This is a genomic window from Actinomadura sp. GC306, assembly GCF_004348665.1.
GTDB lineage: Bacteria > Actinomycetota > Actinomycetes > Streptosporangiales > Streptosporangiaceae > Spirillospora.
In genome coordinates, this window is sequence record NZ_SMKM01000002.1 from 1 (window position 1) to 57,671 (window position 57,671).

41 protein-coding genes (1 of these 41 running past the window's edge) are annotated in these 57,671 nt (G+C 74.4%); 16 read left to right on the forward strand and 25 right to left on the reverse strand.

Annotation, left to right across the window (positions count from 1 at the left end):
• The coding region (locus E1200_RS00550; protein WP_165950145.1) for a serine/threonine-protein kinase at nucleotides 1-1,008 on the reverse strand (1,008 nt) is incomplete at its 3' end.
• Between the two features lie 375 nt (nucleotides 1,009-1,383).
• On the opposite strand from E1200_RS00550, the gene E1200_RS00555 reads away from it, so the two are divergent.
• The 3 genes from E1200_RS00555 to E1200_RS00565 all read left to right on the forward strand — a co-directional run bounded on the left by E1200_RS00555 (nucleotide 1,384) and on the right by E1200_RS00565 (nucleotide 5,204).
• Nucleotides 1,384-2,880: a hypothetical protein gene (locus E1200_RS00555; RefSeq protein WP_131949748.1), complete on the forward strand. Its 1,497-nt coding sequence runs from the start codon at nucleotides 1,384-1,386 to the stop codon at nucleotides 2,878-2,880.
• 75 nt (nucleotides 2,881-2,955) lie between these two features.
• On the forward strand, nucleotides 2,956-4,101 hold the full coding sequence (locus E1200_RS00560) for a CaiB/BaiF CoA-transferase family protein (protein ID WP_131949749.1): 1,146 nt from the start codon (nucleotides 2,956-2,958) through the stop codon (nucleotides 4,099-4,101).
• A gap of 248 nt (nucleotides 4,102-4,349) precedes the next feature.
• Nucleotides 4,350-5,204: an alpha/beta fold hydrolase gene (locus E1200_RS00565; protein ID WP_131949750.1), complete on the forward strand. Its 855-nt coding sequence runs from the start codon at nucleotides 4,350-4,352 to the stop codon at nucleotides 5,202-5,204.
• Nucleotides 5,205-5,283: 79 nt separating this feature from the next.
• On the opposite strand, the gene E1200_RS00570 is transcribed toward E1200_RS00565, so the two are convergent.
• The 5 genes from E1200_RS00570 to E1200_RS00590 form a co-directional block, all read right to left on the reverse strand.
• Nucleotides 5,284-6,537, reverse strand: coding sequence for an aminotransferase class III-fold pyridoxal phosphate-dependent enzyme (locus E1200_RS00570; RefSeq protein WP_131949751.1), 1,254 nt, complete (start codon nucleotides 6,535-6,537; stop codon nucleotides 5,284-5,286).
• Nucleotides 6,538-6,652: 115 nt separating this feature from the next.
• Nucleotides 6,653-7,312 (reverse strand): GntR family transcriptional regulator, encoded by a 660-nt coding sequence (locus E1200_RS00575; RefSeq protein WP_131949752.1) that lies wholly within the window; start codon nucleotides 7,310-7,312, stop codon nucleotides 6,653-6,655.
• Nucleotides 7,313-7,330: 18 nt separating this feature from the next.
• Entirely contained in the window at nucleotides 7,331-8,101 is a 771-nt protein-coding gene (locus E1200_RS00580) for a maleate cis-trans isomerase (RefSeq protein ID WP_131949786.1), read from the reverse strand.
• 51 nt (nucleotides 8,102-8,152) lie between these two features.
• Complete coding sequence (locus E1200_RS00585) at nucleotides 8,153-8,914, reverse strand: Asp/Glu racemase (RefSeq protein ID WP_131949753.1); 762 nt, start codon at nucleotides 8,912-8,914, stop codon at nucleotides 8,153-8,155.
• 16 nt (nucleotides 8,915-8,930) lie between these two features.
• Nucleotides 8,931-9,413 carry a DUF3830 family protein gene (locus E1200_RS00590; RefSeq protein WP_207932993.1) on the reverse strand — a complete coding sequence of 161 codons (483 nt, stop codon included), beginning with the start codon at nucleotides 9,411-9,413 and terminating at the stop codon, nucleotides 8,931-8,933.
• A gap of 268 nt (nucleotides 9,414-9,681) precedes the next feature.
• Between E1200_RS00590 and E1200_RS34570 the strand changes: the two genes are divergently transcribed.
• Complete coding sequence (locus E1200_RS34570) at nucleotides 9,682-10,683, forward strand: D-2-hydroxyacid dehydrogenase (protein WP_243708265.1); 1,002 nt, start codon at nucleotides 9,682-9,684, stop codon at nucleotides 10,681-10,683.
• A 23-nt stretch (nucleotides 10,684-10,706) separates the two neighbouring features.
• Nucleotides 10,707-12,110: an amidase gene (locus E1200_RS34575; protein ID WP_243708266.1), complete on the forward strand. Its 1,404-nt coding sequence runs from the start codon at nucleotides 10,707-10,709 to the stop codon at nucleotides 12,108-12,110.
• 23 nt (nucleotides 12,111-12,133) lie between these two features.
• Here E1200_RS34575 and E1200_RS00600 read toward each other — a convergent pair whose 3' ends face one another.
• Nucleotides 12,134-13,147, reverse strand: coding sequence for an alcohol dehydrogenase catalytic domain-containing protein (locus E1200_RS00600; protein WP_165950146.1), 1,014 nt, complete (start codon nucleotides 13,145-13,147; stop codon nucleotides 12,134-12,136).
• A gap of 106 nt (nucleotides 13,148-13,253) precedes the next feature.
• On the opposite strand from E1200_RS00600, the gene E1200_RS00605 reads away from it, so the two are divergent.
• Nucleotides 13,254-13,952 carry a TetR/AcrR family transcriptional regulator gene (locus tag E1200_RS00605; protein WP_131949756.1) on the forward strand — a complete coding sequence of 233 codons (699 nt, stop codon included), beginning with the start codon at nucleotides 13,254-13,256 and terminating at the stop codon, nucleotides 13,950-13,952.
• On the opposite strand, the gene E1200_RS00610 is transcribed toward E1200_RS00605, so the two are convergent.
• The 4 genes from E1200_RS00610 to E1200_RS00625 all read right to left on the reverse strand — a co-directional run bounded on the left by E1200_RS00610 (nucleotide 13,949) and on the right by E1200_RS00625 (nucleotide 19,171).
• A complete protein-coding gene (locus E1200_RS00610) occupies nucleotides 13,949-14,608 on the reverse strand; it encodes a DUF1707 domain-containing protein (protein ID WP_131949757.1) in 660 nt (219 codons plus the stop codon). The genes E1200_RS00605 and E1200_RS00610 overlap by 4 nt on opposite strands.
• Nucleotides 14,609-14,617: 9 nt before the next feature.
• Complete coding sequence (locus tag E1200_RS00615; protein ID WP_131949758.1) at nucleotides 14,618-16,918, reverse strand: FdhF/YdeP family oxidoreductase; 2,301 nt, start codon at nucleotides 16,916-16,918, stop codon at nucleotides 14,618-14,620.
• Nucleotides 16,919-17,000: 82 nt separating this feature from the next.
• Nucleotides 17,001-18,086, reverse strand: coding sequence for a trypsin-like peptidase domain-containing protein (locus E1200_RS00620; RefSeq protein WP_243708267.1), 1,086 nt, complete (start codon nucleotides 18,084-18,086; stop codon nucleotides 17,001-17,003).
• A gap of 104 nt (nucleotides 18,087-18,190) precedes the next feature.
• Nucleotides 18,191-19,171 (reverse strand): phosphotriesterase, encoded by a 981-nt coding sequence (locus tag E1200_RS00625; RefSeq protein WP_131949760.1) that lies wholly within the window; start codon nucleotides 19,169-19,171, stop codon nucleotides 18,191-18,193.
• Nucleotides 19,172-19,279: 108 nt separating this feature from the next.
• Between E1200_RS00625 and E1200_RS00630 the strand changes: the two genes are divergently transcribed.
• Entirely contained in the window at nucleotides 19,280-19,918 is a 639-nt protein-coding gene (locus E1200_RS00630; protein ID WP_243708268.1) for a TetR/AcrR family transcriptional regulator, read from the forward strand.
• On the opposite strand, the gene E1200_RS00635 is transcribed toward E1200_RS00630, so the two are convergent.
• The 7 genes from E1200_RS00635 to grpE form a co-directional block, all read right to left on the reverse strand.
• Entirely contained in the window at nucleotides 19,907-21,205 is a 1,299-nt protein-coding gene (locus tag E1200_RS00635) for a multidrug effflux MFS transporter (protein WP_131949762.1), read from the reverse strand. The two genes, E1200_RS00630 and E1200_RS00635, sit on opposite strands and share 12 nt — an antisense overlap.
• A 144-nt stretch (nucleotides 21,206-21,349) precedes the next feature.
• A complete protein-coding gene (locus E1200_RS00640) occupies nucleotides 21,350-23,086 on the reverse strand; it encodes a hypothetical protein (RefSeq protein ID WP_131949763.1) in 1,737 nt (578 codons plus the stop codon).
• Between the two features lie 3 nt (nucleotides 23,087-23,089).
• Complete coding sequence (locus tag E1200_RS00645; RefSeq protein ID WP_131949764.1) at nucleotides 23,090-25,327, reverse strand: hypothetical protein; 2,238 nt, start codon at nucleotides 25,325-25,327, stop codon at nucleotides 23,090-23,092.
• Between the two features lie 2 nt (nucleotides 25,328-25,329).
• Nucleotides 25,330-26,598: a GTPase gene (locus tag E1200_RS00650; protein WP_243708269.1), complete on the reverse strand. Its 1,269-nt coding sequence runs from the start codon at nucleotides 26,596-26,598 to the stop codon at nucleotides 25,330-25,332.
• Nucleotides 26,595-29,237 (reverse strand): hypothetical protein, encoded by a 2,643-nt coding sequence (locus E1200_RS33475; protein ID WP_165950147.1) that lies wholly within the window; start codon nucleotides 29,235-29,237, stop codon nucleotides 26,595-26,597. Before E1200_RS33475 ends, E1200_RS00650 begins: the two co-directional genes overlap by 4 nt.
• A 25-nt stretch (nucleotides 29,238-29,262) precedes the next feature.
• Nucleotides 29,263-30,846 carry an Hsp70 family protein gene (locus tag E1200_RS00660; RefSeq protein WP_131949765.1) on the reverse strand — a complete coding sequence of 528 codons (1,584 nt, stop codon included), beginning with the start codon at nucleotides 30,844-30,846 and terminating at the stop codon, nucleotides 29,263-29,265.
• Between the two features lie 7 nt (nucleotides 30,847-30,853).
• On the reverse strand, nucleotides 30,854-31,600 hold the full coding sequence (gene grpE / locus E1200_RS00665) for a nucleotide exchange factor GrpE (protein WP_131949766.1): 747 nt from the start codon (nucleotides 31,598-31,600) through the stop codon (nucleotides 30,854-30,856).
• Between the two features lie 189 nt (nucleotides 31,601-31,789).
• Here grpE and E1200_RS00670 point away from each other — a divergent pair, with 189 nt between their 5' ends.
• Nucleotides 31,790-32,434 (forward strand): ACT domain-containing protein, encoded by a 645-nt coding sequence (locus tag E1200_RS00670; RefSeq protein ID WP_131949767.1) that lies wholly within the window; start codon nucleotides 31,790-31,792, stop codon nucleotides 32,432-32,434.
• A gap of 22 nt (nucleotides 32,435-32,456) precedes the next feature.
• Here E1200_RS00670 and E1200_RS00675 read toward each other — a convergent pair whose 3' ends face one another.
• Nucleotides 32,457-33,374, reverse strand: coding sequence for a carbohydrate kinase family protein (locus E1200_RS00675; protein WP_131949768.1), 918 nt, complete (start codon nucleotides 33,372-33,374; stop codon nucleotides 32,457-32,459).
• Nucleotides 33,375-33,445: 71 nt separating this feature from the next.
• Here E1200_RS00675 and E1200_RS00680 point away from each other — a divergent pair, with 71 nt between their 5' ends.
• Genes E1200_RS00680 through E1200_RS00690 form a run of 3 tightly spaced genes read left to right on the forward strand, consistent with a single transcriptional unit; the run spans nucleotide 33,446 to nucleotide 35,407 of the window.
• Nucleotides 33,446-34,090, forward strand: a complete 645-nt coding sequence (locus E1200_RS00680) for a class II aldolase/adducin family protein (protein ID WP_131949769.1) — start codon at nucleotides 33,446-33,448, stop codon at nucleotides 34,088-34,090.
• A gap of 35 nt (nucleotides 34,091-34,125) precedes the next feature.
• The gene (locus tag E1200_RS00685) at nucleotides 34,126-34,929 is read left to right on the forward strand and encodes an enoyl-CoA hydratase (protein ID WP_131949770.1); all 804 of its coding nucleotides are present in this window, start codon (nucleotides 34,126-34,128) and stop codon (nucleotides 34,927-34,929) included.
• 58 nt (nucleotides 34,930-34,987) lie between these two features.
• A complete protein-coding gene (locus E1200_RS00690; RefSeq protein WP_207932991.1) occupies nucleotides 34,988-35,407 on the forward strand; it encodes a TIGR03668 family PPOX class F420-dependent oxidoreductase in 420 nt (139 codons plus the stop codon).
• On the opposite strand, the gene E1200_RS00695 is transcribed toward E1200_RS00690, so the two are convergent.
• Both E1200_RS00695 and E1200_RS00700 read right to left on the reverse strand, forming a co-directional pair.
• Nucleotides 35,404-36,402, reverse strand: coding sequence for an ADP-ribosylglycohydrolase family protein (locus E1200_RS00695; protein WP_243708270.1), 999 nt, complete (start codon nucleotides 36,400-36,402; stop codon nucleotides 35,404-35,406). The two genes, E1200_RS00690 and E1200_RS00695, sit on opposite strands and share 4 nt — an antisense overlap.
• Before the next feature lie 15 nt (nucleotides 36,403-36,417).
• Nucleotides 36,418-37,218 (reverse strand): AraC family transcriptional regulator, encoded by an 801-nt coding sequence (locus E1200_RS00700; protein WP_243708271.1) that lies wholly within the window; start codon nucleotides 37,216-37,218, stop codon nucleotides 36,418-36,420.
• 62 nt (nucleotides 37,219-37,280) lie between these two features.
• On the opposite strand from E1200_RS00700, the gene E1200_RS00705 reads away from it, so the two are divergent.
• Nucleotides 37,281-37,691, forward strand: a complete 411-nt coding sequence (locus E1200_RS00705; protein WP_131949771.1) for a DUF2000 domain-containing protein — start codon at nucleotides 37,281-37,283, stop codon at nucleotides 37,689-37,691.
• On the opposite strand, the gene E1200_RS00710 is transcribed toward E1200_RS00705, so the two are convergent.
• Nucleotides 37,666-38,763 (reverse strand): acyl-CoA dehydrogenase family protein, encoded by a 1,098-nt coding sequence (locus tag E1200_RS00710; protein WP_131949772.1) that lies wholly within the window; start codon nucleotides 38,761-38,763, stop codon nucleotides 37,666-37,668. The genes E1200_RS00705 and E1200_RS00710 overlap by 26 nt on opposite strands.
• A 93-nt stretch (nucleotides 38,764-38,856) precedes the next feature.
• Nucleotides 38,857-39,099, reverse strand: coding sequence for a hypothetical protein (locus E1200_RS00715; RefSeq protein WP_131949773.1), 243 nt, complete (start codon nucleotides 39,097-39,099; stop codon nucleotides 38,857-38,859).
• Between the two features lie 205 nt (nucleotides 39,100-39,304).
• Between E1200_RS00715 and helR the strand changes: the two genes are divergently transcribed.
• Complete coding sequence (gene helR, locus E1200_RS00720; protein WP_131949792.1) at nucleotides 39,305-41,476, forward strand: RNA polymerase recycling motor ATPase HelR; 2,172 nt, start codon at nucleotides 39,305-39,307, stop codon at nucleotides 41,474-41,476.
• A gap of 81 nt (nucleotides 41,477-41,557) precedes the next feature.
• A complete protein-coding gene (locus E1200_RS00725; RefSeq protein ID WP_243708272.1) occupies nucleotides 41,558-42,196 on the forward strand; it encodes a Uma2 family endonuclease in 639 nt (212 codons plus the stop codon).
• 52 nt (nucleotides 42,197-42,248) lie between these two features.
• On the opposite strand, the gene sbnB is transcribed toward E1200_RS00725, so the two are convergent.
• Both sbnB and sbnA read right to left on the reverse strand, forming a co-directional pair.
• Nucleotides 42,249-43,274 (reverse strand): 2,3-diaminopropionate biosynthesis protein SbnB, encoded by a 1,026-nt coding sequence (gene sbnB / locus E1200_RS00730; protein WP_131949774.1) that lies wholly within the window; start codon nucleotides 43,272-43,274, stop codon nucleotides 42,249-42,251.
• 31 nt (nucleotides 43,275-43,305) lie between these two features.
• Nucleotides 43,306-44,274: a 2,3-diaminopropionate biosynthesis protein SbnA gene (sbnA, locus tag E1200_RS00735; protein ID WP_131949775.1), complete on the reverse strand. Its 969-nt coding sequence runs from the start codon at nucleotides 44,272-44,274 to the stop codon at nucleotides 43,306-43,308.
• Between the two features lie 234 nt (nucleotides 44,275-44,508).
• Between sbnA and E1200_RS00740 the strand changes: the two genes are divergently transcribed.
• Both E1200_RS00740 and E1200_RS00745 read left to right on the forward strand, forming a co-directional pair.
• A complete protein-coding gene (locus E1200_RS00740; protein ID WP_131949776.1) occupies nucleotides 44,509-46,014 on the forward strand; it encodes an amino acid adenylation domain-containing protein in 1,506 nt (501 codons plus the stop codon).
• Between the two features lie 450 nt (nucleotides 46,015-46,464).
• A protein-coding gene (locus E1200_RS00745; RefSeq protein WP_131949777.1) for a non-ribosomal peptide synthetase crosses the window boundary here: on the forward strand, nucleotides 46,465-57,671 show its 5' portion. The gene runs 1,561 nt beyond the window's last position; the window shows 11,207 of its 12,768 coding nt (coding positions 1-11,207); its start codon is at nucleotides 46,465-46,467; the stop codon falls past the right edge of the window.

Below are 57,671 nucleotides of genomic sequence, written 5' to 3' on the forward strand. Positions count from 1 at the left end.
GGTGTGCACGGGGCCCTGGGCGGTCGGCGCCCACTCCGGGACGCGCGGCGGCCCGGAGACGTCGGGGAACGGCGGCCGCGTCTCCGAAGGGAAGCCGGACGACGCGAAACCCGACGACGACCCGGTGCCGCCGTCCCGCCGCGGAACCGGCAGCACGGCGCCGCCGCTGTGCGCGACGTCCGTGACGGGAAGGCCCAGCTCGGCCTGCGCGCCTTGGAGCGCCTGCGCGAACTCCACGGCCGTCGTGTACCGCTGCTCGGGGGCCTTGGCCATCGCGCGGACGATGACCTCCTGCACGCGCGGCGGCACGTCCGCGCGGGGGATCGGCGGCGGCGGGTCGTGCAGGATCCGCAGCATGAGCTGCGCGATGCCCTCGCCCGCCGGCCCCTTGAACGCGGGCTGCCCAGCGAGGAGCTGGTACAGCGTCGAGCCGAGCGAGTAGATGTCGGAACCGACGCCGGGCTGCCGGCCCTCCAGGATCTCGGGCGCGGCGTGGTTGGGGGTGAACGCCTGCGTGTGGGTCGCGTCGAAGGAGTCCACGAGGCGGGCGATCCCGAAGTCGGCGAGCGCGGGCTCGCCGTACCGCGACAGCAGCACGTTCTGCGGCTTGACGTCGCGGTGCAGGACGTCGCTGTCGTGGGTGGCGGCGAGCGCGCCCGCCGTCTTCACCCCGATGCGCAGCACGTCCGCGACCGGCAGCGGCCCCTCCCGCGCGAGCCGGTCGGTGAGCGCGCCGTGCTCGAAGTACTCCATCGCGATGTAGGGGCGCCCGGACCGGGTGGTGCCGGTGTCCAGCACGGTCACGATGTTGGGGTGGCCGGACAGCCGGCCGGTGATCCTGCTCTCCCGCTGGAAGCGGCGCATCGCCGCGTCGCCGACCGAGCCGATCGACAGGACCTTCAGCGCGACCATCCGGTCCAGGTGCTCCTGGTGCGCGCGGTAGACGATGCTGAAGCCGCCCTCGCCGACCTGCTCCAGCACCCGGTATCCGGGGACGTCCTCGGTCATGGGAGGGGGGAGCCCTTCGTGTTCGCTCGTGGGGGTCGCGGCGGGGGCGCGGTCTTTCGGCGTCGTGCGGCCCGGGGCGGCTCCCCCGAGCGGCAACAGCGTAGTACGGGGACGAAACGGGTGCGTGCCGCTCGCGCCGAACGGTCCGGGCGCTGATCGTCCACCGCCTCGGGTGGGGAAATAGGCGGACATTTTCAACGCCCCGATTAATCGTTGTCCCAATTTCGCTCCTGGCCCGGCCGTGTGCCGCCTAACCTCAGGGTTCGCGACGACAGAACGGCCCAGAGGGAGTGGCCCGCCGTGACGGAAGATGTCCTGACGAGAACGCGGACGGAAGCGCCGCCGCCGAGAACGACATATGGCGACCTTGTGCGAATGGCGTATTTCGTTCTTCCCGGGACCGGGAAGCGCGTCTACCGGCTGGCGGTCGCGCGGCGGATCGTGGACGCCTCCGCCCGCGGCGCCCGGGACCGCTCGCCCGCCGGGCTGGCCCGCCGCCGCACCCGCGTGCTGCGCCGGGCGATGCGCCCGTCCCGCCGGCTGCACATCGGCCTCGGCCCCTGGCTGCGCGCCCTGCCCACCCGGCTGCCCGACCCGGCGCTCACCGCCGCGCTGGCGAGGCTCCACCCGCACGTCCGCGTCGCCTACGTGCTGCGCCACGTCGAGGGGCTGCCCCGGTACGCGGTCCACGACCAGCTGGTCGAGCTGCGCATCCGCGACCCCTGGCAGGCGATCCGGGCGGCCGACGCCGTCCGGCCGCCCGGCGCCCGGCACGCCGAGCGCTTCGAGCCCGCGCTGCTGCGCCCCGTCCGCAACCGCTCGGTGCTGCCGCTGGTCATGGCCGCCGTCCTCACCGCCGCCCTCGTCGCCGTGCTCGTGGTGACCGAGCGCGGCGCCCCGCCCGGACCGGCGCTGCGGCTCGCCTCGGCCGACCCGGGCGCCTGGACGGGCGGCGCCCGCACCCTCGACGCCTGGCTAGCCCGCGGCGACCTCGCCCGCGACCGGACGTTCACCCGGGCCGCCGCCGCGGCCTGGGCCGCCGCGCCGGCGGACCGCCGCGCGACCGGCACCGCGCAGCTCCTCTACGCGGGCAACGTCGGCGGCACGCCGCTCGCCGTCATGCGCCAGGGCGCCCGGGTCGCCCGCTACGCCGAGGGCGGCCTGGACGTCGTCACCGCCGGGCACGACACGTCCGCCCCGATCGCCCTCGGCGGCGGCCGCTACCTCCTGGCGCCCTGGGACCCGCGGCCCGAGACCCTCTCCGGGGACGCCCTCGCGGTGACCGACGGCGTGACCGAACCCGCCCGCGCCGGCTCCGACTGCGGCCGGGGCCCGGTCTTCCACGTCGGCTCCCGGACCGTCGGCGACCTGGGCGGCCCGCGCGCCACCGTCCTCGGCTACCAGTCGCCGGCCCACCGGCCCGGCGGCCGCGACGAGTCCGAACCCGAGCACGAGCGCCTCGGCCGCGGGGCCCGCGCGTTCTGGGACCGGCTGGCCTGCGCGCCGCACCCGGCGGACGGGGCCGACCGGCCGGTGACCGAGGCCGCGGCATGGAACTTCTGGTCCGGCAGGCTGCCGCGCGGCGGCGGCTCCGCCGACTGGGTCTGCACCCGCCTGACCTTCGGAGACGGCGCCACCGCGGCCGCCGCCACGCTGCTCGCGAAGAAGGACCTGGCCACCGGCCCCTGCGACGCCCGCCGCCCGGTCAGCGGAACCTGGTGGAAGGCCCCCACCGACCGCTGGTACTACCTGGCCGCCGCCGCGCGGGGCCTCGTGCCGCGCGCGGACGGCGTCCGCCGCTCCACCGTCCGCGCGCGGCTGCTGACGGCGACCGGGGACCGCGACGAGCCGGTGCAACTCACGGCCCGCTGACGGCGCCCCGGGTCAGCGTGCGCTTACATTGATCGGGCACACTGGGGGGACCGCACGAGAAGCAGGGAGATGCGCATGGGCAAGGGGCCGCTGTCCGGAGTACGGGTGATCGAGCTAGCCGGGATCGGGCCGGGGCCGTTCGCCGCGATGCTGCTGGCCGACCTCGGCGCCGACGTGATCCGCGTCGACCGCGCCTCCGCGGTCCGCGCCGGGGAGACCGCCGGCGGGACCGACTTCGCCAACCGCGGCAAGCGCTCCATCGCGATCGACCTGAAGAGCGAGCGGGGCAAGGAGGTCGTCCTCCGGCTGGTCGAGAAGTCCGACGTGCTCCTCGAAGGGTTCCGGCCCGGCGTGACCGAGCGCCTCGGCCTCGGCCCGGACGACTGCCTCGCCCGCAACCCGAAGCTCGTCTACGGGCGGATGACCGGCTGGGGCCAGGAGGGCCCCCTCGCGCACACCGCCGGGCACGACATCGGCTACATCGCCATCACCGGCGCGCTGCACGCCATCGGCCGGGCCGGCGGCCCGCCGCAGGTCCCGCTGAACCTGCTCGGCGACTTCGCCGGCGGCAGCATGTACCTCGTCGTCGGCATCCTGTCCGCCCTCCTGGAGACCAGGACGAGCGGGCGCGGCCAGGTCGTCGACACCGCCATCGTCGACGGCGCCGCGCACCTGTCCACCTTCATCCACGGCTTCCTGCGGGGCGGCCTGTGGGAGGACCGCCGCGGCGTCAACATGCTCGACACCGGCGCCCCCTGGTACGACGTCTACGAGACCTCCGACGGGGGCCACATGGCCGTCGGCGCGATCGAGCCCCAGTTCTACGCCGAGTTCCTCCGCCGCCTCGGCGTCGAGGGCGAGGACCTCCCCGCGCAGCACGACCGCTCCGGCTGGCCCGCGCTCCGCGAGCGCTTCGCCGCCGTGTTCCGCACGAAGACCCGCGACGAGTGGACGGAGGTCTTCGTCCCCAGCGACGCCTGCGTGGCCCCCGTCCTGTCCATGAACGAGGCGGCCGAGCACCCGTTCAACACGTCCCGCGGCGTGTTCCCCGAGATGGCGGGCCACCCGCAGCCCGCGCCGGCGCCGCGCTTCTCCCGCACCGCGCCGGAGACCGACGGCGTCCCCGCCCTGCCCGGCGGCCAGACCCGCGCGGTCCTGGAGGACCTCGGCTTCACCGACGCCGAGACCCTCCTGAAGGACGGCTCGGTCGCCCAGGCGTGACCGTCCCGGCGTGACGGTCCGGGGGATTGATTCCGCCCGCAGCGGCTGGTCGATAGCGGCCGGGCCCTCCCGATTGTGAATCGATTGACAATCGTCCCGGGGTAATCGGCGGCCATTCCACAAGACCGTGCCGGAATGCGGCCGTACGTTGTGTGCACTCCACCCCCACCGATGCGGCGATGAGGGGCCGGGGCCCGCGAGTCCGGGCCCCGGCCTCTTCCCGCCGTGTCCGCATAAGGGAGATGCACATGCGTTTCTTGCGGCTCCGCAGATGGGCGGTCATCGCGGCCGCGATGACCGCCGTGCTGGGCACGACCGGCGTCACCGCGCCCGCGCAGGCCGAGATCGTCCCGGAAGGGGCGAACGACTGGAATTGCAAACCGTCGTTCTGGCATCCGCGGCCGGTCGTGCTCGTGCACGGCACGTTCGAGAACATGGCGTTCAACTGGCAGAAACTCTCCCCGGCGCTCAAGAAGGCCGGATACTGCGTCTACGCCCTCAATTACGGCGGCCCGAAGGACGGCCCCATTCAGGGGATCTACGACATTCGCACGTCGGCCGGAGAGCTGTCGGCGTTCATCGACCGGGTGCTCCAATCGACCGGGTCCTCGAAGGTCGACATCGTCGGGCACTCGCAGGGCGGCATGATGCCGCGCTACTACATGAAGTTCCTCGGCGGGGCGGCGAAGGTGAACAAGCTCGTCGGGATCGTCCCCTCCAACCACGGGACCAACGCCTCCGGGCTGGTGGAGCTGGGCCGGCTGCTCGGCATCACCCAGGCGGTCGTGCGGGCCGCGCCGGCGGCCGGCCAGCAGATCGTCGGCTCGGAGTTCCTGGCGGAGCTCAACGCGGGCGGCGACACCGTCCCCGGACCGCAGTACATCGTGCTCGCCACCAAGTACGACGAGGTCGTCACGCCCTACACCTCGTCGTTCCTGAACGGCTCCAACGCGCACAACGTCCTGCTCCAGGACAAGTGCCCCGGCGACACCAACGCGCACCTCGGCATCAACTTCGACCCGGTGATGATCAAGTTCGTGCTGAACTCGCTCGACATCTGGGGCCCGTACTGGCCCATCGACTGCGCCGACCCGCTCGGCTGACCCGCGCACGGAACGGCGCCCGGTGGTCCCCTCTCCGCGACCACCGGGCGCCGGTGCCTGCCTGCGTGCTGCGCCCGGGTCAGCCGACCGCCTCCGCGACGGCGTCCGCCCAGAGGCCGAGGGCGTCGTCGATCTGCGCCTCGGTGACGATCAGCGGCGGGATCATCCGGACGACGTTGCCGTACGCGCCGCAGGTCAGCAGCAGCAGCCCGCGCTCGGTCGCGGCCCGGTGGGCGCGCGCCGCGGCGTCGGGGTCGGGCTCGCCGCCGGGCCCGGTGAACTCGGCGGCCTGCATCAGCCCGAGCCCGCGGACGTCGCCGATCGCCGGGTGGTCGGCGGCGACCTTCTGCAGCCCGTCGTTCAGCCGCGCGCCCTGCCGGGCCGCGTTGCCGACGAGGTCCTCGTCCTGGATGACCTGGAGCGTGGCGAGCGCCGCGGCGCAGGAGACCGCGTTGCCGCCGTAGGTGCCGCCCTGCGAGCCGGGCCGGGCCTTCTCCATCAGCGCGGTCGGCGCCGCGATCGCCGACAGCGGGAAGCCGCTGGCCAGGCCCTTGGCGGTGATGAGGACGTCGGGACGCGCGGCGGTGTGCTCGTGCCCCCAGAACCGGCCGGTCCGCCCGAACCCGGTCTGCACCTCGTCCATGATCAGCAGGATGCCGTGCCGGTCGGCGCGCTCGCGCAGCCCCTCCAGGAACCCGGGCGGGGCGGGGATGTAGCCGCCCTCGCCGAGCACCGGCTCGACGATGAACGCGGCGGTGTCGGACGCGGGGCTGGCGGTGACGAGCAGGTAGTCCAGCTCGCGCAGCGCGAACCGGGTGGCCTCCTCCTCGTCCCAGCCGTACCGGTACGCCTGCGGGAACGGCGCGATCGCGGCGCCCGGCATCAGCGGGCCGATGCCGGCGCGGAACTTCGTGCCCGCCGTGGTGAGCGCGGCGGCGCCCATGGTCCGGCCGTGGAAGGAGCCGTGGAAGACGACGATGTTCTGCCGGCCGGTGGCGTGCCGCGCCAGCCGGATGGACGCCTCGACGGCCTCGCTGCCGCTGTTGAGGAAGAACAGCGAGTCGAGCCCGGCGGGCAGCACGTCGCCGAGCGCCTCGGTCAGCCGCAGCAGCGGCTCGTGCATGACCGTCGTGTACTGGCCGTGGATCAGCGTCCCGACCTGCCGCTGCGCCGCCTCGACCACGCGCGGGTGGCAGTGCCCCGTGCCGGTGACGCCGATGCCCGCGGTGAAGTCGAGGTGCCGGCGGCCGTCGGTGTCGTACAGGTAGACGCCCTCGCCGCGCTCGGCAAGGACGGGGGTGGCCTGCTTGAGCAGGGGTGACAGCTTAGCCATGCGTCGTCCCTCCGATGCCCTTCGTAGATTGTCGACAATCTGCAATGTAGGTGCCCCCGGGACCCGTGTCCAGCGCCGCGGGGGCCTGACCGGTGCGGCGCCGCCGGAACGGCGGCTAGGGGACGCGGAGCCGCCGGATGGAGTCGGTCATGTGCTCCTCGATGAGGGTCAGCAGCCGCTCCTCCTCGCCGTCGCCGATCGCGTCGACGAGCCGGCGGTGCTCCTCGACCAGCTCGGACGGCTCCGGGTAGGTGTCCTGCAGCGCGTTGAGGCACATGCGGGTCTCCACCAGGAGCGTGTGGGCCATCCGCTCCAGCCGCGGGCTGCCGGACGAGCTGACCAGCACCTCGTGGAACGCCTGGTCGGCGTCGCTCATCGCGACCCGGTCGCGCTGGTCGGCGGCGTCGATCAGCGCGTCCAGGGCGTCGGTGAGCCGGGCGACGGCCTCGCCGCGGTTCCGCTCCATGATCAGCTGGCACGCCTCCCGCTCGATCGCCAGCCGGGCGAGGTAGACGTCCTCGACGTCGCCCTCGTCCAGCGTGATGACGAACAGCCCGCGGTGCGGCTCGCTGACCAGCAGCCCCTCCTGGACGAGCCGCTGCATCGCCTCCCGCAGCGGGCCGCGGCTGATGCCGAGCCGGCCCGCCAGCTCGGCCTCGCCGAGCTGGGCGCCCGGCTCCAGCGACCCGTACATGATCGCCGAGCGCAGCTCGTCCGAGACGATCTCGACGGTCGACTTGCGGGGGACAGGTTCCAGCTCACCCAATCGGCCCATTGCCGCGAGGCCCCTTTCTCATAGCTGCGAGGTATCTCGTCCCCGCTCGGCGACGCCGGCCGGGACGGCGGCGGGCACGGCGAACAGCCGGCCCAGCCCGGTGCGCGGGGGGAGCCCCCCGGGGCCGGACGCGAGCCGCAGCCCCTCCCACACGCTCACCTGGTTGGCGGTCAGGACCGGCTTGCCGACCCGTGCCTCCAGCTCGTCGAGCCAGGACACGGTGTGCAGCGCGGTGTCGGGCACCAGCACCGCCTCGGCCTCCGGATGGTCGTTGGCCGCGACGAAGGCGAGCACCTCGTCGCGCCCCAGCGTGCCGACCTCGGCGGCGGTGATGATGCCCCGGCAGGACAGCGCCACCACCTCGATGCCGGCCTCGCCGAGGAACGCGACGAACCGCTCGGCGACGTCGGCGGGGTAGGTCGCGGCGATCGCGACCCTGGTCACGCCGAGGGCGCGCGCGGCGTTGACGAACGCGAACGACGTGCTGGACGCGGGCACCCCCGCGGCCGCGGCGACGCCCTCGACCTGCCGCGCCGCGCCGTCCCAGCCGAACACGAAGCTCCCGCTGGTGCAGGCCCACACGGCCGACTGGACGCCCATGTCGCGCAGGACGCGGGCGCCCTCGGACAGCACGTCCGCGCCGCCGACGTCCAGCAGCGCGTCGACGCGGTGGGCGTCCTCGCGCATCAGCGTGTGGACGACCGGCAGGCGGACCCCGCCGAGCGCGAGCTCGATGGCGGGGTAGTCGTCCTCAGCGCTGTAGCCGGGGTAGAGGAACCCGGCGGTCAACCCGTTCTGTGGCATCGAATCGTCAATCCTACCCTCGGGTGTCGTCGGTGATCAGGCGGCGGTGGACGGGGCCAGCTCCACGAGCGACTGCCCGGGACCGGCCGCGGAGCGGCCCATCGAGCGCAGCGCCGTGCACATCGTGACCTGGTTGGCGGTGAGGACGGGCTTGCAGATCATCTGCTCCAGCGGGGCGATGATGTCGTAGGTCGGCACGTTCGTGCAGCTGATGAAGACGGCCTCGGCCTCGGGGCCGTCGACCGCCGACACCGCCGACACGATCTCGCCGTAGCCGACCTTCCAGATGTGGCTGAGCAGCCCCATCCCGACCGACGCCACCACCTCGATGCCGTACTCGCCGAGAAACGACACCAGCCGCTGCGTGACCGCGTCTATGTACGGGGTGACGACCGCGATCCGGCTGACGTCGAGCAGCCGCAGCGACTCCACCAGCGCGCCCGACGTGGTCGTGGTGACCGGCGCCCCGCCCAGCCGCATCGACTCGTGCAGCCGCAGCTCGCCCGCTTTGCCGCCGATGAAGCTCCCCGACGCGCAGGCGTAGGCGACGGCGAGCGGCTCGGGGGCCAGCACGTCCCGCGTGGCCTGCCGGACGATGGACTGGTCGGACAGCGCGGACGCCATCTCGACGGTGACCGGGACCGGGACGTACGGAAGCCGCGTCATGTACAGCGACACGTCGTCGGGCGTCCACCGCCACAGCTCGCGGTCCAGGGCGAAGTCGAAGGGCGCGACCACGCCGATGCCGTGCTGGGCGAGCAGCTCGGGGCCGACGACCAGCGTGGGGTCGAATGTCATTTGCGCGGCCACCGCTCTAAGACTCGGCACGGCTGTAGACGAGGCGTTCTCCGACTCCGCCGGAGCGCCAGACGTCGTTGCACGCCTCGGCCATGCGGTCGAGACCGTCGACGATCGTCGCGTACACGTTGCCCGGGACCCAGCCGACGTCCCCGTTGAGCAGCAGGTTGTTGCGGCCGTAGAAGATCGCGAGGTCGATCACGCCGGGCAGCGTGTGGATGTTCTTCTCCTCCTTGAAGCGGCGGTCGAGCATGCCGCCGGCGAAGGAGAAGTAGACGACGTCGCCCGGGATGGGGGTGACGGTGGGGTTCTCGAGGCCGACCTCCTCCTCGGTGAACCTCTCCACCATCGTGTAGACCTCGTTGCGCGCGTACTTGGCGTGGTAGGCGTCCCCGCCGAGCGGGAGCGAGTTCCACACCGCCTCGCAGGTGCGCGGCGCGTCCTTCTCCAGCAGTTCAGCGACGCACGAGACGCCGCGACGCTCCAGAGTGATGGTCATGAGCTTGGGCATGCCGGACCTCCCCGTGGACAGGGGTGGGCGAGAGCGTCGCCACCCGAAGGACTCTTCCGTTAGAGCGCTTTGGGATCCGTCCTGGCCTTGCGTGGGCAGGTTGCGACGGTCTTGCAGCACACGAGACTCAGTGCGGTGACGTGGGGCCGCAGTGCACCGCGCTGATTGTTGACAATCCTACGAACTGTTCCTAGCGTGTCAATGCCTCCCTGAGTTGCCTTCACGTAAACTCTGGTACTCGCTGAAAGTGGCGCCCATGGACCCTGTTCCGCCCGCATCCGGCGGGCCGCCCGGCGTGGTGGTCCTGACCGGGGACGACCGCCCGCGGGGCATGGCCGACGCCGAGCGTCTCGCCCGCGTCCGCTACGTGCGCGAGCCGGAGCTCGCCGATGCCCTGCCCGGCGCGGACGTCCTGTTCGTGTGGGACTTCCTCTCCGACGCGGTCGCCGGCGCATGGCCCCGGTCGGGCGGGCCCGACTGGGTCCACATCGCCAGCGCGGGGGTCGACCGGCTGCTCTTCCCCGGCCTGGTCGAGGCCGGCACGGTCGTCACCAACTCGCGCGGCGTCTTCGACGAGCCGATCGCGGAATATGTGCTCGGCCTCGTCCTCACCTTCGCCAAGGACCTGCACACGACCGTCCGGCTCCAGGGGGAGCGCCGCTGGCGGCACCGCGAGACCGAGCGGATCACCGGCGCCCGCGCCCTGGTCGTCGGCACCGGGCCGATCGGCCGCGCGATCGGCCGCCGCCTGTCGGCCGCGGGCCTGGCCGTGTCCGGCGCGGGCCGCACGCCGCGCGACGCCGACCCCGACCTCGGGGTCGTCCACCCGGTGGAGCGGCTGGACGAGGCGCTCGCCGAGGCCGACTACGTCGTGCTGGCGGCGCCGCTCACCCCGCAGACCCGCCACATGATCGACGCGGCGGCGCTGCGGCGGATGCGGCCGAACGCGCGGCTCGTCAACGTGGGCCGCGGCGCCCTCGTGCACGAGCCCGACCTGGTCGAGGCGCTGCGCGCCGGCCGGATCGCGGGCGCGGCGCTCGACGTCTTCGAGGACGAGCCGCTCCCCGAGTCGTCCCCCCTGTGGGACATGCCGAACGTGCTGGTCTCCCCGCACATGTCCGGCGACGTGGTCGGCTGGCGGGACGAGCTGGTCCGGCTGTTCGCCGCCAACCTCGACCGCTATGTCGCGGGGCGCCCGCTGCGCAACGTCGTGGACAAGCGGCTCGGCTACGTGGGTTCACCGCAGAAGGTCGGCTGACCTGTGCACCGGAGGGGGTTGCTGTGACCGTGACCAAGACCGACGCGGCCGATCTGACCGCGGCCGAGCTGCTGCGCGAGTACGCGGCCGGGACGCTCTCCCCGGTCGAGGCGGCGCAGGCCGTGCTCGACCGGATCGAGCGCGACGACCCCGCGCTCAACGCGTTCTGCCTGGTCGACGCCGAGACCACGCTCGACATGGCCCGCGCGGCGGCCGACCGGCGGGCGCGCGGCGCGACGCTCGGGCCGCTGGACGGCGTGCCCGTCTCCATCAAGGACGTCCTGCTCACCCGCGGGTGGCCGACGCTGCGCGGCTCCACGACGATCGACCCGGCCGGCCCGTGGGACGAGGACGCCCCGTCGGTCGCCCGGCTCCGCGAGCAGGGCGCGGTCTTCGTCGGCAAGACCACCACGCCCGAGTTCGCGTGGAAGGGCGTCACCGACAACCCGCTCACCGGCGTCACCCGCAACCCGTGGGACACGTCCCGCACCCCGGGCGGGTCGAGCGGCGGCGCGGCGGCGGCCGTCGCGGCGGGCATGGCACCGCTCGCCCTCGGCACCGACGGCGGCGGCTCGGTGCGCATCCCCGCCGCGTTCACCGGCACGTTCACCATCAAGCCGACCTACGGCCGCATCCCGCACTACCCGGCGAGCCCGTTCGGGACGCTCGCGCACGTCGGCCCGATGACGAACACCGTGGCGGACGCGGCGCTGCTGCTCGACGCGATCTGCGGGCCGGACGGCCGCGACTGGTCCGCGCTCGCGCCGCCGGACGTCCCGTTCGGCGAGGCCGGCCCGGACGACCTGACCGGCCTGCGCGTCGCGTTCAGCCCCGACCTCGGCTTCGCGGAGGTCGACCCGGAGGTCGCCGCGTCCGTCGCGGCCGCCGCCGAGGTGTTCGCCGAACTCGGCGCCAAGGTCGAGCTCGCCGACCCCGGGTTCGGCGACCCCGTCGCCGAGTTCGAGGTGCTGTGGTTCGCGGGCGCCGCGAAGGTCGTCGACCACCTGCCGCCCGAGGCCCGCGCCCGGCTCGACCCGGGCCTGCGGGAGATCTGCGACCAGGGCGCGGGCTACTCGGCCCTCGAATACCTGACCGCCACGGCCTGCCGCATGGAGCTGGGCCGCATCATGGGCCTGTTCCACGAGCGCTACGATCTGCTGCTCACCCCGACGATGCCGATCGCGGCGTTCGAGGCCGGCCTGGAGGTGCCGCCGGGTTCGCCGTCACCCCGCTGGACGGGCTGGACGCCGTTCACCTACCCGTTCAACATGACGCAGCAGCCCGCCGCGAGCCTGCCGTGCGGTTTCACGGCGGCCGGCCTGCCGATCGGCCTGCAGGTCGTCGGCGCCCGCCACGCCGACGCCCTGGTGATGGCCGCCTGCCACGCCTTCGAGCAGGCGCGCCCGTGGAAGAGGTGGCGGCCGTAGGGGAACCTCGGCGGTAGGCGGGGTCAGCCGAACGTGATCACCGTGCGGCCGCGGTGGGTGCCCGCGTCCATCTCGGCGAGGACGCGCGGTGCGTCGTCCAGCGGGACGGCCGTGACCTCCGGGACGATCCCGTGCGCCACCGCGAAGTCGAGGGTGTCGCGCAGGTCGTGCGGTGACCCGGACGGCATGCCCATCACCCGCAGCCGGTTCGTGACGAGGGCGGCCGGCGGCACGCTGACGTTCTCGGCGCCGAAGCCGAGGTAGAGCAGCGTCCCGTCCGGGCGCAGCCCGCCGAACGCGGCCAGCCCGGCGGCGGTGTCGGGCGCGGTGTTCATGACCACGTCCGCGCCGCCCCATGCCCGGAGGGCCTCGGCCGGGTCCTGCTCGGCGGTGGCGACGTACAGTTCGGCGCCGCCCCGCACGGCCTCCTCCTCGGCGCGGCGCGAGCGGGACACGACGGCGACCCGGGCGCCCATCGCGGCGGCGAACCGGGCGGCCATCGTCCCGACTCCGCCGGTGCCGAGAACGGCGACCCGGGATCCGGCGCCGGCGCCGGCCCGCCGCAGCCCGTTGAACGCGGTGATCCCGGCGCACATCAGCGGCGCGCCGGCGACGGGGTCGAGGCCGTCCGGGAGCGGGGTGACGAAGCCGGCGCGGCCGGTGAAGTACTCGGCGTAGCCGCCGTCGCGGTTGACGCCGGTGACGAGCCGGGGCGCCCCGGTGCACAGGATCTGGTCGCCGCGGACGCACCGGTCGCAGTGGCCGCACGACCCGTACGGCCACGCGGCGCCGACCGGCGTGCCGACGGCCGGCTGGTCGACGCCTTCGCCCAGCGCGGCGACGACGCCGCTGATCTCGTGCCCGGGGACGACGGGGAAGGTCCCGAACGGGTAGTGGCCCCGCAGGTGGTTGACCTCGGAGAAGCACATCCCGCACGCGGTGACCTCGACGAGGATCTCGCCGGGGCCCGGTTCGGGCACGTCCCGCTCGACGATCTCCAGCGGCTTGCCGGGTGCGGACAGAAGCGCGCCGCGCATGGCAGGTCCCCTCTCGGATGTTCGTATCGTTGATACATGAATTACCATAGCGGTGCTATAGCCACTTGCATAGCGGTGTTCGGGAAATTTCTGTAGCATTGATGTTGTGACTGCTCAGAAGGACCTCGACACCCGCGACCGGATCCTGCGGGCGGCCGCCCGGCTGCTGGCCGAGGGCGACGGCGAACCGGTCTCGACGCGCGCCGTCTGCACGGCCGCCGGGGTGGGGGCGCCGACGCTCTACCACCACTTCGGCGACAAGCGCGGCCTGTTCGACGCCGTCGCCGCCTACGGTTTCGGGCGGTACCTGGCGAGCAAGCGCGCCCAGGAGAGCACCGGCGACCCGGTCGAGGACCTGCGCCGCGGGTGGGACCTGCACATCGAGTACGGCCGCACCAACCCCGCGTTCTACACGCTGATGTACGGGACGTCCCGCACGCCGCCCATCGCCGGGGAGGCGCACCGCATCCTGCTCGGCCTCCTGGACGCCGTCGCCCGCGCCGGGCGCCTCCGCGTCCCCGTCGGCACGGCCGCCCGGATGATCCACGCCGCCGGTGTCGGCGTCACGCTTGCGCTCATCGCGGGCGAAGGCGACGGCGAGGCGGACGATGAGCTGTCCGAGCGGACGAGGGAGGCGATCCTCGCCGCGGTGACCGTCCCGGCCGACGGGCAGGACGGCGCGGGGAGCACGGCGGCGGGGGCGGGGGCGCTGCGGGCCGCCCTGGCCGCCGATCCTCCGGCGCGGCTGTCGGCGTCGGAGGCGGCCCTGCTCGGCGAATGGCTCGACCGGATCGCCGAGGGTTAGTCGTCCTCGGGGGCCTTGAGGTGCTTGTCGCGCTTCTTCTGGCGGCTCGACTTGCGGCGCTTCACCGCGACGCCGCCCCAGAAGGCCAGGCCCCTGATGACGACCGTGGGCGCGCCGGGAACCCCCGGCCCGCTCGCCCGCTGGTCGAACCCGCCCATGATGCCGAGGCCTTTGACGTGCACGGTGATGTCGTCCGGCACGACGATGTCGACGCCGCCCATGATGGCCAGCGCCCGGATCGTCGTCTCCGGCTCCTCGAACCGCGCCTCGCGCAGGTCGATCTTCCCGCCGCCCCAGAACGCGAACGCGCGGAAGACGCGGGGGACGTTCCACACGCCCGCCCGCTGGAACCCGCTCATGATCCCGATGCCGCCGTTCCAGGACGGCGCGTCCGGCAGCGGACGCCAGGCCGCCGCGCCGGACGGCGCCGGCGGCGGGGCCGCGCCGGGCGCGGGCAGGTCGCGGGTGAGGGGCTCCAGGTCCGCGTAGGTCTTGGCCGCGTACGCCGCGTCCAGGCGCTCGTCCAGCTCCTCCAGGGTCAGCCGCCCGTCGCCGGCGGCGTCCCGCAGCACCTGCGCGACCCGGTCGCGATCGGCGTCGCCGGCCCGCATCTCCGGCGACGCGGGGCGCCCGGCGCGGTCGGGGAGGTTCGTCATGCCCCGAGCCTAGACCAGGTCGCCCTTCCGGGCCGCTGACGGCTCAAGCCGGACGATCACGGACTTGGAGGTCGGGGTGTTGCTCACCTCGGCGGTGCTGTCGAGCGGGACGAGGACGTTGGTCTCCGGGAAGTACGCCGCCGCACAGCCCGCCGCGGTGGGGTAGGCGACGGTGCGGAAGGACGGGGCGCGGCGCTCCACCCCGTCCTCCCACTCGGAGACCAGGTCGACCGTCGCGCCGTCCGCCAGCCCGAGGGCGGCGAGGTCGGCCGGGTTGACGAACACGACGCGCCGCCCGGCCTTGATGCCGCGGTACCGGTCGTCCAGGCCGTAGACGGTGGTGTTGTACTGGTCGTGGCTCCGGACGGTCTGCAGCAGCAGCCGCCCCTCCGGGACCCGCAGGACCTCCAGCTCGTTCACCGTCAGGTTGGCCTTGCCGGTCGCGGTGGGGAACCTGCGCTCGTCGCGCGGCGCGTGCGGGAGCGTGAACCCGCCGGGCGCGCGGACGCGGTCGTTGAAGCCGGCGAACCCGGGCACGACGCGGGAGATGTGGTCGCGGATCACGTCGTAGTCGCGTTCCATCGCCGCCCAGCCGATGCCCGAGCCGGGCAGCGCCGCCCGCGCCAGCCGGCAGACGATCGACACCTCCGACAGCAGGTGCGGCGAGGCGGGGGCGAGCCGGCCCCGGGAGGCGTGCACCATGCCCATCGAGTCCTCGACGGTGACGAACTGCGGGCCGGACTCCTGCTCGTCCCGCTCGGTGCGGCCGAGCGCCGGCAGGATCAGCGCCAGCTCGCCGGTCTCGGCGTGCGAGCGGTTGAGCTTGGTGGACACCTGCGCGGTGAGCCGGCAGTTCCGCAGCGCCGCCTCGGTCACCGCGGAGTCGGGGGTGGCGCGGACGAAGTTGCCGCCCATGCCGAGGAACACCTTCGCGCGGCCGTCCCGCATGGCGCGGATCGCGTTCACGGTGTCCAGGCCGTGCTCGCGCGGCGGCTCGAACCCGAACTCGGCGGCGAGCGCGTCCAGGAACCCGGGCTTCGGCCGCTCCCAGATGCCCATCGTCCGGTCGCCCTGCACGTTGGAGTGGCCGCGCACCGGGCAGACGCCCGCGCCGGGACGGCCGATGTCGCCGCGCAGCAGCAGGAAGTTGACGATCTCGCGGATCGTGGGGACGGAGTTGCGGTGCTGGGTGAGGCCCATCGCCCAGCAGACGATGATCCGCTCGGCCCGCAGGACGTCGCCGAGCACGCCGCCGATCTCCGCGCGGGTCAGCCCGGTGGCCGCCAGGACGTCGGCCCAGTCCAGGCCGAGGACGTGCTTCTCGAACGCCTCGAACCCGTGCGTGTGCGCGTCGAGGAATCCGCGGTCGACGGCGTCCGGCGCGTCCGACTCCAACAGCATCCGGTTGAGGGCCTGGAACAGCGCGAGGTCGCCGTTCAGCCGGATCTGCAGGAACCGGTCGGCGAGCGCGGTGCCCCGGCCCGCGATCCCGGCCGGGCGCTGCGGGTTCTTGAACCGCATCAGCCCCGCCTCGGGCAGCGGGTTGACGGCGATGATCCGGGCGCCCGCCTTCTTCGCCCGCTCCAGCGCCGACAGCATCCGCGGGTGGTTGGTCCCCGGGTTCTGCCCCACGACGAAGATCAGGCCGGCCCGGTCGAGGTCCTCCAGCAGCACCGAGCCCTTGCCGACGCCGAGGGTCTCGGTCAGCGCCGACCCGGACGACTCGTGGCACATGTTGCTGCAGTCCGGGAGGTTGTTCGTCCCGAACGCGCGGACGAACAGCTGGTAGGCGAACGCGGCCTCGTTGCTCGTGCGGCCCGAGGTGTAGAAGACGGCCTCGTCCGGTGAGTCCAGCGCGTTCAGCTCCGCCGCGAGCAGGGCGAACGCCTCGTCCCACGACACCGGCTCGTAGTGCTCGGACCCGGCGCGCTTCAGCATCGGCTCGGTGAGGCGCCCCTGCTGCCCGAGCCAGTGGTCGGAACGTTGCGCCAGCTCGGCGACGGTGTGGCGGGCGAAGAACTCGCGGGTGACGCGCCGCGTCGTGGCCTCCTCGGCGACGGCCTTCGCGCCGTTCTCGCAGAACTCGGCGACGTGCCGGCGGTCGCCCTCAGGCCACGCGCACCCCGGGCAGTCGAAGCCGGTCTTCTGGTTGACGCGCGCCAGCGTCAGCGCGGTGCGCCGCACCCCCATCTGCTCGTAGGAGTGCCTGAGCGCGGCGGTGACCCCGGGCACGCCCGCGGACGACGTCTTCGGCTCAGAGACCTCCAGATCCGCGTCGTCGAAGTCACCGGAAGGCGCCTTGCGGCTCATCGCACCCACATCCTCGTAGTCGCCCGGGGTCCCCCTCACTTTCGCACGAGGACGCGGCCCGCACCCGCGAGCCGGAGACGTGTCACTGGGGAGGTCCCTCGGCGAGGCGGATCGTGGCGGACACGGCGGCGCCCTGGGCGGTCGTCCACTCCAGCTGGACGATGTCGCCCGGATGGTGGGCGAGCATCAGCGTCGTCAGGGTGGTGGGCGAGTCGACGCCCCGGCCGTCGAAGGTCACGATGGCGGCCCCGACGGGGATGCGCGCGGCCTCGGCGGGGGAGCCGGGGACGACCTCGGCGACGACGGCGCCCCGCGAGTTGCGGTTGGAGCGGACCTTGACGCCGAGCATGGCGGTCGGCCCGATGTGCACGGTGACGGACGCCTCGCCGCGCTGGATCTGCCGCGCGACGTCCAGGGCGCGGTCGGACGGGATCGCGTACCCGCGGTGGTTCTTGTTCTCGTCCGCGCCGCGCGAGGGCCCGGCGGAGGCGGCGGTGTTGATGCCGATCACCTTGCCGTCGGTGTTCAGCAGCGGCCCGCCCGAGTCGCCCGGCTTGATCGGCGCGTCGGTCTCGAGCAGGCCGCTGAGCTGCTCGGTGGTGCCGCTGCTGTCGTCGCGGGCGGTCACGGACTGCTCCAGGGCGGTGACCTCGCCGGTGACGACCCGGGGCTTGCCGCCCTCGCCGCCCGCGTTGCCGACGGCGGTGACCGGGTCGCCGACCCGCACGCCGGACGCGGACGCGAACGCGGCGGCCTTGAGCCGGGTCGCGCCCTCCAGCCGGATCACCGCGATGTCGCCCGCGCGGTCGTAGCCGACGACCTGCGCGGTGTAGGTGCGGCGGTTGTCGGTGTCGGTGCCCTTGATCTTGGTGGCGCCCCTGATCACGTGGTTGTTGGTGAGCACGAGCCCGGCGGCGGTGAGCACGACGCCCGTCCCGGCGGCGCGGGTGCCGCGCAGGTCCTGCTCGGTCTCGATGTTGACGACGCCGGGGCGCCGGCCGCTGGGCTTGGCGTTCTTCTTCTGGGGCGACGCGGTGACCGGCGGGGGGACGTCCTCGGCGGTCCCGCCGCCGGCGATCCGGCAGCCGGGGACGACCAGGGCCAGCAGAGTCACCAGGAACAGCACCGTCACGGCCCGGGGGCCGCGACGCCGCGTGTCTTCGCTCACCGGCGCCTCCCTCGCAGTCCTCCCCATGATTTCCCGAATTGCGATGATTAGTCGCTTATGTAGGTTGATCGTGACCGGGTGGTCGCCGGGGGCGGCCGGACCGGTCAGCGGGTGAAGTAGCGCCGCGGGTTGCCGGCGAGCATCTGCTCGATCCGGTCGTCCCCGACGCCGGCCGCGCGCAGTGCGGGCAGCACGTCGTCGGTGACGTGCCCGTAGTGCCAGTTCGGCTGCATCGCGGGGACCGTCGCCGGGTCGGGGCCGAACCAGTCGATGAAGCAGCTCGCGTCGTGGCTGAGCACCATCCGGTCGGCGTAGCCGCGCTCGCACAGGGCCGCGATCGTGGCCACCCGGTTCTCGGTCGGGTTGATGATGTCGAGGCCGAAGCGGTCCATGCCGAGGATCGCGCCGGAGTCGGCGAGCTCCATCAGGTAGTCGAGGTCGTTGCTGTCGCCCGCGTGCCCGATCACGACCTTGGTGAGGTCCACGCCCTCCTTGCCGAGCAGGTCGACGACCGGCCGGCCGGCGTGCCGGGAGCTCTCGGTGTGCACGGTGACCGGCGCGCCCGTCTCGCGGTGGGCCCCGGCGACGGCCCGCAGCACCCGCTCGACCCCGGGGGTGAGGCCGGGGGCGTCCACGGCGCACTTGAGGAACGCCGCCTTGACGCCGGTGCCGCCGATGCCCTCGGTCAGGTCGCGGACGAAGTCGGCGATCATCGGGTCGGGGCCCACGTCCAGCATCGTGCCGGGGCCGCGGTGGTGGAACTGGAACGGCACGTCGTTGTAGGTGTAGATCCCCGTCGCCACGATGATGTTGAGCTCCGGCACCTGCTCGTTGATCCGCCGGATCCGCGGGATGTAGCGGCCGAGGCCCCACACGGTCGGGTCCGCGATCGTGGTGATGCCGCGGCCCGGCAGCTCGCGCAGCTTCGCCACCGCGTCGGCGACCTTCTCCTCCTCGTCCCACCAGTCGCCCGCGCCGTAGTTCTGCACGTTCTCGGCGCCGAGGACGAAGACGTGCTCGTGCATGAGCGTGCGTCCCAGGTCGCCGGTGTCGACGGGGCCGCGGACGGTCTCCACTGCGGGCATGGGCTCTCCTCTGTACGGGCGCGCGGCGCATACCGACCGGTCGGTTTTCTGGCAAGCTATGGCGTGGGACACATCGGAGTCAATGCCCCGCTGATGGGAGGTGCCCAGGTGAGGGACACCGCAGGGCCCGGGTCGGCGGACCCCCGGTCGGCGGCGCCCGTCCGGTCGAGCGCGGTCGAGCGGCGGATCCTGGCCGCCGCGCTCCGGCTGTTCGCCGAGCGCGGGTTCGACGGGACGTCGGTGCAGAACATCGTGGCGGCCGCCGAGGTCACCAAGGGCGCCCTCTACCACTACTTCGACTCCAAGGACGATCTCCTCTACGAGATCTACCACTCGCTGATCGCCCGGCAGCTCGCCGACCTCGGCGGCGTCCTGGCGCGCGGGCTGCCGCCCCGCGAGGCCGTCCGCGCCGTGCTGGCCGGGCTGATCCGCAGCACGGCGGAGCACATCGACGAGGCGAAGGTGTTCTCCCGCGAGATGCACCGGCTGGACGGCGTCCGGATGCGCTCGGTCCGCGCCGACCGCCGCCGCTACCACGTGACGTTCCGCGGCCTCGTCGAGAAGGGGCAGCGGGAGGGGGTGTTCAGCTCCGCCACGCCCGCCGAGACCGTCACGATCGTCGCGCTCGGCATGGTGAACCAGATGCCGTCCTGGTACCGGGCGGACGGCCCGAAACCGGCCGCGCGGCTCGCCGACGAGGTCGCGGAGTTCATCCTGGCCGCCCTCGACGGCGGCTCAGCCCGCTGACGGCGGCGCCGCCCCGCTGCCGGGCCCTGCGCCGGGCCCTGTGCCGGGCGCGGCCTTCGTCTCGCGGTCGCGGGTGGTCGTCGCGGTGACGACGCACGCCAGCACCGCCAGCGCGGCGATCGACACGGCCATCGGGACGGCGGTGTCCGGCCCGGCGATCCCGGCGAGCGGCGCGGCGGCCCCGCCGAGCGTGAACTGGGTGACGCCGAGCAGCGCCGATGCGCTCCCGGCGACCCGGGACGCGCGGCCCGACGACAGCGCCAGCGCCGTCGCGTTCGGCAGGATGAGGCCCTGCCCGGAGGTGACGAGGAACAGCGCGGGGAGCACCCCGTACAGCCCGGCGCCGGTGAGGACGGCGAGGACCAGCCCCGCGCCGCCCGCCGTCAGCAGGCCGAGCCCGGTGGCCAGCAGCCGCCGCAGCCGCACCCGCCCGGCGAGCCGGCCGCCGATCTGCGAGGCGCCCACGATGCCGAGGGCGTTGACGCCGAAGGCGATGCCGTAGGTCTGCGGCGACATCCCGTAGATGTCCTGGAGGACGAACGGGGACCCCGAGATGTAGGTGAACATCGCACCGAACGCGAGGCCGATCGTCAGCGCGTAGCCGGCGAACATCCGGTCGGTCGCCAGCTCCCGGAACGTGGCGGCGGTCGCGCGCAGCCCGCCGGTCGCGCGGCGCTCCGGCGGCAGCGTCTCCCTCAGCCCGAGCAGCGCGGCGAGGAACAGTGCCACCCCCGTCCCGGACAGGACGGCGAACAGGCCCGGCCACGGCAGGACGCGCAGCAGCTGCCCGCCGACCACGGGCGCGAGGATCGGGGCGAGCCCGGTGACCAGCATCAGCATCGAGAAGAACCGGGCGACGGCGACGCCCTGGTAGAGGTCCCGGACGATCGCCCGCGCGATCACGATCCCGGCGGCCCCGGCGGCGCCCTGCACCATCCGCATCGCGATCAGCGTCTCCACGGTGGGGGAGGCCGCGCACAGCAGCGAGGCGACGGCGTAGGCCGCCAGCCCGACCAGCAGCGGGCGGCGCCGCCCCAGCGAGTCGCTGAGCGGCCCCGCCACCGCCTGCCCCAGGGCGAGCCCGGCGACGCACGCGGTGAGCGTGAGCTGCGTCTGCATCGCGCCCGTCGACAGGTCGTCGGCGAGCGCGGGCAGCGCGGGCAGGTACAGGTCGATCGACAGCGGCCCGATGGCCGTCAGCGACCCGAGGACGATGATCAGCCAGAGCCGCCGGTCGGCCGCACCGCCGCGCGCCTCGCCGGTGGACGGGTCGGCCGTCTGCGTCATGGTGGCCTTTCGGTCGGAAGGGAACCGCGGGGTCAACGGCTCCGAAACCCTTCAACACCGGATCATGGCCCTTAACCTTCCTCCTCATAAGAGTGCGTTCGGTCACATGGCAGGCGTCGCGGGACGCCGATGGCCGCCGGAGAGTCAGTAGGGGAAGCGTTCCGCGGCGGCGACGACCGCGCCGGTGACGGTCGCCACCGTGACGGCCGACACCCCCGCGAGGACGGCCCACCGCCCCGCCTGGTACCCGATCGGGACGCGGCTCGGGCCGCGGCCCCGCACCGGCCACGGGGCGCGCAGCGGGGCCGTCCCGGGAAGCTCCTGGGCGGCGTCGTCGGGCGGCCGGACGCCGTTCGCCGCGCCCGCGGGCGCCAGGCCGGTCACCCAGCCGAGCAGGTCGGCGACGTCCGCGGGCTCCGTCGCCAGGCCGGACGCGAAGTAGCGCACCTGCCCCGCGAGCTGGTCGAGGGTCCGGACGGTGTTGCCGAGCCCGATGTCGCCGAGCCACTCGCGCAGCCCGGCCTCGTCGTGCGGCCCGGCGTCGCCGAGGCCCCGGCCGATCTCGGTCCGGGCGAGGAGGTCGGTCTTGGTGACGACGACCGCGACCCGCTTCTGGTGCCCCTGGTCGGGACGGGACCGCAGCTCGTTCAGCACCCGCTGCAGCGTGTCGGCCGGGTCCTCCTCCGACGACGCGGCGGCCCGGTCGACGAACTCCCGCTCGTCCCCGGTCAGCGAGCCGCGCAGCTGGGGGAGGGCGAACGGGTCCACGACGAACAGCAGCGCCTCGCTGTGCTCCAGGTAGCGCAGCGACTCGACCTCCGTGGCGCCCGTGTAGTGCTCGCCGGCCGGGTCGAACAGGTAGAGGATCCGCCGCGCCCGGCCCGGGAGCTCCACGTCCACCATGGTCGCGAGCGGCAGTTCCGGCCCGGTCTTGGCGAGCCGCCCGCCGCGGCTGAACTCGCGGATCGCGCCCGCGTACGCCTGCGCGTGCCGCTGCTCCACGAACGCGAGCCGCCCGTGGACGGCGCGTGCCCGCGCGTGCAGGGCGCGGATCCCGAGGACCATGAACGTGGTCTTCCCGGCGGCCGGGCCGCCGACGAACGGCAGCGGCTCCACCCGCACCCGCCCGATCCGCTCGGGCAGCCGCCCGCCGCAGTGCGGGCAGTACGCGGCGAGCCGGAAGCGCCCGAGCGGGACGGTCGTGGGCAGCCGCGCCCCGCACCGGCACACGTGCCGGAACGCCCCGCCCGACCCCGGGGTGAGGCGGGGGTGGCGCGCCCCGCACCCGGGGCACTCGTACTCGGGCAGGCCGATGCGCTCGTAGCAGAAGGGGTGCGGGCAGGTCTGCAGGATCCTGCCGTACATCATGAAGAGCCGCTCCAGCGCGGCCAGGGCGAGCGCGCACACGAGCCACACCGCGAGCCCCGCCGCGGCCACCAGCCCGTACAGGACGGTCAGCGCGAGCACGAACACGGCGGCGGGGACGGCGGCGGCCACGATGCCCGCGCACAGCGCCAGCCACACGGGGAAGACGAAGAACCCCCAGAACCCGCCGAGCAGCAGCCGGGTCAGGCGGACCAGGACCGACCGGGCGGTCCGGTACACCTGCGGCACGACCGTGCGGCTGATCGTCCACCAGTCGCGCCACACCTGGCCGAGCAGGTAGTGCCGGTAGGCGATCTTCGGCTCGGGGACCGGCGACGGCCCCTCCAGGGAGGACGGCGCGAGCGTCCGGCAGGCGTGCAGGTAGTACAGGCCCAGCGCGGCGGCCCCGGCGACGACGAGCGTCGCGGCGAACAGCACCGGGAACACGTACATGAACCCCAGCCACATCGCCGCGCCCCACACGGCGATCAGCAGCAGCACGAGAACGGGATGCACGGCTCACCTCCCCCCGCGCGGGGAGTCGCCGCCGGCGAGGAGGTCGCGCAGCGCGGCCCGCAGCCGGGGGCTGCGCTCCAGCCGCACGTCGAGCTGCCGGCCCGCCAGCCACCGGCCCGCCGCCGCCCGCGCCCACGCCTCCAGCGCCGGGTCGGCGGCGCCGCGGGTCCGCATCCGCAGCACGACCTCGACCAGGTCGTTGCGCTGCTCGGCCTCGCCGCCGCGCAGCGGGGCGCGGCCCGAGCGGGCGCGGCCGGGCAGCTCCGCGGTCCACCGCTCGCCGAGCCGGGCGCGGACCGGCGCGGGCAGCGCGGCCAGCAGCTCCGCCCGGAACGCCGGCGGGCGGCGGGCCAGCCGCCGCGCCGCCCCGACGAACGCCTCGCCCGCGAGCTGCGGCGTCGTGCCGCCGGAACCGGCGATCTCCGCCAGCGCCCGCGCCGCCCGCGCCGCGCCGGCGGTGATCGCGGTTCCGTACGCCTGGACGAGGGCGGCGTCGCGGCCCGCGCGCCCGCCGGGCAGGACCTCCCGGACCCGCTCGGCCAGTCGCAGCACGGCCGGCTCCGCGAGCCCGTCGCCGCCGGGGAACGCCAGGCGGGTGAACGCGCGGGACGGCAGCCCGGCCAGCGGGGCGCGGGCGGCCATCGCGTCCCCGTGGGCGTCCAGCAGGGCGGCGCACTCACCGGCGGACGGCGGCACCCGCCAGACCTCCTCCAGCGCCGCGTCCACGTCGCCGGCCAGCCGGAGCAGCTCCCCGGTGACCTGGATCCGGCGCTCCGGATGCCGCCGCCCGACCGACGCCAGCACCGCGCCCGCGACGGCGGGCACGGCGCGGAGCCGCTCGGGATGCTCCTGCAGCAGGTCGCAGTTGGCGGGCGTGAGCGCCGCCGCGCGCTCCCGCTCGCCGGCGTCGGCGAGCCCGGTGAGCACGCCGTCGAGGAGGGCGTCGCGCAGCCCGGCGGGGCAGCCGGCGAGCGCCGCGCCGAGACCGGCGTCGCCGAGCCGGGCGCACCGTGCCGCCGCCGCCGCGACCGCCGCCGGATCGAGTCGCACCCCTGCCCGCTCCGCCACGCCCGCTGCCGCCGCGACCTCGGGCAGGCCGGACGCCGCGGCCAGTGCCTCCGCCACCCGTTCGCCGACGCGGAGCGAGCACTGCCGGGCGACGTCGGCCGCGCCCGCCGCCAGCGCCCGCTCGTGCAGGGCGAGCGCGAGGTCCAGCCCCATCGACGGGACACCGGGGACGAGGTCGCGCCACACCCGTTCGGGGATCGCGGACCCCCGCCGCGACAGCAGCTCCGCCGCCGCGCCCTCCTCGGCGGCGGTGACGGTCGTGTCGCCCCGGCAGAGCGCCAGCAGCGCCGCGGCCCCCTCCTGCGCGGGGTCGTTCAGCGGCGCCAGCTCGCCGAGGGCGTCGAGGCCGGCGAAGTCGGGGCCGCGCCAGCAGCCGGCGACGGTCCGCGCGAAGCGGCTCGTCCCGCCGGCCGGGGCGCCCTCGCGCAGGTCGAAGACGTGGGCGTGCGAGGCGCGGTGCCGGGCGGCGGCCCACACCGCGGGCGTGGTGCCGACGAGGCGCTGCGCGGCGCCGTCCGGGTCGGCTGTGTAGGTGACGAACGACAGCCGCGCCGCCGCCGCGACCGGCAGCGAGTACGACACGACCGCGATCCAGCGGGCGATCAGCTCGACGTCGTCGGCGACGAGGACGACCCGCCCGTGGCCCTGCCCGAGGACGCCCGCGACGGCGTCCACCAGGTGCGCGAGCAGCGCGTAGGGGTCGCCCTTCGCGGCCCCGGGGAGCCACCCGGCGAGCGACTCCGGGTCGAGCGCCGCGCCCGGGGCCAGCTCGTCCAGGGGCTCCAGGGCCGCCGTCCCCGGGTCCGGGACGTGCGCCCAGTGCGGTGCGGACCACAGCTCGGCGGGGCGCAGGCCCTCCAGCTCGTCCGGTTCGGCGACGACCGCGTGCGCGAAGAAGTTGCCGTAGCGGCCCGAGTAGTCGCGGCCGAGGTAGCGGCACCGCAGCAGCAGCGGGCGCCCGTCCACCCGGTCGTACAGCAGCGAGACGGGGAACAGCGCGAGCTCCGCGTCGCCGGGCGACGGCGGCGCGTCGGGCGGCGGCCGGTACGACAGGTACGGGGTCACGCCCGCCCGGACCCCGTCGGGCAGGCCCGGCGTCTCGGCGACGAACTGGAACCCGGCCCGGCCGGTCGGCCCGCTCCGGGCGGAGGTGTAGTGCAGCTGCCACGCCACGGCTACGCCCCTCCGGGACGGACGCCGTCGAGCATCCCGAACCGGTGCAGCAGCCAGAGCAGCGGGTCCTCGGCCCGGTACGGCCGGACGCCGCCCGCGCCGACCCGCCCGCCCTCCGGCGCCGCGCCGAGCGCCGACAGGCCGAACAGCGCGTGGTCGGCGAACTGCTGCCCGAGGTAGGTGTCGAGCTGGCCCGCCCGCCACTCGTGCAGCAGCGCCCGGACCTGCTCGTCCACCGCGTCCCGGTCGTCGAGGTCCAGCACGCCCTGGCCGGACCGGGACCGGTGCAGCGCCGACTGCTCCAGCAGCCCCGGCCGCAGCACGTCGATCTTGGTGAGGGCGACCGCGACCGGCACGGGCAGCGGCCGGCCGGGGCGGGTGCCGTGCCGCTGCCGGAGCGTCTCGGTGACGCGGGCGATGACGTTCAGCGGCTCGCCGTCCGGGTCGGCCGCGGGCGGCCCGGCGGGCGTCCCGGGGACGCCGTCGCGCACCCCGGAGCGGGCGCCGGGCAGCTCCAGCGGGTCGACGAGGAAGATGATCGCGTCGGCCGCCTCCAGGTACCGCAGGTGCAGGTCGGTGGCCTCGCGGCTGCGCAGGTCCTCGCCGGCGGTGTCGAACAGCACGAGCGCGAGCGAGTCGTTGCGCGGGCGGGACAGGCGCCCCTTCCGCGTCCGGGTGAGCAGGTACACCAGCGGCTCGCGGGGGCCGGTCGCGGCGCTCGCCGTCGTCGGCAGCAGCCGCCGCTCCTCCAGCAGCGGGCGGGCGAAGTCGCGCTTGTACCGCTCGATCGTCCGGTCGTCGCACGCCACCAGCGACGCGTCCAGCTCCGTCCCGACCCGGTTCATCAGCTCGTGCAGCAGCACGGCGATGTAGGTGCTCTTGCCGGCGTTCTTCGCCCCGACGAGCGCGACGATCCGGCCGGGGGAGTCGCAGTACGCGGACGGGAGCGGGTTGTGGCACTCGGGGCAGGCGCGGTTGCCGGTCGGGAGCCCGCAGTCCGGGCAGTCCGCGCGGCCCGCCCGTCCCGGCGCGGCGAACACCGGCGGCAGCGACGCGCCCGCCGTCGACCCGGTGTAGGCGGCGAGCTCCTCGTCCAGGACGGGCGCGCAGCCCCGCCGCCGCCCCGACTGCCCTCGGCAGCGGAACAGGATCCGCTGCGGCGCGACCGACGCGAAGCAGTACGGGCACGTGACGCCCTTGCGGGACGCGCGCGGCCGGGCCGGGCGCTGCAGCGCCCCCGCGCCGGCGATGCGGGCGAGCGGCCCGGTCACCGCTGCACCCGGAGCCGGCGGACGGGGGGATCGCTCAGCGCGACGGCCGCGTCGTCGGCGAAGCAGCGCAGCCAGTACGGCGCGGCGGCGGCCGGCGCGTCCAGCGACAGCTCGCCCGGCACGGGCACCTGCTCCCACCGGCCGAGCGTCTCCCCGTCGGCGGCCCGGTGCGGCATGACCCGCCCGGTGCGCAGCACCAGCGCGAGCCGTGCCAGCCGCAGCGGGCGCGGCGAGGTGAGCCGGACGGTCAGCGTCCGCCGCCACGGCGGCCCGGACCGCAGCACGTCGTAGCGGACGATCGTGCGGGCCGCGACCTCGGCGGTCACCGGCGGCCCGGTCACCCGGGAGCCGCCCACCGTCCCGGCCGCCGCGACCGACAGCTCGACGGGCTCGTCCGCGGGGACGGGCAGCCTGATCCCGCCCTGGGCGTCGTACGCGGCGCGGGTGACGACCGCCCCGGACGCGGCGGCGGGCCGCGGCGCCTCGGCGCCGATCCGGTACGCGAGCTCGACCTCGGTGACGTCCGGCGGCCAGTCGAACCCGACGTGCACATGGTCGCCGCGCCGCTCGGCGACGAGCCGGCGCGGCGGCGGCAGGTTCACGTGCCGGTGGTAGGCGCCGATCGCGGCGGTGCCCTCGGCGACGGTCACCGCGAGCAGCCACCCGCTGGAGCCGGGCCGCACCGCGAGCCCGCCGGGGACGGGGGCGCACGCCAGCCGCCGCGTCTCGCGCCGCACCTCCTCCAGCGGGACGAGCGCGCTGCGCGGCCACGGCGGCGGCCCCTCGGCCAGCACCAGCTCGGCCGTCCCGCTGCCGGGCGGGCCGAACGCGACCCGGACCAGGCCCGGGTCGGCCGGGTCGGTCTCGGCGGACAGCTCGTACACCGGCTCGGGCGGCGCGCTCGGCGTGGCCGACGCGCGCACCCCGTCCGTCACGACCTCCCGGCCGGCGGAGTCGAGGTACACCGCGCAGATCCGGTAGTGGTGCGTCCGGCCGTTGGGGACGCGCTCGCGGAACCCGTCGCGGCCCGCCGGGACGGCCCGCCCGTCGCGGACGACGACGACCCGCGCCGCCTCCGCCGGGCACCGCCACCGCCCCGTGACCTGGCCGTCCCCGGCCAGCAGCTCGACCTCGGCCGGGTCGGGCCGCACCAGCAGCGGCCCCGCCACGGCCGGCGCGGCGGCGGCGTCGCCGCGCACCGCGACGACGCCGTAGTACAGCGGCACGTTGACGGGCGGCCGCTCGTCCAGCGGGCCGGTCAGGGCCTCGCCGTCCCGGGCGTCGCGCGGCGCCCGGCCGGTCCGCCGCACGACCTGGTGCAGGATTTCGCCCGCCGTGGAGGGCGACGCCTCCCACGACAGGCGGACGGCGGCGCCGTCCACGTCGGCGCGCACCGCCGGGACGGGGCGCGGCGGCAGCCGGCGCTGGTGGGCGGCGGCGCCGGGCAGGTCGCGGACGAGGCGGAGCGCGTCGGCCAGCAGCCGGTGGGCGCGGTCCGGGTCGCGCTCGGCCGCCGCGGTCTCGCGCAGGCGCAGCGCGGTGTCGAGGCGGTGCCGGGCCTCCGCGGCGAGGACCGCCTCCTCCGGCGCCCCGGCGTCGCCGGGGGCGCGGGGGAGGCCCGCCGCGTCGGCCAGCTCGGCCGCCGCGAACACCTCGCCCGCGTCCAGCAGCGCGCGCAGCCGCCCGGCGAGCCCGCCGCCCGGCGCGGTCTCGCGGACGACGGCGAACACCATGCGGCGCGCGTCGCCCTGGTCGATGCCGAGGTCCTCGGCCGCGTACCGCAGCAGCGCCCGCTCCGACGCCCGCTGCCGCAGCCGCTCGCGCAGCCGGTCGGCCACGTCGTAGCGGAGCAGCTCGGGCAGGTCGGCGCCCGACCGCAGCGCCGCGAGGACCGTGTCGGCGTGGGTGGTGCTCGTGTCGCGGCCGCGGCGCGCCCACCGCGCGCCGGCCGCGGCGACGGCGTCCGCGTCGAGCCGCAGGTCGCCGCCGGGCACGGCGAACCCGTCCAGCACGCGGACCGGTCCGGTCAGCCGGGACCCGAACAGGAAGTCGGCCAAATGGCGCATGCCGAGGATGTCCAGCGACTCCTGGACCTTCCGGAACGCCGGGTAGGGCGCGGCGGTCGGCAGCGGGTCGGGCTCGCGGACCTCGATCCGGTCGTCGGCGGCGAGCCGCTCCAGCTCGGCGCGGGCCACCCCGCCGGTCCGCGCGATGCCCTCGATCTCGGCGGGCGCCACCATCTTCAGCACCCCCGCCGCGTCGGTGAGCCGCGCGCGGGCCCGGCTCCGGCGCCGCTCGCCGCGCTCGTGCCCGCTGCGCAGCCGCGCGGCAAGCGGGCGCAGGTCGCCGCGCTCGGCGGCGGTGAACAGCGGGGCCAGCTCGCGGTGCTCGGCCTCCAGCCGGTCGATCAGCTTGCGGTACTTCAGCTGCCCGCGGGCCCGCCGCCAGCACTGCCGCACCTCTTTCACGCGCGCCGTGACGTCCGGGCCGGTGAGTCCGTCGAGAGGATCTCGTCCCTTGGGGCCGGAGGACGGTGGTACGGGGAGCGCGTACCTGGCGCGCAGATCCTCGGGAGGCTGGTCGCCCGCCGCCCGCGCGGGCTCCAGTACCTCCCGCCGGTAGTCGTCGTCGAACGTCACGGGCGCCTCCAGGGGCCGGGGGCGATCAGCTGACCTGGACCTTCGACAGGGCCTTGCGGGAGCGTTCGACCTCCTCCTCGGACATGCCGCCGACGTCGACCTTCAGCTCCAGCCGCTCGCCGGTCTCCTTCTCCACGGCGGTGACGTTCAGCAGCCCGGACGAGTCGAGCGCGAACGTGACGCCGATCGGCCAGCCCGCCTTCTTGCCCGGCGGGACGCGGATCTCCCCGGTCGCGATCTCGGTGTTGTCGATCAGGTCGGCCGACTCCACGGCCCCGGCCTGCTCCATCACCCGGATGTCGGCGGACCGCTGGTCGTCGTAGACGGTGAAGAAGTCCTCGGTCTTCGCCGCGGGCAGGTCGTCGTTGGCGTGCACGAGGTGCGCGACGTTCTCGGCGCCGGTCTCCCGGTCGACGACCACGATCCCGAACGCGTGCGACGCGACGGTCTTGATCAGCCGCCCGGCGATCTGCTTCTGCTGCTCGGCCGACAGGCCCGCCCGGCTCGCCATCTCCTCGGCGCGCTCGGCGGCGCCCTCGCGGACGAGCCGCCGGTAGGTCTCCTCGAACGCGTACAGGGCCGCGCCCTTGGCGACCGCGAGGTCGGGGTCCTGCAGCCGGGGGGTGAGGCCCAGCTCGGTCTCCAGCCGCGCCGCGACGACCGGCATCTTCGTGGACCCGCCGACCAGGACGAGGTCGTCGTAGTCCTCGACGTTCTTGTCGGCGGCGGTCGACAGGGTCCGGCCGGTGATCTCGATGGTGCGGTCCAGGAGGTCCTTGGTGAGCTCCTCCAGCTTCTCCCGCGTCACCTCGACCGCCGCGACCCGCCCGCCGTGCATGACCCGCACGGTGTGCGCGGTGCGGGTGGTGAGGGCCTTCTTGGCGTCCTCGGCGTCGCGGCGGAGCTGCTGCTCGGTCTGCTTGTCGTCGAGGGGGTCGCCGGCGTCGGGGTGCTCGGCGCGGAACCGCTCGGCGAGGTGCTCCACCAGCCGCGCGTCCCAGTCGGCGCCGCCGAGCTCGTGGTCGCCGTCGGTGCAGACGACCTCGATGTGCCCGCCGCGCAGCGTGATGACGGTGGTGTCGAAGGTCCCGCCGCCGAGGTCGTACACCAGGATCGTGCGGTCCTGGTCGGGGTTCAGCACGCCGTAGGTGATCGCGGCGGCGATCGGCTCGGACACGATGTCGATGACGTTCAGCCCCGCGATCCGGCCCGCCTTGCGGGTCGCGTCGCGCTCGGCCGCGCCGAAGTAGGCGGGGACGGTGACGACCACGTCGCGGGCCTCCTCGCCCGTGGTGGTGCGCGCGTCCGTCGCGAGCTTCAGCAGGATGAACGCCGACAGCTCCTCGGGGGTGAAGTCGATCCCGTGGATGGGGCGGGTGACGTCCCGGCCCATGTCGCGTTTGATCAGGCTGACGACGTTGTCGGGCTCCAGGACCGCGGTGTCCTTCGCGGTGGCGCCGACGATGACGTTCTCGCCGCTCTCGAAGTAGACGACGGACGGGGTGGTGTCGGTGCCCTCCAGGTTGCGCAGCACCGCCGGCCGCCCGACGTCGTCGATGGAGGCAATGCAGGAGTACGTGGTTCCGAGGTCGATCCCGTAGACAGCCATGTCCCTCTCACCTGTCGGTACCGAGTGCGCCGTTCGTCGTCCGGCCGCTGGTCATCGTCTCGCCGCGCCCGGTGCCGCGCGGGCGGTGCGAGCCGCCCGCGGCCGGGTCGCCGGCCCCGTTCGGGCCGGTCGCGGGGTCGTCGTCCGCCTCGTCCGCGGCGCCGGTGAGCCTGCCGACGCCGACCGCCGCCTTGCGCAGCACCTTGCCGCCCTGCGCGAACCCGTCGGACTGGACGGTCGTGACGGTGCCGTCCCGCATCGGGTCGTCGACCGGCGTCACCGCGACCGGCCGGTGCCGGGACGCGTCGTAGGGGGCGCCCGGCTCGACGGTGAACCGCTCCACGCCGAGCCGCGCCAGCGCGTCGGCGACGTCGTCGGCCACCGCCGCCAGCAGCAGGGCGGTCTGCTTCGGGTCGGGCGGGTCGGGCAGGTCCGGGCCGGCGAGCCGGTCCGACTCGCGGCGCGCCTGGTCGTGCAGCCGGTACAGCGCCGCGCGGACCGGCTCCAGCATCGACTGGAGCTCGCCGCGGCGCAGCCGCTGGTTCTCCTCGTGCAGCCGGTCGATCACGGCCTCCCGGTGCGCGGCGCGCTCGTGCTCGCGGTCGAGCCGCGCGGCCAGCCCCGCCAGCGCGTCCCTGACCTCGGCGTGGAGCGCGGCCTCCGGGGGCTCGGCGGCGCCGGGCGATGCGGCGGCGCCGGGTTCCGGTTCGGCACCGGACTCGGTCTTGACTGGGGGATCCCCGTCCCTCGACACGTAGCGTCACCTTAATGCTGGGCGGCGTGAGGCGATAGGCCGACTGATGACCTCCACCGGACTCTAGTTTGACCGGTACCCGCCATTCCAGCACCGGCAACACGACCGTTTTCGCGTGGCGACACCTTTGGGTAACACCAGGGAAACGGGGTTCGGCGAAGGTGGTGGCCGGAAAGAGGGGAGGTGGCCATGTTGCTGCGGATACGTGTCCGGCTGCCGGACCGTCCGGGGTCGCTGGGGCGGGTCGCCCGGACGCTGGGGGCCGCGGGGGCCGATGTCGTCCAGATGGCGGTCCTGGAGCGCGGCAACGGCCGCGCGATGGACGACTTCACGGTCGCCTGGCCCGCCGGGGCGGGCACCGAGCGGCTGGCGGCGGGGATCGGCTCGGTGCCGGGCGTGGAGGTCGCCGGGATCTGGCCGACCGCGGAGCCGCAGGGCGGCTGCCCGGACGCCGCAGTGATCGGGCAGGTCGCGGCCGTCCCCGAGCGCGGCCCGGAGATCGTCGCGGACGCCGTCCCCGCCATCCTGAGCGCCGACTGGGCGTGCCTGGCCGAGGTCGGGGCCGGCGGCCGGGCGGTGCCGGTGCACGCGAGCGTGGGCGGCGCGTCCGGCGCGGAGCTGCCGGACCTCCTGCCGCTGCGCCCGCGGGCCTTCACCGCGGCGGACGGCACCCAGTACGCGGTCTGCCCGCTGGCCAGGGGCGCCCTCGCGCTGGTCGTGGCCCGGACGGGCGCGCCGCCGTTCCACCGGACGGAGGTGGCCCGCCTGGAGCAGCTCGCCGCCGCCGCGGACGCCGTCCTGGCCGTCGAGCGCGCCGGGCGGTCGGCCGTCTGACCCGGGGCGGCGCTCGCCCGGCTCAGTCCAGCAGGGCGAGCGCCGTCTCCAGGTCGGTGAGGCAGGCGTCGGACCCGAGGCCCTGCGCGACGGTCGCGGCCGTCGCGGTGCCCCAGCGCGCCGCCTCGAACACGTCCAGGCCCCGCGCGAGCCCGGTGATGAACCCGGCGCAGTAGGCGTCGCCGCACCCGGTGGTGTCGACGACCTCGACCGGGAGGGCGGGCAGCCGCCGCACGCCCTCGGCGGTCGCGACGAGGCTGCCGGCGCCGCCGAGCGTGACGACCACCGTCCGCGGCCCCCTGGCGAGCAGCGCGCGGGCGGCCTTCTCCGGGTCGTCGTGCCCGGTGATCTCGGCGGCCTGCTCCTCGTTGGGCAGGAAGTGGTCGATGTGCGGCAGGAACGACGCCGCGCCGGTGAGCAGGTCGGGCATGGCGGACAGCAGGTCCATCGTCACGACGGTGCCGGTCGCGCGGGCGTGGGCGAGCATGTCGAAGAACGCGGGGTCGTTGAGGCCGAACGTGACGTCCGGGCCGCCGAGGTGGACGAAGTCCGCCGCGGCGAGCAGGCCGGGCCCGACCGCGCCGGCGGTGAGGGTCAGATTGGCGCCGGGCACGTGGAAGCTGGGCCGCCCGCCGTCCGGCCGGATCGGCAGGATCGACGCGCTGGTCTGGTCGGCGGTCCGCCGGACGAGCCCGCGCACGTCCACGCCGTTGCGCTCCATGATCTTCACCAGCAGGTCGCCGAGGTCGTCGTCGCCGATCGCGCCGACCGATATGACGTCGTTGCCGAGCCGGGCGAGGGCGACCGCGGTGCCCGCGGCGGCGCCCGCGGCGGTGACCCTGATCTCGTCCACGACGACGGTGCCCTGCCCCTCCGGGATGCCCTCGACGGGCCGCGCGAGCACGTCGAGGATGTGCGCGCCCAGTGTTACAACCGTCATGACCAGACCCCTTAAAGATCGTCAGGGCCGTAGCGTACGCGGTGCAGACCCGGGACGTGAGAGGTGTTCGCATGTTGCTGAGGGACGAGCGGGACGAGTTGTGCGCGGTCGGCCGGCGCCTCGCCGCGACCGGCCTGGTCACCGGGGCGGCGGGGAACGTGAGCGTCCGGTCGGGCGATCTGGTCGCGGTCACGCCCGGCGGGGTGATGCTCGACCGGATGGAGCCCGCCGACTGCCCGGTCGTGGACCTGGCGGCGCGGCTGGTCGAGGGGGAGCGGGCGCCGTCGTCGGAGACCCCGATGCACCTCGCGCTGTACGAGGCGACCCCGGCGGCGGCGATCGTGCACACCCACTCGACGTACGGCGCCGTCGTGGCGACGACCATGGCCGAGCTGCCGCCGATCCACTACAACACCCTCCTGCTGGGCGGCGTGGTCAAGGTCGCCGAGTACGCCACGTACGGAACGCCCGAGCTGGCGGACAACGTCCGGGAGGCGATGGCCGGGGGCAAGCGCGCCGCGCTGATGGCCAACCACGGCGGTGTCGCCATCGGCCGCGATCTGGACGAGGCGTTCGAGAACGCCCGCCTCCTGGAGTGGCTCTGCGGCGTGTACGTGCGGGCCAAGATGATCGGCGAGCCCCGGATTCTTACGGAGGACGAGCTGGCGATGGTGGTGGAGCGCGGCCTGGCGCCCCCGGAGTTCCCGCGCGTGTAACCTAACGCTTGCTAGGTAGCCGTGGGAGGTCCGCTTTGCCCTTCGTCCTGATCGACCGGCCGCGCCCGCACGTCGCCCTCATCACCCTCAACCGCCCCGAGCGGATGAACGCGATGGCGTTCGACGTGATGATCCCGTTCCGCGAGGCGCTGGAGGAGGTGAGCCGCGACAACGGGACCCGCGTCGTCGTCATCACCGGGGCGGGCCGCGGCTTCTGCTCCGGGGCCGACCTGGAGAACCCGGGCGACATCCCCGGCATCGACGGGCTCACCCTGCCCACCATCGCGCTGCGGTCGATGGAGCTGCTGGACGACGTGGTCCGCGCGCTGCGCCGCGTCCACCAGCCGGTCATCGCGGCCGTCAACGGCCCCGCGATCGGCGGCGGGCTCTGCCTGGCGCTGGCGGCCGACATCAGGCTCGGCGCCGACACCGCCCTGTTCCGCGCGGCCGGGATCAACAACGGCCTCACGGCGAGCGAGCTCGGCCTCAGCTACCTGCTGCCGCGCGCCATCGGCTCCTCCCGCGCCTTCGAGCTGATGCTGTCGGGCCGGGACGTGGACGCCGCCGAGGCCGAGCGCATCGGCCTGGTGTCGCGCGTCGTCCCCGGCGACAAGCTCCTGGACGCCTGCTACGAGCTCGCCGAGCGGATCGCCGGGTTCAGCCGTCCCGGGACCGAGCTGACGAAGCGGATGCTGTGGTCCAGCCTGGACGCGGCCAGCCTGGACGCCCACATGGGCCAGGAGGGCCTCGCGCAGCTCTACGTCCGGCTCACCACCCACAACTTCGAAGAGGCGATCAAGGCCCGCCGGGAGAACCGCCCGCCCGACTTCCAGGACTGACGGGCGGCACTGACGGGCGGGTCTGACGGGCGGGGCGGCGGCGTGGCACGCTGAAGGGGTGCCCAGGCTGTCCCCGGACGAGGCGCGCCGCCGGCTGGCGGCGGTCCCCGTCGTGCGCCTGGCGACGGTCGGGGAGGACGCGCGGCCGCACCTCGTCCCGGTGACGTTCGCCGTCCACCGGGGGAGCGTCTACACGGCCGTCGACCACAAGCCGAAGAGCACGCGGGAGCTGCGCCGGCTGGCCGACATCCGCGCCAACCCGCGCGTGGCGCTGCTGGCCGACCACTACGAGGACGACTGGGACCGGCTCTGGTGGGTCCGCGTGGACGGCCACGCGAAGATCGTGACCGATCCCGCGCGGATGGCCGAGCCCGTGCGCCTCCTCGCCGGCCGCTACGCGCAGTACCGCGACCGCCCGCCGGAGGGGCCGGTCATCGACATCACGATCGAGGGCTGGACGGGCTGGGCCGCGTCCTAGTCCCAGGCTTCGCCGATGCGCGCGAGGTCGGCCGCGTACTCGATGCGGGCCGCCCACGCGTCCGGCCAGGCGCCCATGCCGAGATGCGCGCCCGCGAACGCCCCGGCCAGGCAGGCGATCGAGTCGGAGTCGCCGGAGCTGGCGGCGCCGCGGCGGATCGCCTCGACCGGCTCGTCCGGGTAGAGCAGGAAGCACAGCAGCCCGGTGGCGAGGGCCTCCTCCGCGACCCAGCCCGCGCCCGTGGTCGCGCACGGGTCGGACTCCCGGTCACCGGCGGCAACGGCCTCGTCCAGCCGGTCGAGGATGGCGAGGCACTCGTCCCAGCCGCGGGCGATGAACGTCTCGGGCGCGTCCATGCCGGGCCGCTGCCACAGCTCGCCGAGCCAGTCGCCGTGGTAGACGGTGTGCTGGTCGTGGCAGCGGGCGCGGAGCGCGCCCGGCAGGTCGGCGGGGTCCGTCCCGTCCGCGAGCCAGCGGACGGCGAACGCCGTGAGCTCGCTGGCAGCCAGACCGGTCGGGTGGCCGTGCGTGAGCGCCGCCTGGAGCTGGGACGCGCCCGCCCTCGTTTCGTCCGGCAGGCCGGGGGCGAGCCCGACCGGCGCGACGCGCATGTTCGCGCCGCACCCCTTGGAGCCCGCCACGGTCGCCTCCACCCAGGGCTTGCCGGCGGCGAGACCGCGGCACGCCTCCAGGCAGGTGTTGCCGGGAGCTCTGTCGTTGTCGGGGCTGTCGAGCCAGTCGACGAACCGCCGCCGCCACATCGGCGTGATCAGGCCGGGGGTGAGGGGAGGGTTCTCCAGGGCGTCCAGGAGCGCCAGCCCGACCGCGATGACCATCTGCGTGTCGTCGGTGACCAGCGCCGGGTCGCCGGCGAGGTCCGCCGGGCCGCGCGCACCGAACCGCCGCCCGATCTGCTCCATGGTGAGGAACTCGGTCGGCGCGCCGAGGGCGTCCCCGTATGCCAGCCCGAACATCGTCCCGCTCGCCCGTCTCATGGCGGGCATTCTTCCCTAACCGGCGTTCTGGTAGCGGCCCGGCGTCATGCCGTAGCAGCGGACGAACCAGCGCGTCAGGTGGCTCTGGTCGGCGAACCCCGTCGCCGCCGCCACCTCGCCGATCGCGTCGCCGCGCGCCAGCCGCCGCCGGGCCGCGCGCAGCCGGAGCTGGCGCTGGTAGTCGCTCGGCGCCATCCCGTACGCGCGCCGGAACCCCCGGTACAGCGCGAACCGGCTGCATCCGGCGGCCGCGGCCAGCTCGTCCGCGCCCACGTCGTCCAGGAACGCCTCCTCGATCAGCCGCCGGGCCCGCTCGGCGGGGCCCGCGGCGGACGCCGCGTCGGCGCGCCGCGTCGCGGCCCGGTTCACCATCGCCCCGACCGCCGCGGTCAGCAGCTCGTCCCGCCGCAGCGCCGTCGCCCCGTCCAGCAGCGCCGCGTGGAGGCCGCGCAGGCTCCGCGCCAGGACGGGATCGGGCACCACCGGAGACGCGAACAGCGGCAGCCCGGCCGGGCGGCCGGTGATGTCGGCCAGCACGTCCGCCACCAGCGCGGGGCCGATGTGGACCATGCGGTACGTGAAGCCCAGCTCGTCGGCCGCGTGCCCGTCGTGCGGGTCGTCCGGGTTGAACGCGATGACCATCCCGGCCGCGCTCGTGTGGGCGCCGCCCCGGCACCGGAACGCCTGGTGGCCGTCCTCGGTGACGCCGAACGAGTACGTCTCGTGGCTGTGCCGGTGGTAGACGTGCCGCTCGAAGTGCGCGTGCATCGCCTCAAGGGGGCGGTCGGGGGACCGCCAGTACCGGCTCCACTCCACCCCTCCAGTGTGGCGCACCAGCGTTCAAGACGGCCCGGCTCCGCGGCGGCATCCTGGCCGGCATGCGTTTCGACACCAAGATCGGCATCGTGGTCCGCGACGACCTGGCGGCCTGGCAGCGGCTCAACGTCACCGCGTTCCTCGCCAGCGCCGTCGCGGCCCGCTTCCCGGACGTCATCGGCGAGCCGTACGAGGACGCGTCCGGCAATACCTACATGGCGATGTTCCGGCAGCCCGTCCTCGTCTACGAGGGGGACGCCGAGGCGATCGGCAGGGCGCACGCGCGGGCCGCCGGCCGCGCCATGGACACCGCCGTCTACATCGAGGACATGTTCAAGACCGGCCACGACGAGGCCAACCGCGCGACGGTCCGCGCGGTCACCGCCGAGGAGATGCCGCTCGTGGGGTTCGCCATCCACGGCCCGAAGAACGGCGTGGACAAGGTCCTCAAGGGGCTGCGGCTGCACCCGTGAGCCCGGCGGCCTCGGCCAGCCGCCCGCGGTGGTGGTCGGGCGTCCCGAACAGCTGCCGGGACGCCTGCGCACGCTTGAAGTACAGGTGCGCGTCGTGCTCCCAGGTGAACCCGATGCCGCCGTGCAGCTGGATCGCCTCGCCCGCCGTGTGCAGGTAGGCGTCCGAGCAGTACGCCTTAGCGAGCGCCGCCGCCGCGGGCAGCTCCCGCGGGTTCTCGTCCGCGGTGGCCGCCGCGTTCAGCACCGCCGACCGCGCCGACTCCACCAGGACGAACATGTCCGCGCACCGGTGCTTGATCGCCTGGAACGAGCCGATCGGGCGCCCGAACTGGTGCCGGACCTTCGCGTACTCCACCGTCATGTCGAGGGTCCGCTGCGCGCCGCCGAGCGCCTCGGCCGCCAGCGCCACGGCCGCGACGTCGAGGGCCCGCCGCAGCGCGTCCGCGCCGCCCACCTTGCGCGCCGGGACGCCGTCGAGCGCGATCCGCGCCAGCTTCCGCGTCTGGTCGAGGGTGGTCAGGGCCGTCCGGACGAGGGCGGCCCCGTCCTGCACGGCGTAGACCCCGACGCCGTCCGCGTCTCGCGCCGCCACGAGCACGAGGTCGGCGATATGCCCGTCAAGGACGAACTCCTTGGTACCTCGCAGCACCCCGTCTCCGAACGTCGCCGAGACCGAGGCGGGGTCCCAGCTCCCGCCCTCCTCGGCGACCGCGAGCGTGGCGACGGTGGTGCCGTCCGCGATACCCGGCAGCAGGTCATGACCGCCTTCACCGGCCTCCAGCGCGGCCGCGGCGGTGATCGTGGCGAGGAACGGCGCGCACAGCACGGCCCGGCCCATCTCCTCGAACACGACGGCCAGCTCGCGCATCCCGTACCCGGCGCCGCCGTGCTCCTCGCCGATCGCGAGGCCCTGCAGCCCGAGCTGCTCGGCCATCAGCGTCCACGTCCCGGGGGCGTAACCCTCGGCGGTCTCCATCAGCCGCCGCACCTCGGCGGAGGGGGAGCGGTCGGCGAAGAAGCGCCGCAGCGCGTCCCTCAGCTCCCGCTGTTCCTCGGTGACGACGAGCTGCATCCGGCCGGCCTCCCACGCGTGGACTGCAGTGCCCGGCCATCATGGCGCAGCCCCGCGCACCCCGCCGGGGTCCGCTCCCGCCCAGCGGGACGGTCAGGGCGCCCAGTCGTGCGGGCCGAGCTGGTAGCCCTTGCTCGTCGAATGCAGGTGGTTGATCGACACCAGGTGCCCGAGGGCGGCCCAGAGGTCCTCCTCGGGGGCGCCGATGAGCCGCTCGATCGTGTCGAAGTCGGCCGCGCCGCCGTCCTTGTCGATCGTCGCGACGGTCTCGTACACGGTCAGCTCGAAGTCCGTCAGCTCCTGGACGTCTCCGCGTCTGAACTCTCGCTCGTCCATGGCGAGAGCGTGCCCAGTACCGGCGGGTTCTATCTGTCCGGGCGACACGGACTCGCAGACCGGTGCGCGCGGGGGAGGAACGAACACTCCCCTCCACTCTCAACCTATAGCGCACCGGGGGGCTTGCGGCAAGACCCGGGTCGTGCCGCACAATCGTGCAGCCAACGGCCGCAACCTGCGGAAACGCCAGATCGGAGTTGATCATTTGGAGCCGCTGACCACCGGCGCCTTCGACCTTCCCCGCACGCTCGCCCACAAGGCCGACCCGGCGCTGATCGCCGGCGACGAGCGGCACTTCGCGGCCGTCGCGGCGAGCCTGGAGCACTCGATCGCCGACCTGTCCGAGCGCCTGGACGCCGCGCGGACGGCCCCCGGCGGCATCGGCCGGCAGGCGCTGGACCGGGACATGGAGATCCACCGGCTGAGCGGGCGGCTGCGGCTGCTGCGCCGCTTCGGGCTGGACCTGTGCCTGGGGCACTTCGTCCGGGCGGACGACCCGGAGCCCGTGTACGTCGGGCGGCTCGGCCTCAAGGACGCCTCCGGCCGCCGCCTCCTGGTCGACTGGCGCTCCCCGGCGGCGGAGCCGTTCTTCGGGGCGACCCACGCCGACCCGATGGGGCTGGTGAGCCGCCGCCGGTACCGCTGGACCCGGGGCCGGATCAGCGACTACTGGGACGAGGTGTTCACCCCCGACGGCTTCGAGGGGCACGCCGCGCTGGACGACCAGTCCGCGTTCATCGCCAGCCTGGGCGGGCACCGGTCGGCACGGATGCGGGACGTGCTCGCCACCATCCAGGCCGACCAGGACGCGATCATCCGCGCGGGCTCACAGGGCGCCCTCGTCGTGGACGGCGGCCCAGGAACCGGCAAGACCGTCGTGGCCCTGCACCGCTCCGCCTACCTCCTCTACTCCGACCCCCGCCTCGGCCAGAACCGGGGCGGAGTCCTCTTCGTCGGCCCGCACCAGCCCTATCTCGCCTACGTCGCCGACGTCCTGCCCAGCCTCGGAGAAGAAGGCGTCCAGACCTGCACGCTGCGGGACCTCCTTCCAGAGGGAGCGGACGCGGGGCCCGAGGCCGATCCGGAGGTCGCGCGGCTGAAGTCGTCTGCGGACATGGTGAAGGCGATCGAGCCGGCCGTCCGGTTCTACGAGAACCCGCCCGCCGAGGGGATGACGGTCACCACCCACTGGTCGGACGTGTGGCTGGGCCCACACGATTGGGCCGAGGCGTTCGCGGCCACCGAGCCCGGTACCCCGCACAACGAGGCGCGCGACCAGATCTGGGCGGAACTCGTCGCGATCATTCTGGACAAGCTGGGCGAGGAGGACGTCTCGCCGGGCCTTCTCCGCAGGTCGCTGCGCCAGGACGGGGAACTGCTCACGGCCTTCAACCGCGCGTGGCCCGTCATCGACCCGGCCGACCTCGTCGGCGACCTGTGGTCGGTGCCCGCCTACCTGCGCCTCTGCGCTCCCTGGCTCAGCCCGGACGAGATCCGGAAACTGCAGCGCAAGGACGCCCACGCCTGGACGGTGTCCGACCTGCCGCTCCTGGACGCGGCGCGCCAGCGGCTCGGAGACCCGGAGGCGTCCATCCGCAAGCGCCGCCAGGACGAAGCCCTCGCCGCCCAGCGCGAGCACATGGCGCAGGTGGTCGACAACCTGATCGACGCGGCGGCGGCCTCGGGCGCCGACGGCGACGACGGCGAAGGTCTCGTGGTGATGCTGCGCGGGCAGGACGCCCAGGTCAGCCTCGTCGACGAGAGCGCACTCCCCGGCACCGACCCCGACCGCCTCGCCGGCCCGTTCGCGCACATCGTCGTGGACGAGGCCCAGGAGCTCACCGACGCCGAATGGCAGATGCTGCTGGCCCGCTGCCCGTCCCGCAGCTTCACCATCGTCGGGGACCGCGCCCAGGCCAGGCGCGGCTTCACCGAGTCGTGGCAGGAACGGCTCAAGCGGGTCGGGCTCGACCGGATCGAGCTGGCGTCCCTGACCGTCAACTACCGCACCCCGGAGCCGATCATGGCGGAGGCCGAGCCGGTCATCCGGGCCGTCCTCCCGGACGCGAACGTCCCGGCCTCCATCCGCACCGGCGACGCCCCGGTGATCCACGGCTCGACCGCGGACCTGCACGCCATCCTGGAAACCTGGCTAGCCGAACACACCGAGGGCACCGCCTGCGTCATAGGCGCCCCGGCGTTCGAGCCGACCCCCCGCGTCCGCTCCCTGACCCCGGAACTGGCGAAGGGCCTGGAGTTCGACCTGGTCGTCCTCATAAACCCGGAGAGCTTCGGCGAGGGCATCGAAGGAGCGGTCGACCACTACGTCGCCATGACCCGCGCAACCCGCCAACTGGCCATCCTTAACACCACATGACGCACCCCGGGACCGTCCGACCCCCGGGGCGGCTTCACGGACCGTACGCTAGGTGCGTCAGGCTCGGTTGCTACGATCTGTATGCGAAAGGTGGCGCTCCGCTCATACGCTCGCGTGCGAGGAAAGGAGCAGGGCATGACTGTCATGGTTGATGAGCCTCTGTCGCAGGAAGAAGACGACGCTCTCCTGGAAGGTTTCCTCGCTCTCGATACCCCCGAGGGCTTCCGAGCCGAACTGATCGACGGAGAGATCGTCGTGACACCACCCCCCGGTAGCGGACACGAGCGAAACATCGGAAAGATCATCAAGCAGGTCCTCCGGGAGAGGGCGGCTGACTTCGACTTTCTCCCGAACAAGGGACTGGTCGTTCCGGCCGCCGACGCGGAGCGGACCGAGCGCGTGATCCCGGACGGGACCTTCGTGCCGGTGGAGCCGGACGTCTTCGATGACGACGAGGCTTGGAGCCGTCCGGACGGGGTCGCGCTGGTGGTCGAGGTGACGTCCACCCGGCCGGAGCGGGACCGGGTGGCGAAGCGGCGCGGGTATGCGCGGGCGGGCATCCCGCTCTACCTGCTCGTGGACCGGGAGGAGGAGAGGGTGAGCCTCTTCAGCGGGCCGGACGAGGGCGACTACGGGCACACCGACCAGGTGCCGTTCGGCAAGCCGCTGCCGCTGCCGGAGCCGTTCGGGTTCGAGTTGGACACGTCCGAGTTCCGCTGAGGCGGGGCGGGCTCCCGGCGGGTGTCGGGGCCCGCTGTCGGCTGTGGGCGGGTCAGCCGTAGCGGCTGAGGTCGTGGAAGAAGCCCGGGACGGTGTGCAGGGCGCCGGAGGCGGCTACCTCGTCGTAGACGTAGCGGGCCACGGCGAGGTCGAGGACGCCCAGGCCGAAGGGGGAGAAGACGACCGGTCTGTCGGCGGGCGGGGTGGTCTTGCCGGTGAGGACGTCGTACAGGGTGCCGTCGACGAAGTCGCGGTGGCCGACCTGCTGCTCGGCCAGGTGTGGTGATGTGTTGGCCTTCATGCAGTGCTCGACGTCGTCCACGATGTTGCAGGACGCCAGGATGATCTCGGGGGACAGGTCCCGCAGCGAGATGTGCAGCACGAGCGGGTTGTGCGCGAACCAGGCCGGGTCGGTGACGTGCGGCTCGCCGGCGACGGTGGCGAAGACGACCAGGTCGGACGAGCGGATCAGCGACTCGGCCGAGTCGTGGATCGTGATGTCGCCCTTCTCCGAGCGCTCCAGGTAGCCCTTGAAGCCCTCGGCGTGCTCGGCGGACAGGTCGTGGATGCCGAGGGAGTCGAAGGTGAACCCGTTGCCCGCCAGGTAGGTGTGGATGTAGCGGGCGATGAGGCCGACGCCGACGAAGCCGACCGTGCGGGGGCGGTCGCCGCGGGCGTCGGCGAGGGTCGCGGCGGCGAGCGCGGCGGACGCCGCGGTGCGGGCCGCGCTGATGATGGAGCTCTCCAGGCACGCGAACGGGTAGCCGGTCTCGGCGTCGTTGAGGATCAGCACGGCGGACGCGCGGGGGATCCCGTTCGCGACGTTGCCGGGGAAGCTGGAGATCCACTTGATGCCGTGCACGCCGACGTCGCCCTCGACGGAGGCGGGCAGCGCGATGATCCGGTCGGCCGGGCGGTCGGGGAACCGCAGGAAGTAGGAGTCGGGGTTGACGGTCCGCCCCTCGCCGTGCAGCCGGTAGGCGGCCTCGACCATCCGGGTGACCCGCTCCTCCTGCCCGGCGACCGCGTCGTGGACCTGGGCGCCGGAGATCACGGCGAATGCGGGGGCCTGCGTCATGAAAGTGCTCCGTGTTTCCGAACCGGGGTGATCAGGTGCCGAGGATATCGGGCGGCAGATCGCCGAAGTGCTCCCGTACCCAGCTCTCCTCGTAGATGGAGTCCAGGTACCGCTCGCCGAGGTCGGGGGCGATGGCCACCGCGACCGGGTCCTCGCCGGGGTACTTGGCCTCCAGCCAGCGGCACGCCCCGGACACGACGGTGCCGGTCGAGCCGCCGAACAGGAACCCCCGCGACGACAGGGCGCGGACGGTCCGGATCGTGTCGGGCTCGGCGACGTGCACCACGTCGTCGACGAGCGACTCGTCCACCAGTTCGGGCCTGCTGCTGGTGCCGAGGCCCGGGACCATGCGGCGCTCGGGGATGCCGCCGAACGTGACCGAGCCGACCGCGTCCACCGCGACGATCGTGACGGGGCGGTCGTGCTCCCGGAAGTAGCGGGCGCAGCCCATCAGGGTGCCGGTGGTGCCCGCGCCGACGAAGAGAACCTCCAGGTCGGGGAACTCCCGGTCGATCGATGGAGCGGTCCCGCGGTAGTGCGCCAGCCAGTTGTTCCGGTTGGCGTACTGGTTCAGCCACACGTACCCGCGGCCGGACTCGCACAGCTCCCGGACGTGCGCGATGCGGCCGCCGAGGTAGCCGCCGTTGTCGTCCTTGTCGGACACGACGCGGACCTCCGCGCCGAGCGCCCGCATGACCCGCATGGACGCCGGGTTGCAGCGCGGGTCGGTGACGCAGACGAACTTCAGCCCCCGGCTCGCCGCGATCAGGCTGAGCGCGATGCCGAGGTTCCCGGACGAGGACTCCACGATGACCGAGTCCGGGGTGAGCGCGCCCTCGGCCTCGGCCGCGTCCACCATCGCGGCGGCGGCCTTCAGTTTCACCGAACCCGCGAAATTGAAGCCCTCGCATTTGAGGTACAGCGGACGGTCGATGACGTGCCGCAGATCGACGTAAAGGTCGTCGACATTGAATTCCTGCGGCGAGGTTATTATGGGCACGCTGTCACCCTCAAATGAAGAAGCAATTCCCTCATCTTCCCCCGGAGTTCGCCGCGGGCACGCCTGGCCATGGCGGTTCATCACGTTACCTGCGCGCATCTTCCCGCCGCAACCCCCTACTTACCGACGGGTAGCGACGAATGGGAGAGGCTTCTGTCAGGACGCGGATAAGCTATGCCCCCCGCTTGTTTTGGGTGATGACAGCGGAGAAGTCCTACCTCACGGAGAGTAATGATGAGTGCTCGCGGACCCGCCGTGGACCGGCTGCTCCCCCTGGCCGGGCTGCCCGCCCTGGACGTGCCCGCGGCGGAGCTGGAGCGGGCCCGGGAGCTGGCCGTGCGGCACGGGATGACGCGCGAGGCGGATGTGGACCTCGCCGACCCCGTCATCGCGCGGGTGGAGCGGTTCGCCGCCGAGGGCGACCGGCCCGCCGTCAGCGACGGCGACGGCGTGCTCTCCTACGCCGGCCTCGCCGAGCGGGCGCGCCGGCTGGCGGCGCTGCTGCGGGAGGAGGGCGTCGAGCCCGGCACGGTCGTCGGTGTCGGCGGCCCCCGCTCGGCCTCCGTCATCGCCGCGTTCCTCGCGATCGAACTGGTCGGCGCGCTCTACGTGCCCGCCGACGAGACGTGGCCGGCCGGGCGCGTCCGCGACGTCCTCGGGCAGGCCGGCGCGTCGGTGCTGCTCCTGGACGGCGCCGGCGCCGACGTGGCCGCGCTGCGGGAGGGCGCGGCCGAGGCCGGCTGCCGGGTCGTGTCCGCCACCGCGGCGGACGGCCTGGCCCCGTGGCCCGGCGAGCCCCGCCTGGACGGCCTCGACCAGCCCCGCTACGTCCTGTTCACCTCGGGCTCGACGGGCCGCCCGAAGGGCGCGGTGGTCGAGCACCAGGGCATGGTCAACCACCTCTGGGCCAAGATCGTCGACCTGGAGCTGACCGGCGCGGACGTCGTGGCGTTCACCGCCCCGCTCGGCTTCGACATCTCGATCTGGCAGATGCTCTGCCCGCTGCTGCTCGGCGGCCGGGTGGACGTCGTCGACGACGAGACCGGGCACGATCCCGTCGCGTTCGCGCGGGCCGTGGACGAGCGCGGCATCACCATCGTCGAGCTCGTCCCGACCATGGTCAGGCACCTGCTCGACGACCTGGCCCCGGGCAGCCTGCCCGGCATGCGGTGGATGATCGCGACCGGCGAGGAGCTCCCCGCGGAGCTGTCGCGGCGCTGGCTGGACGCGATGCCGCACGCCCGCCTCCTGAACGCCTACGGCCCCACCGAGTGCTCCGACGACGTCACCCACCACACGGTGACCGCCGGCGACCTGCGGCTGCTGCGCCTCCCGATCGGGACGCCGGTCGTCAACGCCCGCCTGTACGTGCTGCGGGAGGAGGACGACGGGACGTGGGCGGCGTGCGACGCGGGCGAGACCGGGGAGCTGTTCGTCGGCGGCGTGGTCGTCGGGCGCGGCTACCTGGGCAACGACGAGCGGACGCGCGAGGCGTTCTACCGCGACCCGTTCGGCGACTCCCCGACGGGCCGCCTCTACCGGACGGGCGACGCGGTGCGGCTGCTCGGCCCGGGGGAGGGCGGCGAGGACCGTCCCACCCTGCAGTACCTCGGCCGCGTCGACCGGCAGGTCAAGATCGCCGGGGTGCGGATGGAGCTGGGGGAGATCGAGGCGGTGCTGCAGCGGCACCCCTCGGTGGGGGCCGCCGCCGTCGTCGTGCACGAGTACCCCGCCGGGTGAATCGTCACGCTGTGTAAGCACATTGGGTGGAACGGGTTGTGAACCTTTGTCACCCGGCGAGCGTCGTGGCGCCCCGCACCTGGGGCGCTCACCGGCCGTTTTGTCACTCCTGTTAGCAATGGGGCAGGTCAAGTTCTGCTTTTGAGGGGATTGCGAGGCATGTGGCGGACTGGTTGACTGTGGCTCCGCTACTCCTGAGTAGAGCATGGGGCCAGAGCGGCCCCGGTCGTGGGGCGGAAAGCGGCGGCGCTCTGTATTGGCGGGAGCACAGGGCGTCCGATCCCGGGTTCACGCGGGCCGATCGCGTTCCCGGAAAGGCTCGGGGTGAAAGGGGACGGGGAACAGCCCGATTTGTGTGGTCATTCTCTTTAGTTTTCTGCCCGCCGGCGCCGGGCCGGTGCCGGCCGCGGGCGTGAAGCCAACCCCCTTCGACCGGGAAAGTGCCGCTTGATGTCCACCGAGTACGTTCCTCTTTCGGCCGCTCAGCGGAGCGTCTGGTACGCGCAGCAACTGGCGCCCGAAACGCCGATCGACATTGCGCAGTACATCGAGATCGAGGGGCCGGTCGACCACGCGCTGTTCGACCGGGTGGCGCGTATAGCGGCGCACGAGTCGCTCGCGATGAACGCGCGCCTCGTCGAGGTGGACGGGATCCCGCACCAGATCCTCGACCCGGACGCGACGGCGACGATCCCCCTCGTGGACCTGTCCGGCGAGCCCGACCCGGACGCCGCCGCGCGGGCGTGGATCGCGGCGCGGATGGCCGAGCCGCTGCCGCCGGACGGCGAGCGGCTGTACCGCACCGCGCTGCTGCGGCTGTCCCCGGAGCTGCACCGCTGGTTCCTGCGCGCCCACCACGCGGCGCTGGACGCCTACAGCGGCCTGATGATCAGCCGCCGCGCCGCCGAGATCTACACGCTGCTCGCGAACGGCGGCGAGTACGACCCCGGGGAGCTCGGCGACTTCCGCGCCGTCCTCGCCGAGGAGGACGCCTACCGGGCGTCGGAGAAGTTCGAGCGCGACCGCGCCTACTGGCTGGAGCGGTTCGCCGACCGCCCGGTCGCGGTGTCGCTCGCGGACTGCATGGCCGAGCCGACCGCCGGCTACCTGAGCCGCAGCACCGTCGTCCCGCCGGACGAGACGGCGGCGCTCGCGGCCGGCGCCCGCCGGCTGCGCACCGCCGCGCCGGGCCTGGCGATCGCCGCGACCGCCGCCTACGTGGCGCGGATGACCGGGACCGAGGACGTCGTCCTCGGCCTCGCGGTCAGCGGGCGGGTGTCCGCCGCGTCGCGCGAGACGCCCGCGATGCTGTCCACGGTGCTGCCGCTGCGGGTGAGCGTCCGGCCCGGGATGACCGTGGAGGAGCTGGTCCGGACGGCGACCCGGGCGACCGCGCGGGTGCTGCGCCACCAGCGGTACCGCCGCGAGGACCTGCTGCGCGACCTGCGGCTGCTCGGCGAGCGCCGCCGCCTGCACGGGCCGGTCATCAACGTCATGGCCTTCGACTACCGGCTCGACTTCGCGGGCCTGCCGGCGCGGACGCACGCCATCACGACCGGCCCGGTCGACGACCTGTCGATCAACATCTACGACAACTTCGACGGGACGGGCATGCGCGTCGACTTCGACGCCCACCCCGACCTGTACGGCGAGGACCAGGTCTCGGCGCACCTGGAGCGCTACGTCCGGTTCCTGCGGACCCTCGGCGACGCCGACCCGGCCACGCCGCTCCGCGAGATCGGGCTGCTGGACGACGCCGAGCGCGCCCGCGTCCTGGACGAGTGGAACGACACGGCGCTGCACGTCGAGCCCGGCGTCGTCCCCGGCCTGTTCGAGGCCCAGGCCGCCCGCACCCCGGCCGCGCCCGCCGTGACGCACGGCGACACCACGCTGACCTACCGGGAGCTGGACGAGCGCGCCAACCGCCTCGCCCACCACCTGATCGGCCGCGGGATCGGCGCCGAGGACTTCGTCGCGCTCGCCCTGCCCCGGAACACGGACCTGGTCGTCGCGGCGCTCGCGGTGCTGAAGGCGGGCGCCGCCTACCAGCCGGTCGACCCGGCGTACCCGGCCGGCCGCATCGCGTACATGCTGGAGGACGCCGCCCCCGCCTGCGTCATCACGACCTCCGGCGCGGACCTGCCCGGCACCACCCCGCGCGTCCTGCTGGACGACCTCGACCTCGGCGCCCACCCGGCGACGGCGCCCACCGACGCCGACCGCGTCCGGCCCCTGCGCCCCGGCAACGCGGCCTACGTCATCTACACGTCCGGTTCGACGGGCCGGCCGAAGGGCGTCGTCGTCTCGCACGCCAACGCCGTCGACCTGTGCGCCTGGGCGAACCGGGACTTCGGCCCCGAGCGCCTCGCCCGCGTGCTGTTCTCCACGTCGCTGAACTTCGACGTGTCGGTGTTCGAGTGGCTGGCCCCGCTCACGGCCGGCGGGCACATCGAGGTCGTCCGCGACCTGCTCGACGTGGCGGAGCGCGGCGGCTGGAAGGGGACGCTGATCAGCGGCGTCCCGTCCGCGATGTCGGCGCTGCTCGCGACCGGCTCGCTCCGTTCGGAGGCTGTTGCCGGGGGGTCTGGGGGGTCGTCCCCCCAGATCCAGCTTGAGGCGGGCGACATCGTGCTCGCCGGGGAGGCGCTGCCCGCGAGGCTCGTCCACGACCTGCGCGCACTCGCCCCGGACGCCCGCATCTCCAACATCTACGGCCCGACCGAGGCGACCGTCTACGCCACCGCCTGGTACGACGACGGCAACGCCGGGGGGCACGCGCCGATCGGCGCGCCGATCGCCAACACCCGGGCCTACGTCCTGGACGCGGCGCTCGAACCCGTCCCGGCCGGGGTGCCCGGGGAGCTGTACCTGGCGGGGGACGGGCTGGCGCGCGGCTACCTGAACCGCCCGGAGCTGAGCGCAGACCGGTTCGTGGCGTGCCCGTTCGGGAAACCCGGCGAGCGCATGTACCGGACGGGTGACCTGGTCCGCTGGCGTCAAAGCAGTTCCCGGGGGGCGTGGGGGGTCGCCCCCTCGCAGGGACACGGCGCCGGGCAGATCGAGTACCTCGGCCGGCTCGACCACCAGGTGAAGGTCCGGGGCTTCCGGATCGAGCTCGGCGAGATCGAGACGGCGCTGTCCGCGCACCCGGCGGTGACGCAGAGCGTCGTCGTCGCCCGCGAGGACGCCGCCGGCGACACCGTCCTCGTCGGGTACGCGGTGGCGGACGGCGCCGGCCCCGCCGAGCTGAAGCGGTCCCTGGCGGCGGTGCTGCCCGAGTACATGGTGCCGTCCGCGGTCGTCGTGCTGGACGCGATGCCGCTGAACCCGAACGGCAAGCTCGACCGCGCGGCGCTGCCCGAGCCCGACCTGGCCCCGGCCGCCGAGGGCCGCGCCCCGCGCGACGCCCGCGAGGAGGTCCTGTGCGCGGCGTTCGCCGAGGTCCTCGGCGTGGAGCGGGTCGGCATCGACGACAACTTCTTCGACCTCGGCGGCGACTCCCTCAAGGCCACCCGCGTCGTGTCCCGGGCCCGCTCGGCGCTGAAGGCGGACCTCGGCGTCCGCGCCCTGTTCGAGGCGCCGACCGTCGCCGCCCTCGCGGAACTGCTCGCGGGGACCGGCGCGGACGCCCGGCCCGAACTCGTCCCGGTCGAGCGGGACGGGCTCGTCCCGGTCTCGTACGCGCAGCGGCGGCTGTGGTTCATCCACGACCTCGAAGGCCCCTCCGCGACCTACCACATCCCGATCCCGCTGCGGCTGACGGGCGACTTCGACCTCGCCGCCGTGCGCGCCGCGATGCGCGACGTCATGGCGCGGCACGAGGCGCTGCGCACCGTGTTCACCGAGGTCGAGGGGGAGCCCTACCAGCGCGTCCTCGGGCCGGACGAGATCACCCTCGAACCCGAGATCGCCGACTGCGACCCGGCCGGGCTGGAGGCGGCCGTGTTCGCGGCGGCGACCCGCGGGTTCGACCTGGCCGCCGAGCCGCCGGTCCGCGCGCACGTCTTCCGGATCGCGGACGGCGAGCACCTGCTCCTGCTGGTGCTGCACCACATCGCCGGCGACGGCTGGTCGATGGAGCCGCTCGCCGCCGACCTCATCACGGCCTACGCGGCCCGCGCCGCCGGCGCGGAGCCGGCGTGGGCGCCGCTGCCGGTGCAGTACGCCGACTACTCCGTCTGGCAGCGCGACCTCCTCGGTGACGAGAACGACCCGGGCAGCCTCGCCGCGCGGCAGTTCGCGTACTGGCGGGAGGCCCTCGCCGGACTCCCCGAGGAGCTGGGCCTGCCCGCCGACCGGCCCCGCCCGGCGCGCGCCACCTACCGGGGCGCCCAGCACGCGTTCGCCCTGCCGCCCGAGCTGCACGCCGAGCTGGCCGCGCTCGGCCGCGAGCACCGCGCCAGCATGTTCATGGTGCTGCAGGCCGCGCTCGCCGGGCTGTTCACCAGGCTCGGCGCCGGGACCGACGTCCCGATCGGCTCCCCGGTCGCGGGCCGCCAGGACGAGGCCCTGAACGACCTGGTCGGCGTGTTCGTCAACATGCTGGTGCTGCGGACCGACACCTCCGGCGACCCGTCGTTCGCGGAGCTGCTCGGCCGCGTCCGCGACACCGACCTGGCAGCGTTCGCCCACCAGGACGTGCCGTTCGAGCGGCTCGTCGAGGTGCTGAACCCGGCGCGGTCGATGTCGCGGCACCCGCTGTTCCAGGTGATGATCTCGATGCAGAACGACCCGTCCGCGCGGGTCGAGCTGCCGGGCCTCACCGTCGCGCTGGAGCCCGTCGACCCGGGCGTGTCCCGCTTCGACCTCGCCCTCCTCGTCGACGAGCGGCACGACGCCGCCGGCGCCCCGGCCGGGATCGAATGCCGGCTGGAGTACGCGCTCGACCTGTTCGACCCGGAGACCGCCGCGTCGATGGCGGCCGGGCTGGAGCGGCTCCTCGCGCAGGTCGCCGCCGACCCGTCGCTGCCGCTCGGCGACGTCGACATCCTCGACGACGCCGAACGCGGCCTGCTCCTGGAGACCTGGAACGACACGCGGCTGGACATCGCGCCCGGGCTCGTCACCGACCTGTTCGAGGCGCAGGCCGCCCGCACCCCGGACGCCACCGCGGTCATCGCGGGCGAGACCCGGCTGAGCTACGCCGAGCTGAACGACCGCGCGAACCGGCTGGCCCGGCGCCTCATCGAGCACGGCGTCGGCCCGGAGGACTTCGTCGCCCTCGCCCTGCCCCGCGACGCCGACCTGGTGGCCGCGGCGCTGGCCGTCCTGAAGGCGGGCGCCGGGTACCAGCCGATCGACCCGGCGTACCCGGCCGACCGGATCGCCTACATGCTGGAGGACGCGGCCCCCGCCTGCGTCATCACGACCCGTTCGGTGGACCTGCCCGGCGGGACGCCCCGCATCGAACTCGACGCGCTGTCCCTCGACGGGTACTCGGGGGAGGACGTCACCGACGCCGACCGCGTCCGGCCCCTGCTGCCCGGCAACCCGGCGTACGTCATCTACACGTCCGGTTCGACGGGCCGCCCCAAGGGCGTCGTGATCTCCCACGCGAGCGTCGTGGACTTCTGCGCGGAGTCGATGGAGGGCTACGGCCCCGACCGGATGCGCCGGGTGCTGTTCTCCACGTCCCTCAACTTCGACGTGTCGGTGTTCGAGTGGCTGGTGCCGCTCACGATCGGCGGCGAGATCGAGGTCGTCCGCGACCTGCTGGAGATCGCCGAGCGCGGCGGCTGGTCCGGGACGCTGATCAGCGGCGTGCCGTCCGCGGTGTCGGTGCTGCTGTCGCGCGGCGGGCCGGACGGCGGGGTCCGGCTGGACATCGGCGACATGGCGCTCGGCGGCGAGGCGCTGCCGCCGCAGCTCGTCCGGGACGTGCGGGCGCTGCTGCCGGACGCGCGGGTCTCCAACATCTACGGCCCGACCGAGGCGACGGTCTACGTCACGGGCTGGTACGACGACGGCAACGCCGAGGGCCACGCCCCGATCGGCCGCCCGATGGTCAACACCCGCGTGTACGTGCTGGACGAGCGGCTGCGCCCCGTCCCGGTCGGCGTGCCCGGGGAGCTGTACCTGGCCGGGGACGGGCTGGCGCGCGGCTACCTGAACCGCCCCGGCCTGACCGCCGACCGCTTCGTCGCGTGCCCGTTCGGCGGGCCGGGCGAGCGGATGTACCGCACCGGCGACCTCGTCCGGTGGAACCGCGGCGGGCACATCGAGTACCTCGGCCGCCTCGACCACCAGGTGAAGGTCCGCGGGTTCCGGATCGAGCTCGGCGAGATCGAGACGGCGCTGACGGACCACCCGGCGGTCGCGCAGAGCGTCGTCGTCGCCCGCCGCGACGCCGTCGGCGACGACGTCCTCGCCGGATACGTCGTCGGGAACCCGGGCGCCCGCGTCGACCCCGCCGAGCTGCGCGCGTCCGTCGCGAAGTCGCTGCCGGACTACATGGTGCCGGCCGCGGTCGTCGTGCTGGACGCGATGCCGCTGAGCCCGAACGGCAAGCTCGACCGGGCCGCGCTGCCGGAGCCGGACTTCTCCGCGTCGACGACCTCCCGCGCCCCGCGCGACGCCCGCGAGGAGATCCTCTGCGGGATCTTCGCCGACGTCCTCGGCCTGGAGCGGGTCGGGCCCGGCGACGGGTTCTTCGACCTCGGCGGCGACTCGCTGAAGGCGACCCGCGTCGTCGCCCGCGCCCGCGCCGCGCTCGGCGTGGAGCTGCCGGTCCGCGCGCTGTTCGAGGCGCCGACCGTCGCGGGCCTCGCCGGGCACCTCGCGGAGGCGGCGGCCGCCGCGCGCCCGGCGCTGCTGCCCGCCGAGCGCCCCGACCCGCTGCCGGTGTCGTTCGCGCAGGAGCGGCTCTGGTTCCTGAACCGCCTCGAAGGGCTCACCGCCACCTACAACATGCCGATCCCGCTGCGGCTGACCGGCGAGATCGACCCCGGCGCGATGCGGGCGGCGCTGCGGGACGTCGTCGCCCGGCACGAGTCGCTGCGGACGCTGTTCGGCGAGGCCGACGGCGAGCCGCACCAGATCGTGCTGCCGCCCGGCGAGGCCGAGCCGGTGCTGACGGTGGGGGAGACCGACGACGTCCGGGGCGCCCTCTTCACCGACGCCACCCGCGGCTTCGACCTGGCGAGCGAGCTGCCGATCCGCGCCCACCTGTACCGGCTCGGCGCGGACGAGCACCTCCTGCTGATCGTCATGCACCACATCGCGGGCGACGGCTGGTCGATGGCGCCGCTGGCCCGCGACGTGATCACCGCCTACCTGGCCCGCCGCGACGGCGAGGCCCCCGACTGGGCGCCGCTGCCCGTCCAGTACGCCGACTACGCCCTCTGGCAGCGCGAGCTCCTCGGCGCCGAGGACGACCCCGCGAGCCTCGCCGCGCGGCAGATCGCCTACTGGAAGGACGCCCTCGCCGGGCTGCCCGACCAGATCCGGCTGCCGGCCGACCGGCCGCGGCCCGACCGCGCGTCCTACCGGGGTTCGCAGGTCGCGTTCGAGATCCCCGCCGAGCTGGCGGACGGGCTGCGGGCGCTCGCCCGCGACCACCAGGTCAGCGTGTTCATGGTGCTGCGGGCCGCGCTCGCCGCGCTGCTGACCCGGCTCGGCGCCGGCACGGACGTGCCGATCGGGTCGCCGATCGCGGGCCGCACCGACGAGGCCCTGGACGACCTCGTGGGCGTGTTCGTCAACACGCTGGTGCTGCGGACCGACACCTCCGGCGACCCGTCGTTCGCGGAGCTGCTCGCCCGCGTCCGCGACACCGACCTCGCCGCCCACGCGCACCAGGACGTCCCGTTCGAGCGGCTCGTCGAGGTGCTGAACCCGGTGCGGTCGCTGGCCCGGCACCCGCTGTTCCAGGTGATGCTGACCCTGCAGAACAACCCCGAGGCGTCCGTCGAGCTGCCCGGCCTGACCGTCGCCGTCGAGCCGGTGGACGCCGGGGTCGCCAAGTTCGACCTGGAGTTCATGCTGGAGGACGCCCGCGACGGCGGCGGCTTCGCGGGGACCCTCGAATACGCCCTCGACCTGTTCGACCGGGACACCGCCGAGCGCCTCGCCGGCTGGTTCCGGCGGACCCTGGAGGCCGCCGTCGCCTCCGGCGCCGCCGTCACCGTCGCGGAGCTCGACCTCCCGGGCGCCGCCGCCCCCGCCGAGGAGTTGGTGATCGAGGGACCGGTGGCCGAGGGACCGGTGGAGAAGCGGCTCGTCGCCTACGTGGTCGCCGCGCCGGGCGAGGCGCCCGACCCGGAGGAGCTGCGCGCGCACATCCGGGAGAGCCTGCCGGAGTCGATGGTGCCCGCGGCCGTCGTCGTCCTGGACGAGATGCCGCTCACCCCGAACGGCAAGGTCGACGTCAAGGCCCTGCCGAAGCCGGCGCTCGCGGCCGTCCCGGCGACCGCGTACCGCGCCCCGTCCGGGGCGACGGAGGAGGCCGTCGCCGCGGTCTTCGCCGACCTCCTCGGCGTCGAGCGGGTCGGCGCCGACGACGACTTCTTCGCGCTCGGCGGCAACTCGCTGATCGCGATGCGGGTCGTGAGCCGCGTCCGCCGCGTCCTCGACACCGAGCTTCCCGTCCGCGCGCTGTTCGAGGCGCCGACCGTCGCGGGCCTCGCCGCGCTGCTCGGGCACGGCGCGCGGCAGGAGCCCGGACGCCCGGCGCTGGAGCCGCGCGAGCGGCCGGCATCGGTGCCGCCGTCGTACGCGCAGCAGCGGCTCTGGTTCCTCAACCGGTTCGAGGGGCCGTCGGCCACCTACAACATGCCGACCGCGCTGCGCATCCGCGGCCGGCTGGACGTGGCCGCGCTCCGCGCCGCGATCGGCGACGTCGTCGAGCGGCACGAGACGCTCCGCACGGTCCTGCCCGACAGCGGAGGAGTGCCGCGCCAGCTCGTCCTGGACCCGGCCGCGGCCCGCCCCGAGCTGGAGGTCGCCGACACGACCGAGGCGGAGCTGCCGACGCGGCTCGCCATGGCCGCCGGGTACGCGTTCGACATCTCCGCCGAGCCGCCGCTGCGCACCCACCTGTTCCGCCTCGGGCCGGACGAGCACGTCGCGCTGCTGCTCATGCACCACATCGCGGGCGACGGCTGGTCGATGGCGCCGCTGGCCCGCGACGTCATCACCGCGTACGCGGCCCGCGCCGCCGGGGAAGAGCCGCGGTGGACGCCGCTGCCCGTCCAGTACGCCGACTACACGCTCTGGCAGCAGGACCTCTTCGGCTCCGAGGACGACCCGGACAGCCTGATCTCCCGGCAGATCGCCTACTGGAAGGACGCCCTGGCCGGGCTGCCGGAGGAGCTGCCGCTCCCCGCCGACCGGCCGCGCCCCGCGCAGGCGTCCTACCGGGGCGGCACGGCCCGCTTCCGGCTCGGCCCCGACGTCCACGGGCCGCTGCTCGCGCTCGCCCGGGAGACCGGCGCCAGCCCGTTCATGGTCGCCCAGGCCGCGTTCGCCGGTCTGCTGACCAGGCTCGGCGCGGGCACGGACGTGCCGATCGGGTCGCCGATCGCGGGCCGCGCGGACGAGGCCCTGGACGACCTCGTCGGCATGTTCGTCAACATGCTCGTCTTCCGCACCGACACCTCCGGGGACCCGTCGTTCCGCGAGCTGGTCGGCCGCGTGCGGGAGACCGACCTCGCCGCGTACGCGCACCAGGACGTGCCGTTCGAGCGGCTCGTCGAGGTGCTCAACCCGCCGCGCCACCTGTCCCGGCACCCGCTGTTCCAGGTGGGGCTCACGTTCCAGAACAACCCCGAGGCGCGGCTGGAGATGCCGGGGTTCAGCGCCGAGGTGGAGCCGCTGACCGCGGGCGCCGCCCGCTTCGACCTGCTGATGATCCTCACCGAGCGCGAGGGCGGGCTCGACGGCGAGCTGGAGTTCGCGCTCGACCTGTACGACCCGGCCACGGCGCGGCGGCTCGTCGAGCGATTCGAGCGGTACCTGGCGGCGCTGCTCGCCGACCCGGACGCGCCGATCGGCGCCGCCGGGGTGCTGTCCGCGGACGAGCGCGCCGCGATCCTCGGCGACTGGGCCGGGGGACACGCCCCCGTGGCGGAGCGGAGCACGATCCCGGCGCTGTTCGAGGCGCAGGCGGCGGCGCGGCCGGACGCGCCGGCGGTGACGTTCGAGGGCGTGTCGTGGACGTACGGCGAGGTGAACGCGAAGGCCAACCGCCTCGCACGCCGCCTGGCCGAGCGGGGCGCCGGCCCGGAACGCTTCGTGGCGCTGTCGCTGCCGCGGTCGGCGGACCTCGTCGTGGCGATCCTGGCGGTTCTGAAGACGGGCGCGGCGTACGTGCCGATGGACCCCGACTACCCGGCGGACCGCATCGCGTACATGGTCGAGGACGCGCGGCCGGTGCTGACCATCGGCCCGGACGACCTCGACGCCACGGGCTATGACGACACCGACCTCGGTGTGGCCATCGACCCGGAGAACCCGGCGTACGTCATCTACACGTCCGGTTCGACGGGTCGGCCCAAGGGTGTCGTGGTTCCGCATCAGAACGTGGTGCGGCTGCTGCGTTCGACCGAGCAGTGGTTCGACTTCGGCCCGGACGACGTGTGGACGCTGTTCCACTCCTACGCCTTCGACTTCACGGTGTGGGAGCTGTGGGGTTCGCTCCTGTACGGCGGGCGTCTCGTCGTCGTCCCGTACATGACCTCGCGTTCGCCGCAAGACTTCCTGAAGCTGCTGGTGGACGAGCGCGTCACCGTCCTGAACCAGACCCCGTCCGCCTTCTACCAGCTGATGGCGGCCGACAGGGACGCCCCGGGCTCCGAGCTGGCGCTGCGCTACATCGTCTTCGGCGGTGAGGCCCTCGAACTGGGGCGCCTCGAAGACTGGTACTCGCGGCACGCCGAGGACGCGCCGGTGCTGGTCAACATGTACGGGATCACCGAGACCACGGTGCACGTCTCGTACCTCGCGCTCGACCGCGCGTACGCGGCGACCGCGCCGGGCAGCGTCATCGGCGTCGGCATCCCGGACCTGAAGGTGTACGTCCTGGACGACCGCCTCCGGCCCGTCCCGCCCGGTGTCGTCGGCGAGCTGTACGTGGCGGGCGCGGGCCTGGCCCGCGGCTACCTCGACCGGCCGGGTCTGTCGGCCGAGCGGTTCGTCGCCGACCCGTTCGGCGCGTCCGGCACCCGCATGTACCGGACGGGCGACATCGGCCGGTGGCTGACCGACGGCCGCCTCGAATACCTGGGCCGCAGCGACCAGCAGGTGCAGCTGCGCGGCTTCCGGATCGAGCCGGGCGAGATCGAGGCGGTGCTGGCCCGGCACGACGCGGTGTCCGACGTCGCCGTGCTCGTCCGCGACGACCGCCTGGTCGCCTACGTGGCCGGGAGCGGCGTCGACTCCGCCGAGCTGCGCCGCTTCGCCGCCCGCGACCTGCCCGACCACATGATCCCGGCCGTGGTCGTCGAGCTGGACGCGCTCCCGCTCACCGTCAACGGCAAGCTCGACCGCGCGGCGCTGCCCGCCCCCGGCACCGCCGCGAAGGTCTCCTCGCGCGCACCCCGCACGCCGGAGGAGGAGACGCTCTCGCGCCTGTTCGCCGAGGTGCTCGGGCTGGAGCGGGTCGGGATCGACGACGGGTTCTTCGACCTCGGCGGCGACTCCATCATCGCGATCCAGCTCGT

Excerpts from the sequence above, each read along its gene's own strand:
- E1200_RS00555 (WP_131949748.1), top strand. The coding sequence starts at position 1,384 with ATGGCGTATTTCGTTCTTCCCGGGACCGGGAAGCGCGTCTACCGGCTG.
- E1200_RS00560 (WP_131949749.1), top strand. The coding sequence starts at position 2,956 with ATGGGCAAGGGGCCGCTGTCCGGAGTACGGGTGATCGAGCTAGCCGGG.
- E1200_RS00565 (WP_131949750.1), top strand. The coding sequence starts at position 4,350 with ATGCGTTTCTTGCGGCTCCGCAGATGGGCGGTCATCGCGGCCGCGATG.
- E1200_RS00570 (WP_131949751.1), bottom strand. The coding sequence starts at position 6,537 with ATGGCTAAGCTGTCACCCCTGCTCAAGCAGGCCACCCCCGTCCTTGCC.
- E1200_RS00575 (WP_131949752.1), bottom strand. The coding sequence starts at position 7,312 with ATGGGCCGATTGGGTGAGCTGGAACCTGTCCCCCGCAAGTCGACCGTC.
- E1200_RS00585 (WP_131949753.1), bottom strand. The coding sequence starts at position 8,914 with ATGACATTCGACCCCACGCTGGTCGTCGGCCCCGAGCTGCTCGCCCAG.
- E1200_RS00590 (WP_207932993.1), bottom strand. The coding sequence starts at position 9,413 with ATGACCATCACTCTGGAGCGTCGCGGCGTCTCGTGCGTCGCTGAACTG.
- E1200_RS34570 (WP_243708265.1), top strand. The coding sequence starts at position 9,682 with ATGGACCCTGTTCCGCCCGCATCCGGCGGGCCGCCCGGCGTGGTGGTC.
- E1200_RS00600 (WP_165950146.1), bottom strand. The coding sequence starts at position 13,147 with ATGCGCGGCGCGCTTCTGTCCGCACCCGGCAAGCCGCTGGAGATCGTC.
- E1200_RS00610 (WP_131949757.1), bottom strand. The coding sequence starts at position 14,608 with ATGACGAACCTCCCCGACCGCGCCGGGCGCCCCGCGTCGCCGGAGATG.
- E1200_RS00615 (WP_131949758.1), bottom strand. The coding sequence starts at position 16,918 with ATGAGCCGCAAGGCGCCTTCCGGTGACTTCGACGACGCGGATCTGGAG.
- E1200_RS00625 (WP_131949760.1), bottom strand. The coding sequence starts at position 19,171 with ATGCCCGCAGTGGAGACCGTCCGCGGCCCCGTCGACACCGGCGACCTG.
- E1200_RS00635 (WP_131949762.1), bottom strand. The coding sequence starts at position 21,205 with ATGACGCAGACGGCCGACCCGTCCACCGGCGAGGCGCGCGGCGGTGCG.
- E1200_RS00660 (WP_131949765.1), bottom strand. The coding sequence starts at position 30,846 with ATGGCTGTCTACGGGATCGACCTCGGAACCACGTACTCCTGCATTGCC.
- E1200_RS00670 (WP_131949767.1), top strand. The coding sequence starts at position 31,790 with ATGTTGCTGCGGATACGTGTCCGGCTGCCGGACCGTCCGGGGTCGCTG.
- E1200_RS00675 (WP_131949768.1), bottom strand. The coding sequence starts at position 33,374 with ATGACGGTTGTAACACTGGGCGCGCACATCCTCGACGTGCTCGCGCGG.
- E1200_RS00680 (WP_131949769.1), top strand. The coding sequence starts at position 33,446 with ATGTTGCTGAGGGACGAGCGGGACGAGTTGTGCGCGGTCGGCCGGCGC.
- E1200_RS00695 (WP_243708270.1), bottom strand. The coding sequence starts at position 36,402 with ATGAGACGGGCGAGCGGGACGATGTTCGGGCTGGCATACGGGGACGCC.
- E1200_RS00705 (WP_131949771.1), top strand. The coding sequence starts at position 37,281 with ATGCGTTTCGACACCAAGATCGGCATCGTGGTCCGCGACGACCTGGCG.
- E1200_RS00710 (WP_131949772.1), bottom strand. The coding sequence starts at position 38,763 with ATGCAGCTCGTCGTCACCGAGGAACAGCGGGAGCTGAGGGACGCGCTG.
- E1200_RS00715 (WP_131949773.1), bottom strand. The coding sequence starts at position 39,099 with ATGGACGAGCGAGAGTTCAGACGCGGAGACGTCCAGGAGCTGACGGAC.
- E1200_RS00725 (WP_243708272.1), top strand. The coding sequence starts at position 41,558 with ATGCGAAAGGTGGCGCTCCGCTCATACGCTCGCGTGCGAGGAAAGGAG.
- sbnB (WP_131949774.1), bottom strand. The coding sequence starts at position 43,274 with ATGACGCAGGCCCCCGCATTCGCCGTGATCTCCGGCGCCCAGGTCCAC.
- E1200_RS00740 (WP_131949776.1), top strand. The coding sequence starts at position 44,509 with ATGAGTGCTCGCGGACCCGCCGTGGACCGGCTGCTCCCCCTGGCCGGG.